The organism is Phenylobacterium sp., from assembly GCF_041920015.1.
Taxonomy (GTDB): domain Bacteria; phylum Pseudomonadota; class Alphaproteobacteria; order Caulobacterales; family Caulobacteraceae; genus Phenylobacterium.
Window position 1 is genome coordinate 1 of the sequence record NZ_JAYRST010000001.1, and the last position, 55,829, is coordinate 55,829.

At 68.2% G+C, this 55,829-nt stretch carries 50 protein-coding genes (1 of these 50 running past the window's edge); 26 read left to right on the plus strand and 24 right to left on the minus strand.

Features of this window, described 5'->3' with window-relative positions; translation table 11 throughout:
• The first annotated feature begins 112 nt into the window (after positions 1 to 112).
• Positions 113 to 1,102: a DUF5690 family protein gene (locus ACE3TL_RS00005; RefSeq protein ID WP_374576612.1), complete on the plus strand. Its 990-nt coding sequence runs from the start codon at positions 113 to 115 to the stop codon at positions 1,100 to 1,102.
• Positions 1,103 to 1,178: 76 nt separating this feature from the next.
• Here the strand turns inward: ACE3TL_RS00005 and ACE3TL_RS00010 are convergent, their stop codons facing one another.
• Positions 1,179 to 2,534, minus strand: coding sequence for an ATP-binding protein (locus ACE3TL_RS00010; RefSeq protein ID WP_269629224.1), 1,356 nt, complete (start codon positions 2,532 to 2,534; stop codon positions 1,179 to 1,181).
• Complete coding sequence (locus ACE3TL_RS00015) at positions 2,534 to 3,187, minus strand: response regulator transcription factor (RefSeq protein ID WP_269629355.1); 654 nt, start codon at positions 3,185 to 3,187, stop codon at positions 2,534 to 2,536. Before ACE3TL_RS00015 ends, ACE3TL_RS00010 begins: the two co-directional genes overlap by 1 nt.
• 263 nt (positions 3,188 to 3,450) lie before the next feature.
• Here ACE3TL_RS00015 and ACE3TL_RS00020 point away from each other — a divergent pair, with 263 nt between their 5' ends.
• Genes ACE3TL_RS00020 through ACE3TL_RS00030 form a run of 3 tightly spaced genes read left to right on the plus strand, consistent with a single transcriptional unit; the run spans position 3,451 to position 8,722 of the window.
• Positions 3,451 to 4,380 carry an efflux RND transporter periplasmic adaptor subunit gene (locus ACE3TL_RS00020; protein ID WP_269629223.1) on the plus strand — a complete coding sequence of 310 codons (930 nt, stop codon included), beginning with the start codon at positions 3,451 to 3,453 and terminating at the stop codon, positions 4,378 to 4,380.
• A gap of 2 nt (positions 4,381 to 4,382) precedes the next feature.
• A complete protein-coding gene (locus ACE3TL_RS00025) occupies positions 4,383 to 7,466 on the plus strand; it encodes an efflux RND transporter permease subunit (RefSeq protein WP_269629222.1) in 3,084 nt (1,027 codons plus the stop codon).
• Positions 7,463 to 8,722: a TolC family protein gene (locus tag ACE3TL_RS00030; protein WP_269629221.1), complete on the plus strand. Its 1,260-nt coding sequence runs from the start codon at positions 7,463 to 7,465 to the stop codon at positions 8,720 to 8,722. Before ACE3TL_RS00025 ends, ACE3TL_RS00030 begins: the two co-directional genes overlap by 4 nt.
• A gap of 210 nt (positions 8,723 to 8,932) precedes the next feature.
• Here ACE3TL_RS00030 and ACE3TL_RS00035 read toward each other — a convergent pair whose 3' ends face one another.
• Entirely contained in the window at positions 8,933 to 9,379 is a 447-nt protein-coding gene (locus tag ACE3TL_RS00035) for an energy transducer TonB (protein ID WP_374453048.1), read from the minus strand.
• 236 nt (positions 9,380 to 9,615) lie between these two features.
• Positions 9,616 to 11,739 (minus strand): TonB-dependent receptor, encoded by a 2,124-nt coding sequence (locus tag ACE3TL_RS00040; RefSeq protein WP_374576613.1) that lies wholly within the window; start codon positions 11,737 to 11,739, stop codon positions 9,616 to 9,618.
• A gap of 989 nt (positions 11,740 to 12,728) precedes the next feature.
• Between ACE3TL_RS00040 and ACE3TL_RS00045 the strand changes: the two genes are divergently transcribed.
• Positions 12,729 to 13,133 (plus strand): OsmC family protein, encoded by a 405-nt coding sequence (locus ACE3TL_RS00045; protein WP_269629220.1) that lies wholly within the window; start codon positions 12,729 to 12,731, stop codon positions 13,131 to 13,133.
• A gap of 320 nt (positions 13,134 to 13,453) precedes the next feature.
• Here ACE3TL_RS00045 and ACE3TL_RS00050 read toward each other — a convergent pair whose 3' ends face one another.
• Both ACE3TL_RS00050 and ACE3TL_RS00055 read right to left on the minus strand, forming a co-directional pair.
• Positions 13,454 to 14,215, minus strand: a complete 762-nt coding sequence (locus ACE3TL_RS00050) for a slipin family protein (protein WP_374532241.1) — start codon at positions 14,213 to 14,215, stop codon at positions 13,454 to 13,456.
• An 11-nt stretch (positions 14,216 to 14,226) separates the two neighbouring features.
• Positions 14,227 to 14,664, minus strand: coding sequence for an NfeD family protein (locus ACE3TL_RS00055; protein ID WP_374576614.1), 438 nt, complete (start codon positions 14,662 to 14,664; stop codon positions 14,227 to 14,229).
• A 115-nt stretch (positions 14,665 to 14,779) separates the two neighbouring features.
• On the opposite strand from ACE3TL_RS00055, the gene ACE3TL_RS00060 reads away from it, so the two are divergent.
• From ACE3TL_RS00060 to ACE3TL_RS00070, 3 genes are all read left to right on the plus strand, one after another.
• The gene (locus tag ACE3TL_RS00060) at positions 14,780 to 15,121 is read left to right on the plus strand and encodes a transposase (protein WP_374576615.1); all 342 of its coding nucleotides are present in this window, start codon (positions 14,780 to 14,782) and stop codon (positions 15,119 to 15,121) included.
• Positions 15,118 to 15,474, plus strand: a complete 357-nt coding sequence (gene tnpB / locus ACE3TL_RS00065; RefSeq protein ID WP_374576616.1) for an IS66 family insertion sequence element accessory protein TnpB — start codon at positions 15,118 to 15,120, stop codon at positions 15,472 to 15,474. Before ACE3TL_RS00060 ends, tnpB begins: the two co-directional genes overlap by 4 nt.
• A 79-nt stretch (positions 15,475 to 15,553) precedes the next feature.
• Positions 15,554 to 17,092: an IS66 family transposase gene (locus ACE3TL_RS00070; protein WP_374576617.1), complete on the plus strand. Its 1,539-nt coding sequence runs from the start codon at positions 15,554 to 15,556 to the stop codon at positions 17,090 to 17,092.
• 31 nt (positions 17,093 to 17,123) lie between these two features.
• Here the strand turns inward: ACE3TL_RS00070 and ACE3TL_RS00075 are convergent, their stop codons facing one another.
• Positions 17,124 to 17,498: a limonene-1,2-epoxide hydrolase family protein gene (locus ACE3TL_RS00075; protein WP_374576618.1), complete on the minus strand. Its 375-nt coding sequence runs from the start codon at positions 17,496 to 17,498 to the stop codon at positions 17,124 to 17,126.
• A gap of 656 nt (positions 17,499 to 18,154) precedes the next feature.
• Between ACE3TL_RS00075 and ACE3TL_RS00080 the strand changes: the two genes are divergently transcribed.
• The 3 genes from ACE3TL_RS00080 (at position 18,155) to ACE3TL_RS00090 (ending at position 23,335) form a co-directional block, all read left to right on the plus strand.
• Positions 18,155 to 19,825, plus strand: a complete 1,671-nt coding sequence (locus ACE3TL_RS00080) for a DEAD/DEAH box helicase (protein ID WP_374576619.1) — start codon at positions 18,155 to 18,157, stop codon at positions 19,823 to 19,825.
• A gap of 1,575 nt (positions 19,826 to 21,400) precedes the next feature.
• The gene (locus ACE3TL_RS00085) at positions 21,401 to 22,126 is read left to right on the plus strand and encodes a restriction endonuclease subunit S (RefSeq protein ID WP_374576724.1); all 726 of its coding nucleotides are present in this window, start codon (positions 21,401 to 21,403) and stop codon (positions 22,124 to 22,126) included.
• A 234-nt stretch (positions 22,127 to 22,360) separates the two neighbouring features.
• Entirely contained in the window at positions 22,361 to 23,335 is a 975-nt protein-coding gene (locus tag ACE3TL_RS00090) for a hypothetical protein (protein WP_374576620.1), read from the plus strand.
• A gap of 84 nt (positions 23,336 to 23,419) precedes the next feature.
• Here ACE3TL_RS00090 and ACE3TL_RS00095 read toward each other — a convergent pair whose 3' ends face one another.
• Entirely contained in the window at positions 23,420 to 24,292 is an 873-nt protein-coding gene (locus tag ACE3TL_RS00095; protein ID WP_374576621.1) for a GDSL-type esterase/lipase family protein, read from the minus strand.
• Complete coding sequence (locus ACE3TL_RS00100; protein WP_374576622.1) at positions 24,289 to 24,894, minus strand: TetR/AcrR family transcriptional regulator; 606 nt, start codon at positions 24,892 to 24,894, stop codon at positions 24,289 to 24,291. Before ACE3TL_RS00100 ends, ACE3TL_RS00095 begins: the two co-directional genes overlap by 4 nt.
• A gap of 316 nt (positions 24,895 to 25,210) precedes the next feature.
• Between ACE3TL_RS00100 and ACE3TL_RS00105 the strand changes: the two genes are divergently transcribed.
• Both ACE3TL_RS00105 and ACE3TL_RS00110 read left to right on the plus strand, forming a co-directional pair.
• Positions 25,211 to 27,547, plus strand: a complete 2,337-nt coding sequence (locus tag ACE3TL_RS00105) for a TonB-dependent receptor (protein WP_374576623.1) — start codon at positions 25,211 to 25,213, stop codon at positions 27,545 to 27,547.
• A gap of 131 nt (positions 27,548 to 27,678) precedes the next feature.
• On the plus strand, positions 27,679 to 29,850 hold the full coding sequence (locus ACE3TL_RS00110) for a beta-N-acetylhexosaminidase (RefSeq protein WP_374576624.1): 2,172 nt from the start codon (positions 27,679 to 27,681) through the stop codon (positions 29,848 to 29,850).
• Positions 29,851 to 29,854: 4 nt separating this feature from the next.
• Here the strand turns inward: ACE3TL_RS00110 and ACE3TL_RS00115 are convergent, their stop codons facing one another.
• Complete coding sequence (locus ACE3TL_RS00115; protein ID WP_374576625.1) at positions 29,855 to 31,201, minus strand: flavin-containing monooxygenase; 1,347 nt, start codon at positions 31,199 to 31,201, stop codon at positions 29,855 to 29,857.
• A 145-nt stretch (positions 31,202 to 31,346) separates the two neighbouring features.
• Here ACE3TL_RS00115 and ACE3TL_RS00120 point away from each other — a divergent pair, with 145 nt between their 5' ends.
• Positions 31,347 to 32,030 (plus strand): DsbA family protein, encoded by a 684-nt coding sequence (locus tag ACE3TL_RS00120; protein ID WP_374576626.1) that lies wholly within the window; start codon positions 31,347 to 31,349, stop codon positions 32,028 to 32,030.
• Here ACE3TL_RS00120 and ACE3TL_RS00125 read toward each other — a convergent pair.
• The 3 genes from ACE3TL_RS00125 to ACE3TL_RS00135 are packed head-to-tail and all read right to left on the minus strand — an operon-like array spanning position 32,027 to position 35,937.
• A complete protein-coding gene (locus tag ACE3TL_RS00125; protein WP_374576627.1) occupies positions 32,027 to 32,971 on the minus strand; it encodes an ornithine cyclodeaminase family protein in 945 nt (314 codons plus the stop codon). The genes ACE3TL_RS00120 and ACE3TL_RS00125 overlap by 4 nt on opposite strands.
• A gap of 4 nt (positions 32,972 to 32,975) precedes the next feature.
• Positions 32,976 to 34,415 carry an alpha-L-fucosidase gene (locus tag ACE3TL_RS00130; protein WP_374576628.1) on the minus strand — a complete coding sequence of 480 codons (1,440 nt, stop codon included), beginning with the start codon at positions 34,413 to 34,415 and terminating at the stop codon, positions 32,976 to 32,978.
• A 37-nt stretch (positions 34,416 to 34,452) separates the two neighbouring features.
• Positions 34,453 to 35,937: a flavin-containing monooxygenase gene (locus tag ACE3TL_RS00135; RefSeq protein ID WP_374576629.1), complete on the minus strand. Its 1,485-nt coding sequence runs from the start codon at positions 35,935 to 35,937 to the stop codon at positions 34,453 to 34,455.
• Between the two features lie 193 nt (positions 35,938 to 36,130).
• Here ACE3TL_RS00135 and ppc point away from each other — a divergent pair, with 193 nt between their 5' ends.
• The 3 genes from ppc to ACE3TL_RS00150 all read left to right on the plus strand — a co-directional run bounded on the left by ppc (position 36,131) and on the right by ACE3TL_RS00150 (position 39,665).
• Positions 36,131 to 38,830 (plus strand): phosphoenolpyruvate carboxylase, encoded by a 2,700-nt coding sequence (gene ppc, locus ACE3TL_RS00140; protein WP_374576630.1) that lies wholly within the window; start codon positions 36,131 to 36,133, stop codon positions 38,828 to 38,830.
• A 74-nt stretch (positions 38,831 to 38,904) separates the two neighbouring features.
• Positions 38,905 to 39,258 (plus strand): DUF1428 domain-containing protein, encoded by a 354-nt coding sequence (locus ACE3TL_RS00145; RefSeq protein WP_374576631.1) that lies wholly within the window; start codon positions 38,905 to 38,907, stop codon positions 39,256 to 39,258.
• A gap of 59 nt (positions 39,259 to 39,317) precedes the next feature.
• Entirely contained in the window at positions 39,318 to 39,665 is a 348-nt protein-coding gene (locus tag ACE3TL_RS00150) for a PRC-barrel domain-containing protein (protein WP_374576632.1), read from the plus strand.
• A 54-nt stretch (positions 39,666 to 39,719) separates the two neighbouring features.
• On the opposite strand, the gene ACE3TL_RS00155 is transcribed toward ACE3TL_RS00150, so the two are convergent.
• On the minus strand, positions 39,720 to 40,049 hold the full coding sequence (locus ACE3TL_RS00155) for a hypothetical protein (protein WP_374576633.1): 330 nt from the start codon (positions 40,047 to 40,049) through the stop codon (positions 39,720 to 39,722).
• 261 nt (positions 40,050 to 40,310) lie between these two features.
• Here ACE3TL_RS00155 and ACE3TL_RS00160 point away from each other — a divergent pair, with 261 nt between their 5' ends.
• The 4 genes from ACE3TL_RS00160 to ACE3TL_RS00175 are packed head-to-tail and all read left to right on the plus strand — an operon-like array spanning position 40,311 to position 43,801.
• On the plus strand, positions 40,311 to 41,426 hold the full coding sequence (locus tag ACE3TL_RS00160; RefSeq protein WP_374576634.1) for an MlaE family ABC transporter permease: 1,116 nt from the start codon (positions 40,311 to 40,313) through the stop codon (positions 41,424 to 41,426).
• A gap of 1 nt (position 41,427) precedes the next feature.
• A complete protein-coding gene (locus ACE3TL_RS00165; RefSeq protein WP_374576635.1) occupies positions 41,428 to 42,240 on the plus strand; it encodes an ABC transporter ATP-binding protein in 813 nt (270 codons plus the stop codon).
• Positions 42,240 to 43,178 carry an MlaD family protein gene (locus ACE3TL_RS00170; RefSeq protein WP_374576636.1) on the plus strand — a complete coding sequence of 313 codons (939 nt, stop codon included), beginning with the start codon at positions 42,240 to 42,242 and terminating at the stop codon, positions 43,176 to 43,178. Before ACE3TL_RS00165 ends, ACE3TL_RS00170 begins: the two co-directional genes overlap by 1 nt.
• Positions 43,175 to 43,801 carry an ABC-type transport auxiliary lipoprotein family protein gene (locus ACE3TL_RS00175; RefSeq protein WP_374576637.1) on the plus strand — a complete coding sequence of 209 codons (627 nt, stop codon included), beginning with the start codon at positions 43,175 to 43,177 and terminating at the stop codon, positions 43,799 to 43,801. Before ACE3TL_RS00170 ends, ACE3TL_RS00175 begins: the two co-directional genes overlap by 4 nt.
• Here ACE3TL_RS00175 and folD read toward each other — a convergent pair whose 3' ends face one another.
• Complete coding sequence (gene folD / locus ACE3TL_RS00180) at positions 43,802 to 44,695, minus strand: bifunctional methylenetetrahydrofolate dehydrogenase/methenyltetrahydrofolate cyclohydrolase FolD (RefSeq protein ID WP_374576638.1); 894 nt, start codon at positions 44,693 to 44,695, stop codon at positions 43,802 to 43,804.
• A gap of 78 nt (positions 44,696 to 44,773) precedes the next feature.
• Between folD and ACE3TL_RS00185 the strand changes: the two genes are divergently transcribed.
• Positions 44,774 to 45,181 (plus strand): low affinity iron permease family protein, encoded by a 408-nt coding sequence (locus tag ACE3TL_RS00185; protein ID WP_374576639.1) that lies wholly within the window; start codon positions 44,774 to 44,776, stop codon positions 45,179 to 45,181.
• Here ACE3TL_RS00185 and ACE3TL_RS00190 read toward each other — a convergent pair.
• The 3 genes from ACE3TL_RS00190 to ACE3TL_RS00200 are packed head-to-tail and all read right to left on the minus strand — an operon-like array spanning position 45,178 to position 47,231.
• Positions 45,178 to 45,627: an NUDIX domain-containing protein gene (locus ACE3TL_RS00190; RefSeq protein ID WP_374576640.1), complete on the minus strand. Its 450-nt coding sequence runs from the start codon at positions 45,625 to 45,627 to the stop codon at positions 45,178 to 45,180. The two genes, ACE3TL_RS00185 and ACE3TL_RS00190, sit on opposite strands and share 4 nt — an antisense overlap.
• A gap of 4 nt (positions 45,628 to 45,631) precedes the next feature.
• Positions 45,632 to 46,639 (minus strand): S1/P1 Nuclease, encoded by a 1,008-nt coding sequence (locus ACE3TL_RS00195; protein ID WP_374576641.1) that lies wholly within the window; start codon positions 46,637 to 46,639, stop codon positions 45,632 to 45,634.
• Between the two features lie 10 nt (positions 46,640 to 46,649).
• A complete protein-coding gene (locus ACE3TL_RS00200) occupies positions 46,650 to 47,231 on the minus strand; it encodes a glutathione S-transferase family protein (protein ID WP_374576642.1) in 582 nt (193 codons plus the stop codon).
• 170 nt (positions 47,232 to 47,401) lie between these two features.
• Between ACE3TL_RS00200 and ACE3TL_RS00205 the strand changes: the two genes are divergently transcribed.
• The 3 genes from ACE3TL_RS00205 to ACE3TL_RS00215 all read left to right on the plus strand — a co-directional run bounded on the left by ACE3TL_RS00205 (position 47,402) and on the right by ACE3TL_RS00215 (position 50,181).
• On the plus strand, positions 47,402 to 47,887 hold the full coding sequence (locus tag ACE3TL_RS00205) for a 3D domain-containing protein (protein WP_374576643.1): 486 nt from the start codon (positions 47,402 to 47,404) through the stop codon (positions 47,885 to 47,887).
• A 280-nt stretch (positions 47,888 to 48,167) separates the two neighbouring features.
• Positions 48,168 to 48,680 carry an AAA family ATPase gene (locus tag ACE3TL_RS00210; protein WP_374576644.1) on the plus strand — a complete coding sequence of 171 codons (513 nt, stop codon included), beginning with the start codon at positions 48,168 to 48,170 and terminating at the stop codon, positions 48,678 to 48,680.
• Positions 48,681 to 48,789: 109 nt separating this feature from the next.
• The gene (locus tag ACE3TL_RS00215; protein ID WP_374576645.1) at positions 48,790 to 50,181 is read left to right on the plus strand and encodes a sensor histidine kinase; all 1,392 of its coding nucleotides are present in this window, start codon (positions 48,790 to 48,792) and stop codon (positions 50,179 to 50,181) included.
• A gap of 194 nt (positions 50,182 to 50,375) precedes the next feature.
• On the opposite strand, the gene ACE3TL_RS00220 is transcribed toward ACE3TL_RS00215, so the two are convergent.
• The 6 genes from ACE3TL_RS00220 to cobA are packed head-to-tail and all read right to left on the minus strand — an operon-like array spanning position 50,376 to position 55,343.
• Positions 50,376 to 51,200 carry a ferredoxin--NADP reductase gene (locus tag ACE3TL_RS00220; protein ID WP_374576646.1) on the minus strand — a complete coding sequence of 275 codons (825 nt, stop codon included), beginning with the start codon at positions 51,198 to 51,200 and terminating at the stop codon, positions 50,376 to 50,378.
• A gap of 45 nt (positions 51,201 to 51,245) precedes the next feature.
• Positions 51,246 to 51,983, minus strand: coding sequence for a phosphoadenylyl-sulfate reductase (locus ACE3TL_RS00225; RefSeq protein WP_374576647.1), 738 nt, complete (start codon positions 51,981 to 51,983; stop codon positions 51,246 to 51,248).
• A gap of 6 nt (positions 51,984 to 51,989) precedes the next feature.
• Positions 51,990 to 52,490, minus strand: a complete 501-nt coding sequence (locus ACE3TL_RS00230; protein WP_374576648.1) for a DUF934 domain-containing protein — start codon at positions 52,488 to 52,490, stop codon at positions 51,990 to 51,992.
• A complete protein-coding gene (locus ACE3TL_RS00235) occupies positions 52,474 to 54,129 on the minus strand; it encodes a nitrite/sulfite reductase (protein ID WP_374576649.1) in 1,656 nt (551 codons plus the stop codon). The genes ACE3TL_RS00230 and ACE3TL_RS00235 overlap by 17 nt, the downstream gene beginning before the upstream one ends.
• A 12-nt stretch (positions 54,130 to 54,141) precedes the next feature.
• Entirely contained in the window at positions 54,142 to 54,498 is a 357-nt protein-coding gene (locus ACE3TL_RS00240) for a DUF2849 domain-containing protein (protein ID WP_374576650.1), read from the minus strand.
• Positions 54,495 to 55,343, minus strand: a complete 849-nt coding sequence (gene cobA, locus ACE3TL_RS00245) for a uroporphyrinogen-III C-methyltransferase (protein WP_374576651.1) — start codon at positions 55,341 to 55,343, stop codon at positions 54,495 to 54,497. Before cobA ends, ACE3TL_RS00240 begins: the two co-directional genes overlap by 4 nt.
• A gap of 177 nt (positions 55,344 to 55,520) precedes the next feature.
• Between cobA and gcvA the strand changes: the two genes are divergently transcribed.
• Positions 55,521 to 55,829: the 5' end (the start) of a transcriptional regulator GcvA gene (gene gcvA, locus ACE3TL_RS00250; RefSeq protein WP_374576652.1), read on the plus strand. The gene runs 648 nt beyond the window's last position; the window shows 309 of its 957 coding nt (coding positions 1-309); the start codon lies at positions 55,521 to 55,523; its stop codon lies off the right edge, out of view.

A 55,829-nucleotide genomic window follows, 5' to 3' on the forward strand; every position in this document is an offset into this window, starting at 1 on the left:
GCGGCCAAGGGTTTTGGTCTCATCTTCGTTCCTTCGTCACTACGACGAGACCAAAACCCTCCTAAATGCGGCACCCTCAATCTGTCTCATCGGCGCTGACGCCGGACACGCGGTGATACCGGCGCCCTGGAACGTCGCCGCCCTGTTCCTGAACGGCCTGCCGCTGGGCCTGATCTGGGGCCTGGTGTTCGGCTTCATGGAAGGCCGGCGCACCAGCGAGGTCCTGGGGGCGATCCTCTGCGCCAGTTTCATCCTGTCTTCCGGCGTTGTGAAGTCGGTCGGCAAGGCGTTGATGGAGGGCCTGCACGTCAGTCCGTTCTGGATGCCGGCCGCGACGGGCGTGGTCTTCATGCCGCTGCTCGCGCTTTCGGTGCTGGCTCTCGCCCTCCTGCCCTCGCCGAGCGCTGCCGACGAAGCCGAGCGCGTGGCGCGCCGGCCGATGATGGCCAAGGAACGCAAAGCGTTCCTGGCCGCGCACTGGCCGGTGCTGGTGCTGCTCGTCGCCGCCTATGTGCTGCTGACGGCGTTCCGCGACCTGCGCGACAACTTCGCGGCCGAGATCTGGAGCGCCCTTGGTTATGGCGACGCCGCCACGGTGTTCACCGCCAGCGAGGGTCCGGTGGCGGTCCTGTCGCTGGTGACGATGGGCGCGCTGATCGCGGTGAAGGACAACGGCCGCGCCCTGCTGCTTATGCACGGCGTCATCCTGGCGGGTTTCGCCGTCCTTGGTCTCTCGACCCTGGCTTTCCAGCGCGAGTTGCTGTCGCCGATCGCCTGGATGATCGCTGGTGGCGCGGGCCTCTATCTCGCCTACACCCCTTTCAACGCCATGCTGTTCGACCGAATGATCGCTTACTCCGGCACCGTGGCGACCGCGGGTTTCCTGATCTACGTCGCGGACGCCTCCGGCTATCTGGGCAGCGTTGTCCTTCTGCTGGTCCGCAACTTCGCGGCCGTCGACCTTCCATGGCTGCCCTTCTTCGTCGGCGCCGCATATGTGACGAGCCTGGCCGGCGCGGCGCTGGTGGCCGCCGCCGCGCTGGTCCTGCTGCGTAAACGCAGTGACGCGCCCAACCATCCGATCGTTCAGGCAGCTGGCTAGCGGCGCCTCCCCCGACGCTCGCTGAACTGCCGCCTCTCCGCGCAGCCCGGACCCCGAGGGTGCGAAGGTGGCGGCGCTAGGCGTGAACCATCGGGAAGGCCAGGATCAGTCGAAGCCCTCCTTGCGGCGAAGCATCAAGGGTGACTTGGCCCTCGTAGAGGCCGACCAGATCCCTGACGATCGAGAGGCCCAGGCCATGGCCCGGCGTGCGTTCATCAAGCCGCTCTCCCACACCGAAGACATGCTCGTAGCTCTCGGGCGGCAGTCCAGGGCCATCGTCGTCGACGACTATCTCCACGATCTCGCCCCTGCGCCGCACCGAGACCTCGGCGCGAGCGTTCGCCCACTTTCCGGCGTTATCGAGCACGTTTCCGAGAATCTCAGCCAGGTCCTGCGCATCGACCGCGACCGTCGCGTCGGCTTCGTAGGCGACCGCATAGGTGACGCCGCGACGGCCATGCAGGCGACGCATTGCGGCGATGATCGGCTCCAGCGTCCCCTTGACCTCGGCCGCGACGCCCGGGGCGCGCTTGAGCGCGGCGGCGCGGGCCCGGGCGATCTGGTAGTCGATCTGCCGGCGCATGCGCTCACACTGCGCCTCGATCACCTCGGCCGCCTCGTCCTGTCCGGCCCGACGCAGACGCTCAGCCTCGTCCAGCAGGATGGCCAGGGGCGTCTTCAGGGCGTGGGCGAGATTGCCCGCCTGGGTGCGGGCGCGCCGCAGCATCTCGAGATTGCCCTCCAGCAGGGCGTTGAGATCGACCGCCAGGGGACGGACCTCGCTGGGAAGATCCTCGGGCAGGCGGCTGGCCCTGCCCATTCGGACCTCCGACAGCGCCTGCCGCATTCCGCTCAGCGGACGCAGCCCGAACCACACCTGCAGGATCGCCGCGGCGATCAGGCCCAAGGCCACGATGGCGAGCGAGAGAAACAGCGTCCTGTTGAAGTGGGCCAGCACCTCGTCCAGCAGGCGCTGGTCGACCCCGATGCCGATACGCAGCTGCGGCGCGCCCGGCGCTGCGACCGCCCGCTCGACCAGGCGCAGCTGGCCGGAGGGCCCGGTGACAAAGACGTGCCGCTCGGCGCCGGCGGTCGGAAAGGGGCCTGGCAAGGGCAGAGGCCGGCCAGCCAGCGACGGCGAGCCGATCGAAGCCCCGGTCTCGGCCTCGACCCGCCAGTAAAACCCCGAGTCCGCGGGCAGGAAGCGCGGATCGCTAAGCCGCCGATGCAGGAACAGCTTGCCGTCGGGCGCGACGCCCACCAGGACGGCCAGCTCGGCGGCGTGGCCGTGCAGCTCGTCGTCGAACTGCTGCGTCACGTGCGCCTTGAAAAGTTCCGACAGCAGGAAGCCGCTGAGGGCCATGCCGGCGATGATCCAGATGGCGGCCCCGACGAGCAGGCGGGTGCGGAAGCTGGTCCAGAGATGGCGCATCAGATGAACTTGTAGCCCAGCCCGCGGATGGTCCGGATCGCGTCCTTGCCCAGCTTCTTACGCAGCCGCGCCACATAGACCTCGATCGTGTTGGACTCCCGCGTCTCGTCCAGGCTGTAGACATGATCGATCAGCTCGCCCTGCGACACGACGCGGCCGGCCCGATGCATCAGATAGACCAACACCTTCAGCTCGCGCGCCGTCAGCTCAATGGTTTCCTCGCCGCGCTGGACCGTGCCGGCGACAGGATCGAGCACGATGTCGCCACGCCGCATGACGGGCGATGAGCGGCCGGCCGAGCGCCGGGTCAGGGCGCGCAGCCGCGCCACCACCTCTGCGTTCTGGAACGGCTTGCCCAAGTAGTCGTCGGCGCCGGCGTTCAGGCCTTCGACGCGATCGGTCCAGGCATCGCGCGCGGTCAGCACCAGCACGGGGACGTCGCGGCCTTCGCGCCGCCACTGCTTGAGCACCTCCAGGCCCGGCAGGCGTGGCAGGCCGAGGTCGAGGACCACCGCGTCGAAGTCGTTGGTCTGGCCCAGCAGCAGCCCGGTCTCACCGTCGGCGGCGTTCTCCACGACGAAGCCAGCATTGGTCAGCGCCGCGCCAAGGCGGCGGGCGATTTCGGGATCGTCTTCGACGAGCAGGACGCGAATGGGCGGCGGTCTCCCTGGACTGGCTTCCTCTTCTAGCACAGACGGCTGAAGCGAACCTGACTGCGTCTTGTCAGGTCCGTTTCAGCTTCGCTTCAGGATGACTTCAGCCTGGCGGCGCATCGGGGGACGGCTCAAGCCCCGAGGAGTCCATGCCCGCCGTCCGCTCAAGCCTCGCCGCCGCCCTCGCCATGGCCGTCTCGACAACGCCAACGCCAACGTTAGCCGCTGGGCCCTTGACCCTGAGCGCGGCTCAGGAGAAGGCGATGGGCGTCGTGCTGGCCACGGCCAGGCCCGCCTCGGGCGCGCCGCTGGCCGCCGTCCCGGCCACGGTCACCCCGCCGCTGAACGACCGCCGGGTGGTCGCCGCGCCATTCGCCGGAACAGTGCTGCGCGTCCACGTCCTGGAGGGCCAGGCGGTGACGGCCGGCGCGCCGCTGGTGACCTTGTTCAGCCGCGACGCGCTGGCCGTGTCCTCCGAGCTCATCCAGAACCAGGCCGAGCTGCGCGTGGCCGAGGCCGCCGCCCGCCGCACCCGGCAGTTGGCCAACGAGGGCGTCATCGCCGGCGCCCGCGCTGAGGAAGCCCAGGCCCGCGCCGCCCAGGCCCGGGCCATGGTCAACGAGCGCCGCCGCCTGTTGTCGGGCGCCGGCGGCGCGTCGGGCGAATACGTGCTGCGCGCGCCGAGCGCCGGGCGCGTGGCCGCCCTGAACGCCCAACCGGGCGGCGGGCTGGAGGCCATGGCCCCGGCCGTCACCCTCGACCGCGCCGACAGGCTGTGGATCGAGGCGCGGGTTTCGCCCGCCATCGCCCAGAAGCTGAAGATCGGCTATCCCGTGCGGGTCGGCGATACGGCCGGCCGGGTGGTCGCCGTCGGTGCGAGCATCGATCCCAAGACCCGCTCGCTGCCGCTGCGGGCCGAACTGGACAGGGGCGCGGCCCTGGCGCTCGGCCAGACCGTCACCGTCACCTTGCTCGCCCCGGCGCCCGCGGGCGCCCAGGCCGTTCCGCGCGGGGCGCTGGTCCAGGACGCCGCCGGCGCGCGAGTCTTCGTCAAGACCGGCGCGGGCTACGAGGCGCGCGCCGTCGCCGTGGTCGGCGTTGCGGGGACCGAGGCCGTCGTGAGCGGCCTCCCGACCGGCGCGCGGGTCGCCGCATCGGGCGCTGCGCAACTGAAGTCGGCCCTGGGGCGATAGGCATGCGCAAGCTCATCGCCTTCGCCCTGTCGCAGCGGCTGCTGGCCGCGGTGCTGGCGCTCGCCCTGATCGGTCTCGGGATCAACGCGTTCCTGAATCTGCCCGTCGACGCCTTCCCCGACATCTCGCCGACCCAGGTGAAGATCATCCTCAAGGCCCCCGGCATGACGCCCGAGGAGGTCGAGAGCCAGGTCATCGCCCCGTTGGAGATGGAGCTTCTGGGCATCCCCAGGCAGGCCATGCTGCGCTCGACCGCCAAGTACGCGATCGCCGACCTGACCATCGATTTCGCGCCTGGGACTGACGTCTACTGGGCCCGCCAGCAAACTGCAGAGCGCCTCTCCAACGCTCTGGGCGCCCTGCCCGCGGGCGTCAGCGGCGGCCTCTCGCCGATCTCCACGCCCTTGTCCGACGTCTATATGTTCACCATCGAGGGGGAGGGCCTGACGCTCGAGCAGAAGCGCACCCTGCTGGACTGGACCATCCGTCCTGCCCTGCGCGGCCTTCCTGGCGTCGCCGACGTGAATGTCCTGGGCGGACGGGCCAGGACGTTGGAGGTCTCGCCCGACCCCGCCGCCCTCGCCGCCTCGGGCCTGACCTCCCAGGCGCTCATCGACGCCATCCCCGCCTCCAACCGCAACGACGGCTCCGGACGTCTGAGCGAGGGCGAGGAGGCTCTGGTGGTGCGTGTCGCCGGGGCGATCACCAGCCTGGACGACCTGCGCGACACGGTCGTGCCGCTGCCCGGCGGTGGAACCGCCCGGCTCGGCGACCTGGCCGAGGTTCAGGAAGGCGCCCTCACCCGCTATGGCGCGGTCACCCAGAACGGCGAGGCCGAGGCCGCCGAGGCCATCGTCATCGCCCTGCGCGGCGCCGACGCCAAGGCGGTCGTGAGATCGGTCGAGGCGCGCCTGAAGGAGATCGAGCCCTCGCTGCCCAAGGGCGTGAAGGTCAGCCCGTTCTACAACCGCTCGGACCTGATCGAGCGCGCCACCGGCACCGTCAACAAGGCGCTGGTCGAGGCCACGGTGCTGGTCGTCATCCTGCTGCTGCTGTTCCTTGGGGACCTGCGGGCCGCCGCGGTGGTGGCGGTCACCCTGCCGCTGGCGGCGCTGACGACCTTTCTGCTGATGCGCGCGTTCGGGCTCTCGGCGAACCTGATGAGCCTGGGCGGCCTGGCCATCGCCATCGGCATGCTGGTCGATGCGGCGGTCGTCGTGGTCGAGAACACCGTCGAGCGGCTCGACAATCCGAGCATCACCGGCTCGCGGCGCCTGCACGTGATCTACGAGGCCGTGGCCGAGGTGGCCGCGCCGGTCGGTTCGGGCGTGCTGATCATCTGCCTGGTCTTCCTGCCCTTGCTGAGCCTGCAGGGGTTGGAGGGCAAGCTGTTCGCGCCCGTCGCCCTGACCATCGTCTTCGCCCTGGGCTCGTCGCTCCTGCTGTCGTTCACGGTGATACCGGTCCTGGCCTCGCTGCTGCTGAAGGCCCACGCGCACCGCGAATCCTGGATCATGCGCAGGATTGGCCCGTTCTATGAACGCCAGCTGGCCCGCGCCCTGGCCAGGCCCAAGCCCGTGTACGCGGCGGCCGGCGGCGGCATGGTCCTGGCGGCGGTCGCCTACGTCCTGATCGGCAAGAGCTTCATGCCGACCCTGGACGAGGGCGCGATCCTCATGCAGCTGGCCAAGCTGCCCTCGATCAACCTCGACGCCAGCGCCCGCCAGGACCTGGCCGTGCAGCGCGCGATCCTGGCCCAGGTGCCGGAGGTCGAGCGCATCGTCGCCCGCGTCGGCTCCGACGAACTGGGCCTCGATCCCATGGGTCTGAACGAGACCGACAGCTTCCTGGTGCTGGCGGACCGCAAGGACTGGCGCCGGAAGGACAAGGCCTGGCTCACGGAGGAGATCCGCAAGGTCGCCGCCCAGTTCCCCGGCGTGGAGGCCACCTTCACCCAGCCGATCGAGATGCGGGTCTCGGAGATGCTCACCGGCAGCCGGGGCGACCTGGCGGTCAAGGTGTTCGGCCCTGACCTGAAGACGCTCGGCGACCTGGCCGGCCGCATCGAGGAGACCCTGAAGACGACGCGCGGCGCGTCCGACGTCTACACGGTCGCGGGCGACGGCGTGACCTACCTCCAGCTGGACGTCGACCGCGCCGCGGCCGTCCGGGCCGGCCTGTCCGCCGAGGTCCTGCAGCAGGAGTTGCGCGCCCAGCTCGAGGGCGCCCTTGCGGGCGTGGTCTTCGAACAGGGCAAGCGCACGCCGATCCTGGTCAGGGGGCCCCAGGACCTGCGCGAGGATCCGGCGCTGTTCGAGCAGGCCCAGATCGCCACGCCCGACGGCGGCCTGCTGCGGGCCGGCGACGTGGCGCGCATCGAGCGCCGGGAGGGCCCGGTGAAGATCGACCGCGAGAACGCCTCGCGCTTCGCCGTCATCCAGGCCAATGTCCAGGGCCGCGACCTCGTCGGCTTCGTCAAGGAGGCCCAGGCCAACGTCGCGCGCGACGTGCCGCTGCCGGCCGGCTACCGCCTCGCCTGGGGCGGCCAGTTCGAGAACCAGAAGCGCGCGGCCGCCCGCCTTGGGGTGGTGGTGCCGATGGCCCTGGGGCTGATCTTCCTGGTGCTGTTCATCAGCCTGAAATCGACACGGCAATCGCTGCTGATCCTGGCCAACATCCCCTTCGCGATGATCGGCGGGGTCGTGGCCCTGTGGATCTCGGGCGAATATTTGTCGGTGCCGGCATCGGTGGGCCTGATCGCCTTGCTCGGCATCGCGGTGCTGAACGGGCTGGTGCTGGTCACGCATTTCAACGAGCTGGTCCAGCGCGGGCGCGACGTCGCCACCGCCGTGACTGAAGGGGCGCGCCGGCGCCTGCGGCCGGTCCTGATGACCGCCAGCATCACCGCCCTGGGCCTCGTGCCGCTACTGACCGCCACCGGACCGGGCTCGGAGATTCAGCGCCCGCTGGCCATCGTCGTGGTCGGGGGCCTGGTGACCTCGACCCTGCTCACCCTGATCCTGCTGCCCATCCTCTATCGCCGGTTCGGGGTCGAGCGCGGCGCCGCCGTCCTGGAGACTGCATGATGCGCCCCGCCCCCTTGATCGCTCCCCTGTTCGCCCTCCTCCTGCTCGCGCCTGAGGCCACGGCGGCCGAGTCCGGCATGGCTCGCCCAGCCTTCCTGCCGCCGGATCAGAAGATTCTTGAGGTCCTGGAGGGCTCGCCCGCCCTGATGGAGGCGCGCGCCATGCTCGGGGGGGCCCAGGCCCAGGCTCGGATGCTTGCCGTCGGGGAACATGAAACCACCTTCACGGCCGCCTTTGACGACCGCCGCGTGCGCGGCGAGCGAACCTACGGCGAGTGGTCGCTGCAGGCGGCGCGGGGCGTTCGCATGCCCGCCAAGGCGGCCCTCGATCGCGCCGCCGGCGAGGCGGGCGTTAAGGCCGCCCATAACAGCGTCGACGACGCCCGCCACCAGGCCTCGCTCGATCTCGCCGAACGCTATCTGAACTGGGCCGAGGCCGCCGAGTCCCGCGCCGTCGACGCCGAGGAGCTCGAAGTCTACGGACGCGAGGTTCGCGCCTTGGCGCGCCGCGTCGAGCTTCAGGACGCCGCCCTCCTCGATCTGGAGCAGGCCCAGGGCGCGGAGGCCCGCGCCCGCGCCGCGCTCGCGCGCTCGCAGGGCGCCGAGCGGACCGCCCGCGCCGAGCTGGAGGCCCGCTACCCAGGCCTGGCGCCTGACGCCGCGCCGCTGACGCCCGCGCCGGCGGCGCCCGCGCGCCCGCTCGCCGAGTGGAGCGATCTGATCGTCCAGCGCAGCCATGAGGTCGTCATCGCCCGCGCGCTTGCCGATCGGGAACGCTTCCTAGCGCGCAGGTTCAGCCAGGACCGCGTGCCCGACCCCGTCATCGGCGTGCGCACTTTCAGCGAACGCGGCGGCGAGGAAAGCGGCGTCGGCGTCTTCATCTCCGCCCCGTTCGGCGGCGCCCGCCGTAGCGCCGCGGCGGACCAGCAGTCGGCGCTCGCCTCGGCCGCCGAGGCGCGATACGCCATGACCGCCCGCGAGGTGCGCGCCACCGCCCATTCCGACGTCATCGCCGCCTCGGCCGCCCTCGACGCCTGGCGGGACGCGGCCCTGGCGCTCGGCGCGGCCCAACAGGCCTCGCGCCGGGTCTCCCGCGCCTACGAGCTGGGCGAGCGCGATCTCTCGGACCGCCTGCTGGCTGAACGCCAGACCTACGAGGCGCGCCGCATCGAGCTGGCCGCCCGCTCCGTGGCCCATCGCGCGCTGCTCAAGCTCGCTCTCGACGCCCACGAACTGTGGTTGGCGGACGAGGACTGACGATTTACCGGCGCGCCGTGCTTCAAATCGCTACAGGTGGACGCTCCAGTTGGGGGTTGAAGCGCCACGTCGGCCCACGGCCCAGCCCATCTCGTCGGCGTCACCGCGAGCCACGCCATCGTGCTGACCTTCCCGCCGGTCGCTCTCCGGAGAGACCGGGATTTCGCCCCGACAGGCCGCCTTTCGCAGGGTCCAAGGCGTCGCGGCGCCTCATCGTCCCCTCGCGCCTTGGGCTCGTGCGGCCTCAATTGGAACCTCGAACACCAGATCAGCGCGGGCTGTCCCAGCCGGCGGCGACGGAAGGGGCGCGGCCGCGCGAACCGACGCTAGGCAGGCTCTGTCGAACGCCGGGCGACCGCTGGAGCGCGCAAGTCGCACGAAGAGCACGCCGCCGGTCTCATCGAGCCCGAACATCACCCTCGCCGACCCTGTTCCCGGGGGAGCCGAAGGCGCATGCGTCGCCAGATGGGTCCACACGCGCCGCCGGTAGTCATCGAGCGAGGGGCTCGCAGGTCTGGCGTCGGCGCCATCATCAGTCGGGATGACCGCAACTGGCGGGCCCATTGGAGCCACGGCTTTCGCCGTGGGTCCGGTGAGGCTCGCTGGGACCAGGGACGGATCCGGCGTCGGAGTTGGGCCGGCCGCCGACCTCGCCATGGCAAGGCCCGTCGGGGCGGGCCGGGTTTGGGCTGGCTCGGTTTGAGCGGGCAAGGCTGGCGCAGGCGGCCTTTGCGCCAAAGCCGGCGCCGCAACCAGCTGGACGACCAGGATTTGCCGCGCCGCAGGCTCGGCCGGCGGCCCATGGGTCGCTGCCACCCACGCCGCGGCGTGCAAGATGGTCGAGGCGCTGATCGCCCCGGCCAGTCGGAGATCGATATGGCGGCGCCTCAAGCTCAGAACGCATAGGCCAGATTGAGGTTGATCGACCGCCCCAGCCCCGGCAGGGGATGGATCGGGGGGACGCCGCCCTCGGCCTTGAAGTCTCCGAACGACACGCCTCCGAGCGGCAGATCGTAGGAGGCGTCAAGCAGGTTCTCGACGGCGAGATCCACCCGCACACGCTCGCCCTTCCAGCCAGAGCGCAGGCTGAGCAGGGCATAGGCGGCGGTCATCGGCTCGCGGCGCAGTGCGTTCACCGCGTCCTTCTCACCGACGAGCTCCAACTCAGCCTGGTTGGTCCAGCGCCCTTTCACCTGCTCCACGCCCAGCCGAAGCGTAAGCGGGGTCATGTGATAGAGACTGTCGCCGCTGTCGCGGTTCTCACCCTCGACCCACGACAGCCCCCCCGTAAAGGTCCCTCGCCCGAACGCCGAGGTGTCCCAGAGCTGCGCGTGACCGCTTGCGTCGAAGCCATAGATCCGGGCGTCCACATTGGTGAAGCGAAGCTGCACAAAGCCCTTGGCCAGGTCCGCCAGTTTCACGGCGTCGATGAAGTGCTCGACACGCGAATCGTAGGCGCTGAGCGTCAGGCCGCGCCTTCCGTCCAAACTGGCGAACTTAACCGTCGCAGCCAGATTGTGCGCCACCTCAGGCTCAAGATCAGGATCGCCGACATAGGCGTTGGCGTCGCCGGCGAAGGACGTCATTGAGCTCGACATCATCCCCATGCCCCAGGCGTAGCGCTCGTAGATCGTGGGGCTGCGCGTTTTGCGAGCGTAGCCGAACTCGACACTTGTCGTATCATTCGCCCGCCAGATCGCCTTGGCTGTGACATCCACATTGTCATCGGCACGGCCCCGGTCGCGGGCGTTGAAGGCGAGCGCGGCCTTGGCGTCGGCCATGTTCATCATGCCGCCCCAGGCATAGGGCTGAACCGGACCGGCGTCCGTCTCGACATGCTCGACACGCGCGCCGAGCAGGGTGGTCCATTGCGCCGAACGCCTTCCTTCCCACTCCGCCCAGAGTCCCGTCCGTTCCCGACGGCCGTTCTTGATGTTCCAATAGGTCTGCGGCCCCATCATCGCGCTGCCCGCCACGGGGGGCCACCAGTCGTCGACGTCGGCACGATGGGCCTCGCCCCCGACGCGCAGCGCTCCGCCGTCGTTCAGCGGCATGCTTGCCGCCAGGGAGGCGCTAAGATCGCGTCCCTGAGTGTTCATCGGCATGCCGCCGGCGGCCGATCCGCCCTTGTCGCTCAGGAAGTTCATCTCGTGGTCGACCGAGCGCCACGACGCCTTGGCCGTCACTTCACCCCAGCCGTAGGTCCCGTCGTAGCGAAGATCAGCAAAGCTGCTGTCGTTCTCGGTCAGGTCCATGCGCTGGGTGGGAAACCCCTCGTATGGGGAGAAGTGCTTGCCGGCGCGCAGGCTGAGCACGCCCTGGTCGGTCAACAGCGCAAGCGTCAGCGCCTGGTCGTATGCCTCGTACAGGGTCGAGCGGACGCGCCGCCCCCCGCCCGTCTTGTAGTTGCCCGCGCGGTTCCAGGCGCCCTCGTAGCCAATGCTGTACCGCTCTCCTGCGACCGAGGCTTGGACGGTCGCGCCGACGGCGTCGGCGACGCTACGATAGCTGGCGCCGACCTCGCCGGTCACGAGCAGGCCCTTGCCCTCGGTGGCGAAGGTTGGCGCCCGCGTGGTCACGGCAATGACGCCGGCGATGTTGTCCCCGCCGGCGCTGACCGGCGAGAGGGTCGGCAAGATGGAGATGCCCTCCACCCGTCCAGGCAGGATGTAGGAGCCGGGGGGATTCATATTGTTGGGGCAGAAGGTGGTGATCTCGACGCCATCGACCGTCACCAGAACCCGGCTATCGGCCAGCCCCCGCATCACCGGAAGGCTGGATATGCCGCCATTGGCGGAGACAGCCATGCCCGGCTCACCCGCGATCAGCGACATGGTGTCGGCCGAGCCGGCGGCGCGCCGCGCGAGCGTCTCGCCGGTCAGCTCGATCTGGCTCGGCGATCTGGACGCGCTGGCGTCCTCTGACGCCGCGCGGGCTTGAATGGGGGGGAGCGCGGTTGCGGGCTGGGCCTGGGCGGAAAGCGGGGTAGCGAGGGCGGCGACGCAGGCGCCAGCCATGAGCACGGCCGTACGGCCGTTGAACGAACGAGACATGAAATGAGCCTTAGATCTGATGCACATGCGCGCGAGCCGTCGCTGTTGCGCGCGGGAGTTCGGCGGGGTCAGATCTGAAGCGGGGGTCCGGTGGCCGGCGGCGGCGGCGCGGCAAGTCCGCGGCCGGGCGTTGTCTGGGGCTCAACGACTATGGATTGCCGGATCCAAGTCCAGTGCGCTGTCGCAAAGAGCATCGGGGCCTGGGCAGCGAAAGCGCCGCCGAAGCCCGAAAACGCGCAAGGACTATCGCCCCTCTGATCGCCGGGTTGGTCAATCGGGGCGTGCGGCTGAGGCGAAACGACCTGGCCCGCCTCATCAATGATTACGGTCTGCGCACCCTGCGAGGTGCAGAGCACAATCGGAATTGTCCCCGAAGGCGCGGTCGTGGCCACCATGTAGCCATGCGGGACGAAGACGCGCAGGGCGATGGCCATGCACGCCAGCACCAGCGCGATGGCTGGCGTCCTGAGGCCTGTTGTGCGCGAGCCCGACATTGCAGCGCCTACTAATGCCTAGGCCGCGAAAGTCCACCCTGACGCCTGCGGCCGGGCGCAATTGTCCCATTCAGGGGCTCGGCGCCGAGGTGCGATCACACGGCGTCGCCTGACGTCTGGGCGGACCGGACACTCGCTCAGGCGCTAGGTTCTAGAAGCGGCGCCAGGGCCGCTCGGCGACTGGCGCATCTGCGGCGCCCTTTTCCATACATCGTCGAACACAATGGCGCTCGCCGGGCCGCCGACGATGAAGGGCGCGAGGCCGATCAAGGCATGACGAGGCCCGTTTGTTCCCATGAGGCGCTAGCGGCCATGCCCGAGGCGCGCCCTTGCACGAGCAGTGGCTCCTGACGACAACCTGATCGAGGTCTATGCTCGTCTGACGGAACAGCAGCTCCTCGAAAAGCCGACGGACGAACCGCCGGTATTCCTCGTCCCCGGCACAGCTTGAGGTCTCCGATGCTTGAGTACCACGTCACCGCGCGACGACAGGATCAACACGGCAGCCTCGCCGCCTGCAAGGGGGCCGAAATCGTCTTGGATACGGACGTGAACGGACGCCCCGACGCCTTCAATCCGGCCGAGCTTTTTCTAGCTTCAATCGCCGCCTGCATGATCAAGGGTATCGAGCGCGCGACGCCGATGCTCAACTTCGATCTCCGAGGGGTGGAGGTCAGGCTGCATGGGGTCCGGCAGGACGCCCCGCCCATGATGGTTTCGGTCGACTACGAGCTGATCATAGACACAGACGAGAGCGATCAACGCCTTGAGCTGCTGCATAAGAATGTCCGCAAGTACGGCACGATCTCCAACACCGTGGCGCAGTCGAGCAGACTTGAGGGTTTCATCAAACGCAAAGCCTGACTGGCCCCATCGCCGCCCTGGACGCCAGCGCCCCGCACTTTCGGGCGCCCGACGTCTCTGGCGGTCAGCCTGCGGACCGCAGGGCGAGAAGGAAGGCTCCAAGGGGCTGGAAAGTCTCGAAAGCCCCCAGGCTGGAGAAAGGTGGACGAACTCGCGAGTACGCCTACGGCTGCAAAGGCGCCGCTCGACGCCGCGGCCACGCAGCCGCCGGGAAGATCTGACACCAGACGCCGTACGGCTGCAGGCGAGGTTCGAACTGCCGTAGGCGGCTCAAGCTCCAGGCAGACCGGTCCTCTTGGTGATCGCTTCCCGCGCGCCCCTCATCGTTTCGCGCCAAGCGCCGATAACATCGGTCCGGCATCAAGCGGGAACGGGAAGACGATGGTGTTGCTGCGGTCGTTGGCGATCACCGAGAGCGCGCTGAGGTAGCGCAATTGCATGGCCTCGGGCTTCTGGCCGAGGATCAGCGCGGCTTCGTAGATCTTCTGCGCGGCCTGCTGTTCACCCTCGGCGCTGATAACCTTGGCGCGTCGCTCCCGTTCGGCCTCGGCCTGGCGGGCGATGACGCGGACCATGCTCTCGTCGATGTCGACGTGCTTGATCTCGACATTGGCCACCTTGATGCCCCAGGCGTCGGTCTGCGCGTCGAGAATCTCCTGGATGTCATTATTGAGCCTGTCGCGCTCGGCCAGCATTTCGTCGAGGTCGTGCTTGCCGAGCACAGAACGCAGGGTGGTCTGGGCCAGCTGGCTGGTGGCCTGCATGTAGTCTTCGACCTGGATGGTCGCGCGCTCCGGGTCGACGACGCGGAAATAGAGCACGGCGTTGACCTTCACCGACACGTTGTCGCGAGAGATGACGTCCTGGGCGGGGACATCGAGCACCATGGTGCGCAGATCGACGCGGACCATCTGCTGCACGAACGGGACGAGCAGAATAAGGCCCGGGCCCTTGACCCCGGTGAAGCGACCCAAGGTGAAGACCACGCCGCGAACATACTCACGGAGAATCCTGATCGCCGCGGCAAGCACGACGAGCAGCAGGATGACTATAGGGGCGTAGATGGCGAGGCTGGCCAGCATCGGAAGACTCCTCAACTAGGGGGATCGCCGCTCTCGTCCGGCGTCACGGTAAGGGTGAGATCGTGGATCGCCAGCGTCCGCACCCGATCGCCAGGCGCCAGCGGCGCATGCGAGACCGCGCGCCACCGCTCGCTGTGGGTGAAGACGTGGCCAGACCCATTCTCCCAATCGAGAACTCGGCCAAGAGCGCCCAGCATCTCCTCGCGCCCGCTCACCACGGCGCGACGGCGCGAGGCCAGGGCTAGCCTCAAGACCAGCAAGCTGAACGCGAGGCTCACCGCCCCAAGAGCGGCGATCAGCGGCAGCGAGACGCCAAAGCCAGGCGCCTCGGTGTCGATGAGGATCATGCCGCCAAGCAGGAAGGCCGCCACACCGCCGATGCCGAGCACGCCAAAGGATGGCGCGAAGGCCTCGGCGACCATCAGGCCGAAGAGCGTCGCCGCCGCCAATTCTTCAAACGTAAGCGGAGCCCGGACCCCACCTTTCAGTGGATGACGTGATCGCGGAGACTCCAGGCCGGTCTGGCTTGGTGTGGTGATGATGCCTAGTGACGATGTGCTGACGATGCCTGTGGCGCGTCGGATCGAGGTGTTTACGGGCGTGGGCCAGCGGCGGCGCTGGAGCGCTGAGGCGAAGGCGCAGATCGTGGCGGAGAGCTACGCGGCCAGCGTCGGCGAGGTCGCCGATCGATACAGCTTGTCCAAGACGCAGGTGTTTACCTGGCGGCGTGATGCGCGCCAGTTGGCCTTCGCCCAGGTCATGGTGGAAGATCCAGGATCGGGGTGCGCAGACGCGGCGGACGGCGCCATCGAGATCGAGATGGCGGGCGCTCGCGTGCGGATCGGCCGCGAGGCCGACGCACGGATGGCGGTTGCGGTGATCGGCGCCTTGCGGGTTGGACGGTGATTGGTCCGAGCGGCGCGGTCCGGGTGCTGGTGGCCGCCCACCCGGTGGATTTCCGTAAAGGCGCGGAGGGGTTGGCGGGGTTGGTGCGTGAGCAGATGGCCGCCGATCCGTTCTCCGGCGCGGTCTATGTGTTCCGCGCCAAGCGCGCCGATCGGATCAAGCTGGTCTACTGGGACGGCACGGGGCTGTGCCTGTTCGCCAAGCGGTTGGAGGATGGAGAGTTCCGCTGGCCCAAGATCCAGGACGGGGTGATACGGCTCACCTCCGCCCAGCTTGGAGCCTTGCTGGAAGGGCTGGACTGGCGGCGGGTGCACCAAGCCAGACGGCCCCGGACGCCGCTCGCCGCGGGATGAGGATCTGGCCTGCGGCGAGATGACTCAGGCCGCACGCGGGGGCGCCTCAAGGCGCGTTTGATGTGCTGTAATCCTGACCATGACGGGCCTGGCCGATGCTCTGCCGAAGGATGTCGAAGCGCTCCAGGCGCTGATCCTGGCCGAGCGCGTCGCCCACGCCGCCGAGGCCGAGCGGCTTCGCCAGATCATCAAGGAGATGCAGCGCCACCGCTTCGGCCGCCGGGCCGAGACCCTGCCGATCGACCAGCTGGAGCTGGCGTTGGAGGACGTCCAGCAGGAGGAAGCGGCGCAGGCTGCTGGCGTCGAAGCGCAAGATCCACCGCGCCGCGCCGAGCGGGCCGCCAAGCGCCGGTCTAACCGCGGCTCACTGCCCGAGCACCTGCCGAGGATCGAGATGCTCGTCGATATCGACGACAAGACCTGTCCCTGCTGCGCCGGCGCCCTGCACGCGATCGGCGAGGACCGCGCCGAGCGGCTCGACATCGTGCCGGCCCAGCTGCGCGTGCTGGTGGTGCGGCGGCCCAAGTACGCCTGCCGGGCCTGTGAGGACGTGGTGGTCCAGGCGTCGGCGCCGGCCCGGCTGATCGAGGGCGGCCTCCCCACCGAGGCCACGGTCGCCCACGTGGTGGTGGCTAAGTACGCCGATCACCTGCCGCTCTATCGCCAAGCTCAGATCTACGCCCGCCAGGGGATCAAGCTCGATCGCTCGACCCTCGCCGACTGGACCGGGCGGGCGGCCTTCCTGCTCCGGCCGGTCCACGCGCACCTGCTGCAAACGCTCCGACGATCCTCCAAGCTGTTCGCCGACGAGACCACGGCCCCGGTGCTCGATCCCGGACGCGGGCGGACCAAGACCGGGCAGCTCTGGGCCTATGCGCGGGACGACCGACCCTGGGGCGGGTCTGGTCCGCCGGCCGTGGCCTATGTCTATGCGCCCGACCGCAAGGCCGAGCGGCCGATGGCTCACCTGGCCGGCTTCACCGGGGTACTGCAGATCGATGGCTATGGCGGCTACCGGCCGCTCGCCGAGCAGGGCCAGGTTCAGCTCGCCTTCTGCTGGGCCCACGTCCGTCGGCGGTTCTATGAGCTGGCGGTCGCCGGCCCGGCGCCGATCGCCACCGAGGCGCTGGCGCAGATCAAGGCGCTCTACGCCGTCGAGGCCGAGATCTGCGGCCTCGAGCCCGCCGCCCGCCGCGCCATCCGCCAGGCGAAAAGCTGTCCGCTGGTCGAGGCGATGGAGCCCTGGCTGCGCGCCAAGCTCGCGACCATCAGCCAGAAGACCAAGCTCGCAGAGGCCATCCGCTACGCGCTCGCGCGCTGGGTGGGGCTGACGCTCTTCCTCGAAGACGGCCGCATCGAGCTCGACAACAACACCGTCGAGCGCGCCATCCGACCGCTGGCGCTCACCCGCAAGAATAGCCTCTTCGCCGGCTCCGACGGCGGCGCCGAGCACTGGGCCATCCTCGCCTCGCTCATCGAGACCGCCAAGCTCAACGACATCGATCCGCAGGCCTACATCGCCAGCGTCATCACCCGCATCGTCGCAGGCCACCCGCAGAGTCAGATCGACGAGTTAATGCCCTGGAACAATGTCACCTTGTCGCCCGAGGCAGACTGAGCACGGCGCCTATGTACGGCGCTCGGCCCTATCAATCCCGCAGTGCGGACACGTAGGTCCCAATGTCGAAGTAATCCCGCCAGACCTTGATGCGACCGTTTTGCATCTCAAAGACGCCACAGCAGGGAAGGTTGACGGGCCTGCTCCCAACTACAGTCCGATCCAGGCGTTCGGCAAAAACGATGTTGCCGTTGGACATGAGGTTAAGCACGTCCCACTCGGTCGAGCGCCAGTCCTTCAGAAAAGCGGATATAAAGGGGCGAAGGGCCTCATGCCCCGTCACCGGCTTCGTTGGCATATTGTGGTAAGTCCCGTCCTCGCAGAAGTATTGAACCAATTCCTCAACATCCAGTCGCGACCACGCGGCGATGAAGTCCCGAATGATCTGTTCATTGTTCGCAACCATGTTTCCCCCTCTTCACTGACCAAGCGCCGTTCCGTCGCTCTCAACCGAACCGCCGCATCGTCCGTTTTCGGTGTCCCAAGCGCAAGGGCCACGCTGTGTGTCAGGAACGGCGCTTCCTGAGCAACGGCCGAGGTGGTGCGGGAACGACGCTTACCTTCAAACGTCTTGATCGCGCGAATGCGGCGGCCGCAAACCGCCTGCCCCCCGATCATGGGGATCGCGCCGGCAAGGTCCATGATCGTCGCGCCCACGATCTGCGCGCCCACAGTCTCGGCGCCCATAGTCTCCGCGCCCAGGTCGGCAGTCTCTCTGGTCCCCAGTTCCGACCGCTTGAGCACCGGGCGAGGCTCCCAGATCCGCCCGCCAAAGCCGAGCAACGAACACCCCACGACCGGCGGCCCCGATGAACCGGAGCCCACGACCCCGGAATAGTCCCGGAGCCGACGAAGGCCGCACCGATTTTCGCCCTTTGATCAGCCACTTAGCTAAACCGCCAAGCGATGCTAGGGCGCTTGGGTCGTTGACGGAGAAGGCGTCCTCGCCCAGGTCAGGCAGCACATGCGGCGGCCCCGGACAATCCACAAGGTCGCACCTGCGCGCCTTGGCGGCCGGGCGCCGGGCCGATAGATAGCGAAGTTGGTTCGGGAAAGGGGCTTATGAGACTGACGGCCTACCACGCCAAATACGCGGCGCATGACCTGACCAAGCAGGCTCCGCCGGGCGCGGAAGACCAACTCTCGATGTCGCTATTTGACGCTTCAGTCGATCTCAACCCACACCAGATCGAAGCGGCGATGTTCGCGCTGCAGTCTCCGCTCTCGGAAGGGGTCATCCTCGCTGACGAGGTTGGCCTCGGCAAGACAATCGAAGCGGGCATCGTGCTCTGCCAGAAATGGGCGGAGCGAAAGCGGCGGCTTGTCATCATCTGCCCGGCGTCGATCCGCCAGCAGTGGGCCAACGAGCTAGCCGAAAAGTTCAACCTCCCCGCTATCGTTATCGACGCCAAGACTCACCGCGCCATGCGGCGAGAAGGCCACGCTCTCCCCCTGGAGCAGAAGGCCGTCGTGATCCTCTCGTACCATTACGCCGCAAAGCTGCAGGACGAGCTTCGCCACATCGCCTGGGATCTGGTCGTCATCGACGAAGCGCACAAGCTGCGCAACGCTTACAGGCCCAGCAACCGGATCGGTCAGGCTCTGCGCTGGGGTACCGAAGGGCGCAAGAAGCTGCTGCTAACGGCCACGCCGCTGCAGAACAGCCTGATGGAGCTCTACGGGCTCACTTCGTTCATCGACGAGAACATCTTCGGGGACCCGAACGCCTTCCGCGCGAGGTATGTGAACGCAGGGGGCGACATCCCGGGGTTGCGCCAGCGGCTGGCGACCTTCTGCAAACGCACCCTGCGCAAGCAGGTGCTTGAGTACGTCCGTTACACCCAGCGCCGAGCCGTCACTCAGCCGTTCTGTCCGACGGACGTCGAACAAGCCCTCTACGAGGCCATCTCGAAATTTCTGCAACGGGAGGACAGCTACGCGATCCCAGCGCGGCAGCGGCACCTAACCGTCCTGATCCTGCGCAAGCTGCTGGCCTCATCCTCGCACGCTATCGCAGGCACGCTCACCGCGCTCTGTCAACGGCTGGTGGACCTGCGCGATGGCGCCGAACCCGACAATAACTGGACCGACGAGATCATCACCGCCGAAGAGATCGAGGAGGAATTGCTCGACGAATGGCTATCTGATGAAGACGAGGCCAACGCCGCGCCCACCATCCTTGACCCCGTGCGGCTCCGGTCGGAAATCGACGAGCTCGCGGCGCTCGCTGAGATGGCCCGCACCATCGGCACCGACACCAAGTCCCAGGCGCTGCTGACTGCGCTCGACGTCGGATTTGCGGAGCAGAGGCGCATGGGCGCGGCCCGCAAGGCGCTGATTTTCACCGAATCGCGGCGCACCCAGGACTATCTCTACGCCTTTCTTGAAAAACACGGGTACGCGGGCCAGGTGGTGGCGTTCAGCCGCCTCCGACATCGCCGTGCTCGTGGCGGCGATCGGCGTCGATGCGCCGGCCTTCGCCGACGCTACGGCCTGGCTGCTGCACCACAGGCTGCTGCTAGCGCCGGACGACCTGCGCACGCCTCACCAGCGCTTCGCGATCGTCGCCCTGCGGGCGATCCTCATGGGTCAGGACCGTCCGGGTCGCGAGGCGGTGGGCGAACTCCTGAACCGCACGCTCGCGTCGCCCGGCCATCCGATCCTCGGGCTCCATCGCTTGCTCTCGGAGTGGCTGCACCTCGACCAGAAGTATGTGTGGACGCAGCTCGTTGACCTGGCGCGGATCGAACCGTTGATCGCGCGCTGCTGGTCCGCGGTTTCGCCCATCGAGCGGCGCGACGCGATGATCCTGCTCACGGGCCTGCACAGCTACTTGCCCGACGGGCTGGCCGAGCGCGCGCGCGACCGGCGCGAGTTGTTGCGGGACTGGCTCTCCCGGCCAGAGCATCCGACTGGCCAAGCCATCGGCTGGTTCGTCAACGCGGTGCGGTACAAGGACGAGGACCTGGCTCGCGAACTCATCTGCGCCGCCGACACGATCGCGGTGGCGGCCGCCGTGTCCGCCGCCACCGTCGAGACCGCCTATGAGCTCGCCGGGATCTTCGACCACACCCACACGACACGGACCGAGGCCTGGAACACGGCGGTCGCGGCCGCGCTGGACCGCCCCGCGCTGCTCCGCCTGGCCCGGAATTGGCCGGCTGACGAGGACCTCTTCGCCTATGCGGAACTGATCAACGCCCTGGCCACCGTCGAGCCAAACTTCGCCCTCGAGATGGCCGAGGCGTTCACGCCGGCCGTCCGGCACGGGCTGGCGAGGGATCCGATCGACACCTTCCACGCCCTCAACGACGTCTTCTCGCATGTCCTGCGGGTGATAGACGTCCTCGGCTTCTACCGCGGCAAGAACGGACCCGATCCACGACGCAAGGCGATTGCTCGGGGTTTTCTCGCCGACCTCGACGCAAAAGCACTCGCCGCCACGATCTCGGCCGCGCCGAAGCGCAGCTTCCAGATGGCGGCCTGGCTGCTCGACCTGATCCACGACCTGGACCGACCGCTCTTTCAACGGACGGTGCGGGCAGTAGACCTGGAGCGGTTGAACCGCACCATCGGCGAAGACTGGGGTCGCCCCTTCCACGACCTCGAGGTTCTGCTTGCTGTGATCTGCCAGGACAAGGTCGTCCTTGATCGCGTGCGGGACCTGCTCGGTCGCAACGCGGGGCACCTCCGGATTCTGCCCGCGCGGTTCGCGCTGTTGTTTCCGGAATTGGCAATCGCCCATCTCGCGTCCGGCGGCGAGATTGACCTCAGCCGCTGGAGCCTGTTCGCCCGGCGCCATGCCGACGCCTTCATCCGCCTGGTCGCGGTGGAAAGACCGGACCTTCTCGACGTCTTGCTGCGCCCGAGCGAAGAGGAATGGGCCAAGGCTCTCTCGCAGCGGGATCCGAGCTTCTATGAGGACGGCGCTGCCCTCCTGGCCGTCCGCGCGGAATTCGCGCCCGCCGGCCTGCAACGGATGCTGGAAAAGGTCGACGCGGCGACGGCCTCGGTCGGGTGGCGCGCGGCCCTTGCGAAAGGCGGAGAGTCTGCCCGTTCTGTCGCATATCTCGTCGAGGCGGCCATCGGCCGGGCCGACGCCTCTGGCGAGCTCGCGCGCGAGCTGCGGAAGCGGTTTCCGAAGGCATCTTTGCCGCCGCCGTCGAAGCCGGATCTAGCGACCTAGCGACCGCTGGCTGGATCACACAGGCTTGATACTGAGCTGCTGGAAGAGCGCCGCGAAGTCGGCGGCTCCTAACCGCCGCATTTTCGGGTGAACTTACTGCAGATTGGCGTTTAGCGGCGGGCCTGCCAGCGCCACAGCCCGCTAGCGTCGGATCGGTAGCGGAGATCACTTCCGGATTCGGATTCCCGAAAAGCCGCCAAGGAAAGACCACGGGTGATTTTCCATTCGCAAAGGTGAGCGACATTTCGCGAGCAGTCGCGGAAAGCGGTGGTCGATTGTCGACGGCTGTAAACTACGTCGATAAGAGCGATCTAAAATTTCTGAGAGCTAGACCTGTTCCGAAAGACTCAACGGTTTTTGCAAAGATCGGCGAGGCACTTCGCCTAAATCGTCGTGCGATTACAGAAACCGAAATAATACTTGACAACAATTGCATGTCCCTGACGCCTGACACAGAAAAGGTGCTGCCGAGATTCTTGTACATCTTCATGCAAACCATTGACCTGTCGCCTTTTGCCGTCGCGACTGCGGTTCCTTCAGTTCGCCGCGGTGATGTAGCTGACTTAGAGCTACTCTTGCCTTGTCTTGAGGAACAGACCGAGATCGTTCGACAAGTGGATGCGATGACGGCCGAGATCGACCGCCTCGTGGCCGAAGCCGCCGCCGCCCGTCGCCTACTGGACCGCCTCGACCAAGCCATCCTCGCCAAGGCCTTCCGCGGCGAACTGGTCCAGCAGGATCCTGCCGACGAGCCCGCCAGCGTCCTGCTGGACCGCATCCGCGCCGAACGCGCCGCATCGCCCGCCAAGGCCCGGCGCGGACGGCGCGCGGCGGCGGCGGTTTCCTAAGGCATTCGAACTGTTCGCGCCTAATCTGACGTCCCGGAAACCGGGTTCGGATCCGCGGCGGGCTCGGCGCGTGGGTCGGCGATGAGGCCCTGCCGGGCGCCCGTTCAGCTAGCTGAGACCTACGGCGTAAGTGGAAACGGGCTCGCCAAAATCTGTGACCGCGCATCCATTCCGTACCCACCGCGCGGCTATTGGGCCAAGCACGCGGCCGGGAAGCGCCTGCCGCAGCCCAAGTTGCCGTCGCTCAAGAACGCTCCCTCGTACCCGATAATCATTCGTCCGACGCCACAGCCGATTCCGCCGCCTGATTTGCCAGTGGCGGTGAAGGAAATGGCGGAAGCCGCGCGTGCTGAGACTACCAAGTCCCCAGTCTCAGAGCGTCTCACCAAGCCACATCCGATCATCGTTCGTTGGCTCGCTGAGCACGACGAAAAGAAGCGACGGGCGCGTCAAGAACGCGATCCTTGGATGAAGAAGTTGATCATGCCTGCCGAGTACACCGAGCAGGATCGTCGGCAGCACCGGTTCTTTGACGCACTATTTAAAGCGCTCGAGCGCAACGGAGCCACGATCAAGCAAGGCGATCGCAATGAACTGATCGCCCTTATGCAAGGCGAACAGATTCAGTTCCAGCTTCGTGAGAAGCACAAACAAGGCCGTCGCGCACTAACCGCCGACGAAAAGCGATGGGCTTCGCCAGGGGCGAAAGATTGGAAGCAAGAACTCACGCCAACGGGCAAACTGTTATTCGAGGTCAAGACCTACCTTCCGGAAGGTATGAAGTCCCAATGGTTGGAGACCGACGACCTACGTATCGAGGACATGTTGCCGGAGATCGTCGCCGCGTTTGTCGCCGCAACACCTATGCTTGTCGAGCGTCGCTGTGCACGTGAGGAAGCTGAGCGCGCTCGCGTCATTGCGGAACAACAGCGTTACGAGGCGCAGCAACGTCGAAAGCGGGACGCCAATCGATGGCGACGCTTCAACGAACTTGCGCAAGACTGGAAGGACCTCGCGCAAGCTCGGGATTTCCTGAACTTTCTGAAATCCTTGCCGGCAGACTCGGACGTTGAGATTGACGGCCGTACAATCGCCGATTGGCTGGAATGGGCAGATGATTGGCTACGCCGCGCAGATCCCCTAGCGGAGGGATTGACCGGCATCTTTCAGTCCGTGAGTTCAGTGAATGAGTGGGACTACCGCAACTAACGGGAGACCAGTCCCCTGCGCACTGCCCACGCCACCATTCTTCTCACCAGATTTACACTTCGCGCAGGCTCGCCAGCGGCCTGCCTAGGGCCGGCTCTCGTGCAGCGCCGTCCGTCTCGGTCCCCGTCGTCGCGCTTCTTCCAAGGCGGCTTCGGCAAGGGGGCGCATGACGGCGTAGCCGGCGCGGTTGGGGTGGACGAAGTCCTTGCTGAACGACGGGGCCATGGCGCCCGCGGGGGTCGCCATCGCCGCGTGGTAGTCGGCGAAGGCGTAGCCGCGCTCGGCGGCGAACGCCTTCAGCCAGGCGTTCAACTCGGCGATCTGCGCCGCCGGCTTCAGCTCCGCGCGCCAGAGGAAGCGGTCGGCCGGCGGGACCGCGCCGATGACGACGGCGACGCCGTTCGCATCGGCCATGTCCGCCATCGACTTGATATTGTTCTTGAAGTCTTCGGGCCGGCTGGGGCCCTGATTGCCGGCCACGTCGTTCGTGCCGGCGAGGATGTGCACCACCTTGGGCTTCAGGGCGACGACGTCGGCGAAGAAGCGTAGCAGCATCTGGGCGCTGGTCTGGCCGCTGATCCCGCGGTCGAGCCGTCGCGCGTCGAAGAAGCCAGGATCGGCCACCTTCCAGAGCTCGGTGATCGAATCGCCCATGAACACCGTCTCGACATCGCGCGCCGTGGCGTTCTCCTGGCGGTAGCGGCAGAGGTCGGCCCAATCGACGGCGGCCTTCTGCGCCTTGGCCGCCTCGGCGGCCGCGCCCCGGGCCGGCTCCATGGCACGGGCCAGCAGCGCCGGCGGGAACGGGGCGTCGGCGACCAGCGCCTCGGAAATCTCCTGGCCCAGGGGATCGGGGGCGGCCGGCGGCGGACATGGATCGGCGACCATGCCAAGCGGCGCGGCCGCCGCGCCGCCGCCCAGCGCCAGGGCCATCGCTCCGACCAGCAACCACCTCATGTCTCGGCCCTTCCGTGCAATGTTTCCATCAGGCGTCGCAGCAGCAGGATCGACTCGCGCACGTCGCCGACATCGGGCTCCAGCACCTGCGAGATCGACAGCCCCCGCACCGCCCAGACGATCAGACGCATCTCCGCCGGGGCGGCGGCGTAGTCGACGTCGAACCACTTGATCAGCCGCCGGCGCGACTCCTTGGAAATCCGCGCCAGCACCGGGGCCAGCTTCTCGCTCATGGCCGGATCGCTGCGCGAGCCTTGCAGGATTTCCAGCACCGCCACACCGGCTGGACGGCTCAAGGTCTCCCACACCGCCTCGGGAATGGCGAACACCCGCTCCTTCGGGTCGGCGATAGCCCCGAACCGGCGGTCGTAGAGCTCCATCTCCTCCTCGAAAGCCGCCTCCACCACCGCCAGCATCAGGTCGGCGCGGGTCGGGAACTGGTGCAGCATCGCGCCGCGGCTGCCCGAGCGTTGGGCCACCAGCGAGGTCGTGGTCGCCGCATAGCCGTGGGCATAGAGGCAGTCGATCGCCGTCGACAGCACCTTGGCCCGCGTCCTGGCGGTGCGTTCGGCCTGAGTCATGCGGCGGGGACGTTCGCTCATCGGGCTCGCAATTCGGACACTCGTGATTCCGGAAGATCACCGGCACTATCGGCGTTCGGAGCGCCGCTGGGCAAGGCTCGCCCGCAACTTACATGCGGGATTGACCGAATGTAAGTTCTCGACTTAGGGTCAGGCCGACTCCGGGGCATCGGGTCGAGTTTCCAAGACAGCGCCGCCGCCCGCGGCCGCACGTCCCAGTACAGCGAGGTCATCGGCACGCCTGCGCGCCAGCGTTCGGCCGCCGATGATAACGATTACACAAGAAAACTTCCGGCGTCCGCCTTGGCCGCCGCGCAGAATAAAACGGGGAGCAAACATGCCTATCTCTGCACGCCGCGCCTTCATGGCGTCGTCCGCCCTCGCCTTGATGGCGGCTTGGCCCGCCGCGGCGCAGTCCAGCGACACGGGCCTGCTGGCCGAAGTCGTCGTCACCGCGCAGAAGCGCGCCGAAAACGTCCAGGACATTCCAAAGCCGGTCCAGGTGGTCGGCGCCGACGAACTGGCCAAGAGCAACGTCACCGAGATCGCCGACCTGCGGAAGCTGGCTCCGTCGATTTCCGGAAGCGGCCTGTCGATCCGCGGCGTCGCGACCTCGGCCTCCAGCATCGGGGCGGAGAACAAGGTCGGCGTCACCCTGGACGACGTGCCCCAGCCCTCGCGCGCGACGCTCGCCAACAACCTCATCGACATCGACCGCGTCGAAGTCCTGCCCGGACCGCAGGGCACGCTTTCGGGGCGCAACGCCACCGGCGGTCTCATCAACCTGGTCACCCGCTCGCCGTCCAGCGTCTGGACCGGCTTCGCCACCGCCATGGTCACCGACGACGGCGAGCGCCAGTTCGGCGCCTATGTCTCCGGGCCGATCAACGACTGGGCGGCCTTCAGCCTCTCGGCCTATTCGCGCCACACCCAGGGGGTGCTGACCAACCTGACCACCGGGACCGACACCTATTCCGAGGTCAACGGCCTGCGCGGCAAGCTGAAGCTGACGCCGACGGAAAACCTCACCGTCACGCTCACCGCCTTCCACCAGCAGCGCAATGCGGTCGAGCAGGGCCTGGGCGCCCTGATCCTCGGCTATTCGTCGGTTCCGGCCTCGCAGATCTTCACGCCCTACGATTTCAACAATCCGCGCCGGCCGTATTCCGAGCTGCGTCCCGCCCCGGTGAGCTTCGGCGTGGACGGCTTCGCCTCCCCGCGCGACTCCAAGAGCCGCACCATGGACGACGGCGGAGTGCTGCGCTTCGACTACGCGCTGGGCGACAACACCCTGACCTCGATCACCTCGTTCCTGCGCGAAACCAATCCGGCCACCACCGACCTGACCGCCTCGACCCTGGTCAACATGGCCATGCGCCCCGATTTCGACGGCTTCGCGCACATCTACAACAAGACCAACTACGTGACCCAGGAGGTGCGCCTCACCTCCCCCACCACGACCGACCTGCAATATGTCGTAGGCGCCTTCTATTCGAAGACCGAGAACACCTACGACTACACGCGCTTCCTGCTGCCGGTGGATTGGCATCGGGTGTTCGGCCAGGAGGCCTTCGCCCTCTTCGGACACGTCTCCTACAACGTCACCGACAAGCTGACCGTCGGCGGCGGCCTGCGCTACGAGAGGGACAAGATCGACTACAACTGGGTGTTCAACCCGATCGAGGCGACCAGCCGGCGGCTGGAGAACGGCCTCACCATTCCGTTCCCGAAGATCAACGACCTGATCGTCAGCCAGGGCGACGCCGACGGGGACTACGTCAATTACGACGTCTCGGCCCAGTATCACCTGACCGACAACGTCATGGCCTACATCACCTACGGCAAGGCTTCGCAGGGGCCGGTCTACGACGCCGAGGACAACACGGTGGCCATGGTCCGACCGCTGACCGCGCTCGATCCGGAAAAGGTCAAGGCCGTCGAGGCCGGCCTGAAGACCGAATGGTTCGACCGCCGGATGACGCTGAACCTCAACTACTTCGACAGCCGCTACGAGAACTATCAGCTCCAGACGATCCTCTACGACGCCACCATGGCCAACACGATCCCGGTGCTGAAGCTGGCCTCGGTCGGCGAGGTGCGCACCCACGGCGTCGAGTTGTCCAGCGCCGCGGTCGTCAACGCGAACTTCCGGGTCAATGCGGCGGTCTCCTATACCGACGCCAAGATCGAATCCTTCCCCTACGCCCCTTGCTACACGGGCCAGACGGCCGCCCAGGGCTGCGAGACGATCGTCGTTCCAGGCGAAAGCACGGCCCGGCCCGTGCAGCGCGACCTGGCCGGCGCGGCCCTGGCCAGCGCGCCCAAGTGGCGCGGCACGATCAGCGGCGCCTACACTTTCCGCGAAGTGCTGGGCGACTACGACATGATCGTAAGCGGCACGCTCCGCGCCCAGAGCAAGTCCAACACCGACCTGCTCGGAGATCCGGCCAAGAACCTGGCCGCCACCACCTTCGTCGATGCGGCGCTCAGCCTGACCAACGGGACCTACAAGTTCGACCTGCTGGCCAACAACATCTTCGAGGAAAGCGCCGAGACCTACGGCTCCACCTTGGGGATATTCCTGCCGCCGGCCGGGACGCAGATCCGCACCCGCACGGGGATCAGCCGCGACAACACCCGCTACTTCGGGGTCCGCTTCACAGCCACCTATTGATCCCGCCTCCTGTCGGCGGCGCGTAGGGCCTTTCCCCGACGCGTCGCCCTTGGTCCGGACATGCCCCCGGACCGCCTGGCGGCGGTCGCTCCCTGCGCCGCCGCCAGGGACATTTTCAGCAGAGGCTGCCCATGCCGATCCTTCGCCGTCCCGCCGCCGCCCTGGCCGCCGCCTGCGCGCTCGCATTTGCCGGTGACGCCGCGGCGGTCTCCCTGATGCCCGCGCCGCAGTCGATGGTCGAACACGAGGGCGTCCTGGCCATCGCCGGCCGGTTCGCCCTCGCCTGGACCGGATGCCGCGAGCCGAGGCTCGACCGCGCGGCCGAGCGCTTCCAGCGCGACCTGGGACGGCTCTCGGGGATCGAGACCTTCGCCGCCGCCGGCCCCAGGCTGGAAATCGCCTGCCGCGCGGCCGATCCTGGCGCTCTCACCCTCCAGGCGCGCGAAGCCTATCGTCTCCAGGTAAGCGCGCAGGGCGTGAAGATCGACGCCGACGGCCCGGTCGGCGTGCTGCGCGCCCTGGCCACCTTGCGCCAGCTCGTCGAGACCGGCCCCGACGGCGCGGCCGCCCTGCCCCTCATCGAGATCGACGACCGTCCGCGCTTCGCCTGGCGCGGGGTGATGATCGACACCGCCCGCCACTTCATGTCGATCGAGAGCCTAAAGCGCCAGATCGACGCCATGGAGCAGGTCAAGCTCAACGTCCTGCACCTGCATCTCAGCGACAACGAAGCCTTCCGCGTCGAGAGCCGCCGCTATCCACGCCTGCATGAGGTCGCCGGCCACGGCCAGTTCTACACCCAGGCGGAGATCGCCGATCTGATCACCTACGCCGCCGACCGCGGGGTGCGCGTGACACCGGAGTTCGACGTTCCAGGCCATGCGCGCGCCATGACGCTGGCCTATCCCGAACTCGCCTCGAACCCGGCCGGCGCGCCCGCAGCCGGCGCCCAGGTGCTCAACCCCGCCTCGGAAGACACCTATCGCTTCGTCTCCCGCCTGTTCGACGAGATGGCCGGCCTGTTCCCCGACGCCTATTTCCACATCGGCGGCGACGAGGTGCCGGACGAGGCCTGGGCGGGCGACCCGCAGGTCGAAGCGCTCAAGGCGGCCCACAACCTGACGACCAAGGCCCAGGTCGAGGCCCATTTCCATCGCCGCATCCATCAGGCCCTCGCCCGTCGTGGCAAGATCGTCGTCGGCTGGGAGGAGGTCATCGACACCGGAACCCTGCCGCGCGACGTGGTGGTCCAGGCCTGGCGCACCTCCAACGCGACAGCCCGCGCCACCGCGCTGGGGCACAGGACCATCGTCTCGGCCGGCTACTATCTGGACCTGCTGAACACCGCCGCCTTCCACTACGGCGTCGACCCCGCCGACACCTCGACCGCCGGCATTAGCCCGGCAGACGCGCAGGCCGCCCGCAAGCTGCATCCGCTGGTCGCCAGGTTCGTCACCGACGGGGTGATCGTCCAGCCTATGGCCCCGCTGACGCCCGAGCAGGAGGCCCTGGTGCTCGGCGGAGAAGCGCCGCTCTGGGCCGAACTGGTCAGCGACGAGATGCTCGACAGTCGCCTCTGGCCGCGCGCCGCAGCCCTCGCCGAACGCTTCTGGTCTCCGCGCGAGACCCGCGACGTGGCCGACATGTACGCGCGCCTGGCCGTCCAGCAGGATCGCCTGCGCCGTCTTGGCCTCGAGGACGAAGCCAACCGCGCCCGCATGGCCTCGCGCCTGGCGCCGGGGGCCTGGGGACCGCTGCTCGACCTGCTCGACCTCGTGGGTCCGGCCCGCAACATGGCTCACGACCAGCGCGTCCCCGCCGCCATCGCCGGCAAGAAAATCGTCCAGCACCTGACCGCCATGGCCGACGCCGCGCCGGTCGACAGCCTGGTCGCCCGCGCCTTCCTGGCCCGCGCCGACCGTGCGGCCCTGGGCGATGCACAGGCCCGCGCCGCCGTGCGCGCCGATTTCGAGGTCTGGCGCGCCAACCATAGCCGCATCGCCGCCCTGGCCCAGGATCACCCTGCGGTGCGCGAGGCCCTGCCCGTCTCCGCCGACATCGCCGAGATGGCCGCGGTCGGCGTCCTGGCGCTCGACGCCCTGGAGGCTGGCGCGCCGCTGGCGCCTGACGCGGCGGCCCGCGCCAAGGCCGTCCTCGACCGGGCCGACGCCTTCGAAGCGGCCTCCGCCAAGCCGATCTTCTCGTTCTTCGGCAAACGCCCGCCGGCCGACCTGATCATCATGGTCACACCAGGCGTCCGCCGCCTGGTCGAGGTCGCAGGAGATCGCGGAGCGGCGCCGTGAGGCGTCATCTGCGCCCGCGGCGCAGTTCCTCGCGCAGTTCCAGGCCGTAGAGCGCCGGGTTCCAGGCGTTGCGGCCGAGGATCGGACGAGCCCGCCGCACGCGGGCCTTGCGCGAGGGCGGCCGATAGGCGCCGGTGAGCATCTTGGCGACGAACTGGGCCTGCACCTCGGCGATGGGCCAGAACGCCCCGGTCGGCCGGCTGACGCCGACGAAGAAGATATCTTCGCGCTCGGGCGCGACCACGCCCATGAAAAGGCTGAGGTCCTCGCCGCGGGTGTCCACGACGCCGGGATCGAAATAGGGATAGGTCAGACGATAGCCGGTCGCGCAGAGCACCAGATCCGCGGCCTGCCGCGATCCGTCGCTGAACACCACCTCGCCGCCGTCCAGGCGTTCGATCCCCGGCCTTGCCTTCACCGCCCCGCTCTCCAGGGCGCCGACGATCTCGTCGGAGGTGGTGGGGCGTTTCGACAGCGGGTGTTCCGGCGGCGCCGGCATGCCCAGCGCCTGCAGCCGCGCCATCCGCGCCCCGAACATCGCCTGGATACGGCGCTTGGCGATCTGCTGGAACGCCGCCTGACGAGCCCAGGTCGGCAGCAGGTTGAACCGGCGGATGACGGGGTCGGCCGGATGGGTCATCGGCGCCGCGTCCGACGCGGGCGCGCCATTGACCGTCTTTGGCAGGATCCAGGTCCCGCCCCGCGCCGAGATATGCACCGACGCAGCCCCGCCCGCGGCAAGCTCGCAGGCCAGTTCGCAACCGGTATTGCCGATGCCGACCACGACGACGTGCTTGCCGCGCGCATCGAACGGCGTCGTCGGATCGCGGTAGTCCTGGGCGTGGAGAACCGCGCCGTCGAAAGCGCCGTCCCACTTTGGAATGCGCGCGTCCCAATAGCTGCCGCTCGCCGCAACGAGCGCATCGAAGGCTTCGGTGCGCGTCTGGCCGTCCGCCGTGGTCAGCGACACCTCCCAACCGCCGCCCGCGCGCGGCGCGGCGCGGGTGACCGTGGTCTGCGTATGGATAGCGTCGCGGAAGCCGAAGGCGTCGACATACGATTCGAGCCAGGCGCGAACCTGCTCATGGCTGGGATAGGCCGGCCATTCGGCGGGCATTTCGAAGTCGCTGAAGCGGCTCATCGGCTTGGTGGTGTTGGTCCGCAACGAACGGTAGGCGGCCGCACGGCCGTTGGGATTGTCGATCACCCAATGGCCGCCGACCACAGGCGACATCTCGAAACACGACGCCTCAAGCCCGGCCTGGCGGAGGGTCTTGACGGCGGTGAGTCCCGAGGGACCCGCTCCAACGATGCAAACACGCTTCGCCACCGACCGCTCCGCCCCTGCCACGACGCCGAACCCGTCGTCAGCGCTACGGAACGGTGACTTAAGTGCGAATGACTTTCAATATCAGAGTTGTTCCTGGTTCCGGACGAGACGCCTCGCGGCGTCTTTGACTGTCCAGCACGCGCCGCAACCCGCATAAGGTCCGGCCATGAGCGTCTCGCGGTTGTTTCAACACATATCTCAGGCGGCCGAAGGCCGTCCGCTGCTGACCGTGGTCGTGCTGACGAGCCTCGGAGCCCTGGTCGCGCTCGGCCTGCGGCTGCAAGGAGCTCCACCGAAAGCCTTGACCCTGACGTCGGTGGTGGAGTCGGTACTGCGCGATGCAGGCTCGCCGCGGGCCGGCGCGGCCGACGCGGATGTCGTGGTCGTGGTGTTCACCGATTATCGCTGTCCGGTCTGCCGACGCACCGACGGCGCACTGGAGCGTCTGCTGGCGTCGGACCCGCACGTGCGCGTGCATTTCAAGGACTGGCCTATCCTGGGCGAGGCCTCGCGCCTGGGCGCGCAGGCGGCGCTGGCGGCCGAACGCCAGGGCAAGTACCTCGCCCTGCATCGCGCCCTGATGGAAGACCCCGCGCCGCTAAGCGCCGAGCGTCTGCCCGAACTCGCCCGGAAGGCTGGACTCGATGCGGATCGGCTGGCGCGCGACATGGCCGAACATGGGCGCGACATCGACGAGCAGTTGAACCGCCACGCCGCCCAGGCCTTCGCCCTGGGGCTAAGAGGCACGCCGGCCTATCTGGTCGGCCCCTATCTCATCGAGGGCGGCCTGGACGAGCGCAGGCTGGATCGCGCGGTCGCCAAGGCGCGGCGGGCCGGACCGCCCCGCTAGATCGCGCCGCGATAGAGCGCCCAGGCGCTGGCGAGGTCCTGAACGATATGGCCGAGCGACTTGTAGACCGTGATCTGGCGCGCATCCTGCCGCCCCTCGACCTGGCCGGCCAGCACCTCGCCGATCTCGCCAGCCAGGTGAGCGTCGTCGACGAGGCCCGCAGCCTTGGCGTTCAGGAACTCGGCTCCCTGGGCCAGCACGCCTTCGCGGCTGTCGACGATGAAGCGCGAGAGCCGCACGACTTCGTTGTCGGCCTCGGCCGGGCCGGCGCGGCTGGAGCCGACGAGATTGACGTGGGCGCCGGCCGGCAACCAGGCGCCGCGCAGGATCGGTTCGGACGCCGCCGAAACCGCGCAGACGATGTCCGCCGTCGCCACCGCTTCACGCACGTCGGCGGCGACGCCGACTTCGACGCCCAGCTCGGGCGACATGTCGCCCGCGAAGGCTTGGGCGCGCCGAGCATCGCGGCCCCAGACCAAGGCCTTCTCGATAGGCCGGACCTGGGCGATGGCCCGCAGGTGGGCGCGCGCCTGCTCGCCATAGCCGAGGATGGCGAGTTGAGAAGCCTCCGGCCGCGCGAGGGCGTCGGTCGCCACGGCGCTGGCCGCAGCCGTGCGGATGGCGGTGACTTCGCCGGCATGGACCACGCAGACCGGCGCGCCGCTTTCCGGCTCGAACAGCACGATGACGCCCTGGTGCGACTGGCGGCCGGCCGCGAAGTTCTCCGGATAGACGCTGACGATCTTGGCGCCGAACGGCGCATGTTCGCCCAGGGCGCCCGGCATGACCCCGAACATCCGTCCCTCGGCCAGCGGAAGGATCGAGCGCAGGAGTTGGCGCGTGCGGCCGGTCGAAAAGGCGATCATCGCCTCGCGCACGATGGGTATGGCGGCCTCATAGGTCAGCCGTCGCGCCACCTCTTCCCGATCGATGAACCGCATGGCTTCAGCCCGCGCCCTGGACGACCACCGCCGGGGCGAAGGCGCCGTCAAGCGGCGCGGCGAACGCCAGCCGCACCCCCTGGTCCGTCCTGTGGACCTCGACCGGCGCGCCGTCCGACAGCCGCCGCGCGGAGCCTGCGAAAGTCACGCCTTCGATCTCGATCGCCGCGCCGACGGGGCTGCTCATGGGAATGACATAGAGGTCGCGGCCGCGGCGGGTGAAGCGCACCGCGCTTCCATCGGCCGCCACGCCGTCCGCCGCTCGCCAGGGCTGCGCGCCGTAGATCGCCTCGCCATTGGCCCGAAGCCAGGCGCCCATGGCCGCCAGTCGGCGCAACTGCGGTTCGGGAACCTGCGCGTCCACGCCTCGCGGCCCGATGTTCAGCAACAGGTTGCCGCCCTTGGATACGCAGTCGATCAGTTCGCCCAGTAGGTGCTCGGCGCTTTCATAATCGGCCTCGGTGTCGTTGCGATTGAACCCGAAGGAATGGCTCATGCCGCGGGTCGCCTCCCACTTGCGATCCTGCACGCTGTCGAAGCGGACATATTCCGGGGTGCGGAAATCGCTGTGGGGCACCGGCGGCGGGACGACGCCGTCCGTTCCGCCGTTGCGCGCGGCCTGCTTCTCGATCCGCCGGTCGAGAACGCGGCGGGCCAGCTTGAACCGCAGCAGCTTGGCGGCCAGGGTCGGCGTCGTCCAGCGGTCGTTGACCACGCCCTCGGGAACAGCCGCATAGTAGTGGTCGAACAGCGAGAAGAGCTCCCGCTGCGTGCCGGGCCAGGAGATGTCGTTCCAGAGCACGCTGGGCTGATAGCGTTCGATCAGTTCGCGCGCCTGAGCATCGGCGTAGGCTGGATAGGCGCCGCCGGGGACCGAGCCCACGAAGTCCATCAGGGTGCGAAGCGGCTCGGGATTGAAGCTCCAGTCGATGCCGCCCGAATAATAGACCCCGAACCGCAGGCCCGCCCGACGAACCGCGGCGGCCAGTTCGCCGACGATGTCGCGTTCGGTGGTCCAGCCGTGGCGATGCGGGTTCGCGACCCTGGACGGCCAAAGGCAGAAGCCGTCGTGATGCTTGGTCACCAGGACCACATAACGCGCGCCCGAACCGGCGATGGCCTCGGCCCAGGCGTCCGGGTCCCACTGGCGCAAGCCCGCCAGGAACGGCGTGCGGAAGTCGTCATAGGGCGCGCCGCCATAGGTCTGACGGTGAAACTCGGCCGAAGGCGTGTCCGGCGACTTGATCGCGTTCTCGTACCACTCGGTATAGGGCGAGAGCGCCACCGCCCGGCGATAATCGGTCTTGAAGATGTCCGAGATCTTGCCGACACGCGGCGCAAAGGCCGGGATCGAGAACAGGCCCCAATGGATGAAGACGCCGAACTTGGCCTCGTCGTACCAGGCGGGCGGCGTCCGCCCCATGAACGCCGCATCCTGCGCCATCGCGCCCCTCCCCCTTGTTCGCCCCGCTCGCCGGTTTTCAGGCGGCCATGTCACGCCGCGCGGCGGGCTCGGGCCGGGAGAACACCATGGCCCCGTCCTCAAGCGAGCCGAAGCGCAGGGCCATCATGTCGAGCGCATAGTTCTGGTGCAGCTTCCAGGGCTTGCGGGTTCCCTGCTTGGGGAACTGGGCCAGCGCCCGCTGGACATAGCCGGACGAGAAGTCCAGCCACGGCGCCTCGCCGACCGAAGGGTCGCGCTGGGGCGTGCAGATCGGCTGGCCGGTCCGCTCCATGTGATCGAGCAGGCGGCAGACATATTCGCACGTCAGGTCGCATTTCAGCGTCCAGGAGGCGTTGGTGTAGCCGAAGGCCGAGGCGAGGTTCGGCACGCCGCTGTACATCATGCCCTTGTAGCTCATGGTGTCGGCCATGTTCACGCGACGGCCGTCGACCACCACCTCCATGCCGCTGAGGAGCTGCATCTTCAGACCGGTGGCGGTGACGATGACGTCGGCCTCCAGCTCCTGGCCCGACTTCAGCTTCAACCCGGTCTCGGTGAAGGTTTCGATCTGGTCGGTGACGACGGAGACCGAGCCGGTCTTGATCGCGTCGAACAGGTCGGCGTCCGGCACCAGGCACAGCCGCTGGTCCCAGGGATTGTAGCGCGGCGTGAAATGGGTCTCGACGTCGTAGTCGGGGCCCAGATGCTCGCGCACCATGCCGATGATCCGCTGCTTGGTCTTTTCCGGCTTCTTGCGCGCCAGATTGTAGAACAGCATGCCGAACAGCACGTTGCGCCAGCGGGTGATCCCATAGGCGAGCTTGGCCGGCAGCCTGGCCCGCAGCCAGTTGGCGCCCGCATCCTCGGCCGGGCGCGAGACCACATAGGTCGGGGAGCGCTGCAGCATGGTCACGTGGGTGGCGGTCTTGGCCATTTCCGGGACCAGGGTGACGGCGGTGGCGCCGCTGCCGATCACCACGACCTTCTTGCCCGAATAGTCCAGGTCCTGCGGCCAGTTCTGCGGATGGACGATGGCGCCCTTGAAGCGCTCGGTCCCTTCGAAGTCGGGCGTGTAGCCCCCCGCGTAGTCGTAGTAGCCGCTGCACATGAAGAGGAAATTGCAGGTCAGGCTGACGGCCTGCCTGTCCGGCCCGACCTCGGCCTCGACCGTCCAGCGGGCGTCGGCCGAGGACCACGAGGCGCGCGCCACGTGATGGCCGAAGCGGATATGCCGGTCGATGCCGTTCTCCACGGCGGTGTCGCGGACATATTTGAGGATCGAGGGGCCGTCGGCGATGGCCTTGGCCTCGCGCCACGGCTTGAAGGCGTAGCCCAGGGTGTACATGTCGCTGTCGGAGCGGATGCCTGGATAGCGGAAGAGGTCCCAGGTGCCCCCGATCGCCTCGCGCCCCTCCAGGATCGCATAGGTCTTGCGTGGGCAATTGGTCTGCAGGTGATAGGCCGCTCCGACGCCCGACAGGCCGGCGCCCACGATCAGCACGTCGAAATGTTCGTTCGCCAAGCCGAAGCCCCCAAGGCTGCAAGATGAATTGGCAGGCATGATGCGCCCTTGGGCCACGTTCGCCAACCGCAGGCGCATATTGCGATCAACGATACGCGAAGACCGCGCCTTGCGGGCGACGTCCCGGGCGAGCGGCTGTAGAAACGCCCGGCGTTCCGATGCAGCGTGACGACGGGCCGGGAGTTCAAGCGTGATGGACAAAGCGGAAAAGTCGGCGCCTTCGGAGCTGAGGACCAGGGTGCGGTTGCTGGGCCGGGTGCTGGGCGACGTCATCAAGTCGCAGGACGGCCAGGCGCTGTTCGACCGCATCGAAGACATCCGCAAGACCTCGGTCGCGTTCCACCGCGACGGCGGGACCGCCAACGCCGCGCTGCTGGAGGAGCGGCTGCGCAGCCTCGACCTGCGCGAGACGGTGCGCTTCGCTCACTCGTTCGCCTGCTTCCTGCAGATCGCCAATATCGCCGAGGACTACGTCCAGCGCCTAAAGGCCGCACCGGGCGATGTGCGCGCCGACACCCTGGCCGGCAGCGTCGAGGCTCTGGCCGCCGAGGGCGTCGACCGCGCCGCGGTGGCCCAGATGCTGCAGACCGCCGCCATCGCGCCGGTGCTGACCGCCCACCCGACCGAGGTGCGCCGCAAAAGCGTCCTCGACCGCGCCGGCGCCATCACCGCGGCCCTCAGCGCCTGGGAGCAGGCGGCGAGCGAAGCCGCCCGCCAGGACCACGAAGTCGAACTGCTGCGCGAGGTGGCGATCTTCTGGCGCACCCGCCTGTTGCGCGACGTCCGGCTGGGCGTGATCGACGAGATCGAGACCGCCGTCTCCTATTTCGAGCGCAGCTTCCTGGCCGAACTGCCCCGGCTCTACGCCCGCTGGACGCGGCAGCTTCAGACGGGCCTGCCAAGCTTCCTGCGCATCGGCTCGTGGGTCGGCGGGGACCGCGACGGCAATCCGTTCGTCACCGATGCGGTCCAGCGCCAGGCTTTCGCGCGGCAATCCCAGGCCGCCTTGCAGAACTATCTCGACCGCATCCACGCCCTTGGCGCGGAGCTTTCGATCTCCAGCACCCTGGCCAAGATCAGCCCCCCGCTCCAGGCCCTCGCCGAACGCAGCGGCGATACCTCTTCGCAACGGCAGGACGAACCCTATCGGCGCGCGCTGCGCGGAATCTACGCCCGGCTCGCGGCTGCCTATCCGATCCTGACCGGCGAGGCCCCGCCCCGCCCCTCGCCGCTGGCCGCAGAGCCCTATCCGGACGCCGTGGCCCTGAAGGCCGACCTGCAGGTGATCCTCGACTCGCTGGTCGAGAACCATGGCGAGATGTTCCGCGCCGGCGCCCTGGCCGACCTGATCCGCGCCGTCGACTGCTTCGAGTTCCACCTGGCGACGCTCGACCTGCGCCAGAACTCGGCGGTCCATGCACGGACCCTGGCCGAGTTGATGGCCGCTGCGGGCGTCTGCCCCGACTACGAGGCGCTGGACGAGGCGGACCGCTGCGAACTGCTGCTCGGCGAACTAGCACACGGACGCCTGCTCTATTCGCCCTACGCCCGCTACAGCGAGGAGACGCAGCGCGAATACGGCGTGCTGGCCCAGGCGGCCCGCTCGCGCGCGCTCTACGGCCCCCACGCGATCCGGGTCTACATCGTTTCGAACACCACCTCGGTCTCGGACCTGCTCGAGGTCTATGTCCTGCTGAAGGAGGTGGGCCTGTTCCACCCTGGCGAGACGCCCCGCACCGAGGTGTTCGCCGAACCGCTGTTCGAGACCATCGGCGACCTGCGCGCCGCGCCCCAGACCATGCGCGCCTATCTCTCCCTGCCGCTGGTCCGCGCCTTGCTGGCCGAGGGGCGGTTGCAGGAGGTGATGATCGGCTATTCGGATTCCAACAAGGACGGCAGCTACCTGACCTCGACCTGGGAACTGCACCAGGCGAGCCGCGCCCTGCTGGCGACCACCGACGAACTGGGCCTGCGGCTGCAACTGTTCCATGGCCGGGGCGGCACGGTCGGCCGTGGCGGCGGCTCCAGCTACGAAGCCCTGCTGGCCCAGCCGGAAGGCACGGTGCGCGGCCGCATCCGCATCACCGAACAGGGCGAGATGGTCGCCAACAAGTACGCCGACCCGCAACTGGCCGATCAGAGCCTGGAGACCATAACCGCGGGCGTGGTGCTGGCTTCGCTGCGCCGAGATCCGGCCGAGCGGCTGGGCGAGCGGCACGCGCCGATCCTCGACAGGCTCTCCCAGGCCTCGATGGAGGCCTATCGCAGCCTCGTCTACGAAACCCCTGGATTCGTGGACTATTTCTATGCGGCCACGCCGCTGACCGAGATCGTCGAGCTGAACATCGGCAGCCGGCCGGCTTCGCGCCAGCCGACCCGCAGCATCGAGGGCCTGCGGGCGATTCCGTGGGTGTTCTCCTGGTCGCAATCGCGGACCATGCTGCCCGGCTGGTACGGTTTCGGCGCGGCGGTCGCGGCCTCCGGGGTCTCGCTCAGCGAACTCAACGACCTGCACGAGGCTTGGCCGTTCTTCGCCACCACGCTCTCGAACATGGAGATGGTGCTGGCCAAGAGCGACATGCACATCGCCCGGCGCTACGCCGGCCTTGTCGAGGACAAGGCCCTGGCCCGCTCGATCTTCGAGCGCATCGAGGCCGAATGGGAGCGCACGGTGGAGGCCCTGCTGGCGATCAACGGCCAGACCGCCCTGCTGGGCCGCAATCCCGAGCTGGCCGAGGCGTTGCGAACCCGCCTGCCCTATATCGATCCGCTCAACCACCTGCAGATCGAGCTGATCCGCCGGCGGCGCTCGGGCGACGGCGCAGAGGCCGTTCGCGAAGGGATTCACCTGACCATCAACGGCGTCGCCGCCGGCCTGCGCAACAGCGGCTGAGAAATTTCCACCGGGCTGTCGGATCGGATCGCCCGCCGGCGTCCTTTGGCCCTGACCACTCGAAGGAGAACGCGATGTCGTATGTCGATGGCTTTGTCCTGGCCGTGCCGAAGGCCCGCCTGGAGGACTACAAGGCGCTGGCCCGCCTGGCCGGCTCGGTCTGGAAGGAGCACGGAGCCCTGGCCTATGTCGAATGCACCGGAGACGATACGCCCTATGGCGAACTGACCTCGTTCCCGCGCGCCGTCCAGGCCAAGGACGACGAGATCGTGATCTTCTCCTGGATCGTCTATCCCTCGCGCGCCGCGCGCGATGAGATCAACGCCAAGGTGATGGCCGATCCACGCCTGAAGAGCGATGCTTCCAAGGTTCCCTTCGATGGGAAACGCATGATCTTCGGGGGCTTCGAAGCGTTCGTCGAACTTTAGCGTGGCGGCGGATCGAACGGCCAAGCTAGACGTTGAGACGCCGAAAGCCGGAGGAAGCCATGAGTCTCGACAGCCTGATGATCCGCAGCGCCAACCTGCTGGGCGCGCCCCTGAAGGACGCCGCCGGCAAGAAACTGGGCGTCATCCGCGAGATCTTCTTCGAGCGCGACACCGGCCAGGCGCGGTTCGTGGTGCTGGAATTCGGCGGCCTGTTCGGGTCGAGCGGCAAGTTCCACCCGATCCCCTGGCGGGCGCTGCGCTACGACGAGGCCTCGGACAGCTATCAGACCGACCTGCCCAAGGACCTTCTGAAGAACAGCCCGGCCTATGACCGCGACCAGCTCAACGACACCGCCTACGCGTGGAGCGAACAGGCCGAGCGCTATTTCCGCGTCGACCCGATCTGACTTGAGATTTCAGGAAGGCCCTGGAAATCAGATAGTTACAGGAGAAAACTCGCGTCAGGCACGGGCTTCGCGGTTCATCGGCGGCTGATGCTCTTCGATGACGTCTTCCTGCTCGGCCACGCGGACCGCGCTGCGGACGTTGAGGCGCGTGAGGACGTCGGCGTCATCGCCGTACTGGTCCCGGGCCTGGGCGAGCTGATCGCGCCAGGCCAGGCGCGCCAGGCTGTCGGTTTCGCCCGCATAGAGGATGTCCACGCCCTTTCCGGACGCGGGCTTGCAGATGATGTAGTTCGCGCCCGCAGGCGGCAGAATCCGATCCTCTTCGAGGGCGGTATAACGGTAGAGGTTTCCGGACTTGCCGATGATTTCGACCTGACGGGCCAACGCACGCTCCCGACGTTCTTGTAGACGCTCCGAGGCCGGATCACCGCCCTCGCCCCCTTGTAAGGCGGGTGACTTGGGCGAAAAAGGGGCCACGTGCTGCGACCAGACATCATCTTGCCGCAAGACGCAAATGGCGCCGGGGGATGTCGGAACAACCTTCGCCATAAGGCGTTCGGCGTCTTGCGGTCGCTCTGCTAGGTTGTCCGCCCGGTCGTTTCGAGTCACGTGAACGCCGGCTGCCGTAGGCCACGACGCGAGTTCATGAAACTTCCCGCCGACTTCGCCCTGACAGAGACGCCGGACGGCGCCAAGGCCGTTCTCTCCGGGGAATGGACCGCGACCGACGCGGGCGATGCGGCCGCGCGCCTGGCCGCGGCGGCGCGCGCAACCCCTCTGCAAGCCGTCGATCTCACCGGGGTCGGCCGCATGGACACCGCCGGCGCCTACGCCGTGCTGCGGGCGCTGGGCCAGAGCGCGGACGAGGACCGCATCGAGGCGCGGCCGGAGACCCGCCGCCTGCTGGAACTGGTGCGCAATGCGGCCGCCCAGAAGCCGCAGAAGCGCCGGGAGCCGCGCGGCTTCTACGAACTGATGATCCGCATCGGCCGGGGCGTGTTCGACCTGGGCGCGGAAATCTTCGAGACCATGGTGTTCGTCGGCCACCTGCTGGTGGTCATCATGCGCACCATCGCAAATCCCTCCCGCATCCGCTGGGCCGCCTGCACCTCGCTGGCCGAGCGCGCCGGCCTGGACGCCATTCCGATCGTCACCCTGACGGCGTTCTTCATCGGCGCGGTGGTCGGGCTGCTGGGTGCCAACATGCTGCGCCAGTTCGGGGCGGAGGTGTTCGCGGTCGAGCTGATCGGCATCGCCGTGATGCGCGAATTCAACATCCTCATCACCGCCATCCTGCTGGCCGGGCGCTCGGCCTCGTCCTTCGCCGCCGAGATCGGGTCGATGAAGATGAGCCAGGAGATCGACGCCATGAAGGTCATGGGCGTCGATCCGTTCGAAGCCCTGGTGTTCCCGCGTTTCGCCGCCCTGCTGGCCATCATTCCGCTGCTGACCTTCGTGGCCACGCTGGCCGGCCTGCTGGGCGGACTGATGGTCACCTGGAGCGTGCTGGGCCTGGGGCCGTCCTTCTTCCTGCAGCGCATCCTCGACAATGTGGGGGCGACCCATTTCTGGATCGGCCTTTCGAAGGCGCCGGTCATGGCCGCCGTGGTCGCCGGCATCGGCTGCCGCCAAGGCATGGAGGTCGGCGGCGACGTCGAATCCCTGGGCCGCCGGGTCACCTCGGCCGTGGTGCAGGCGATCTTCGCGATCATCCTGATCGATGCGGCCTTCGCCCTGCTCTACATGGAAATGGATATCTGAGGTGAGTGACGTCATCGACATCGACGACGCCCAGGGCCCGGCGATCGAGGTGCGCGGGCTGCGCACGCAGTTCGGCGACCATATCGTGCACGAGAACCTCGACCTCGACGTGCGGCGGGGCGAGGTGCTGGGCGTGGTCGGCGGCTCGGGCAGCGGCAAGTCGGTGTTGCTGAACACCATCATCGGCCTGCGCCAGCCGGACGCCGGCTCGGTGCGTGTGCTCGGCCAGGACATCCAGCGCACCTCGCGCCGCCGCTGGTCGGACATCGAACGCTCGTGGGGCGTGCTTTTCCAACAGGGCGCGCTCTTCTCCAACCTCACGGTCCGCGAGAACGTCGCTACGCCGATGTACGAACACACCAACCTGCCGCGCCGGGCCGTCGAGGAACTGTCCGATCTGAAGATCGCCCTGGTCGGACTGCGCCGCGGCGCCGGCGACCTGAAGCCGTCGGAACTGTCGGGCGGCATGCGCAAGCGCGCGGCCCTGGCGCGGGCGCTTGCGCTCGATCCCCAGCTCCTGTTTCTCGACGAACCGACCGCTGGGCTCGACCCGATCGGCGCCGGCGCGTTCGATGAGCTGATCCGCGATCTGTCGGACAGCCTCGACCTGACGGTGTTCATGATCACCCACGACCTCGACACCCTCTATACGATCACCGACCGCGTAGCCGTTCTGGCCGACAAGCACGTGATCGCGACCGCTCCGGTCCAGGAGCTGGAACGCTCCGAGCATCCCTGGGTCCGTGAATATTTCCTTGGTCCGCGTGGCCGCGCCGCAGCGGCGGCCGCCAAGAAAGCCGGGACGACAGCCTGATGGAAAAAGACGCCAACTACGCCCTCGTCGGATTCTCGACCCTGTTGCTGGTGACCGGCCTGATCATCTTTTCCGTCTGGCTGGCGCGCCTGCAGTTCACCCAGGACTACGACCAATACGACATCGTCTTTCAGGGACCGGTCCGCGGCCTGAGCCAAGGGGGCGAGGTTCATTTCAACGGCATCAAGGTCGGCGAGGTGACGAAAATCCAGCTCGACCACGACGACCCCAACCGCGTCATCGCCCGCGCGCGCGTCACCTCCGACGTGCCGATCCGCGTGGATTCCTATGCGACGCTGGAGCCCCAGGGCATCACCGGCATCAACTATGTCCAGATCACCGCCGGCAGCCCCAGCAAGCAGTTGCTGAAGGACACCGTGGGGCCGGGCAAGGTCCCCAAGCTGCGCACCCAGCGCAGTACGCTCTCGGACCTGCTGGAAGGCGGCGGCACGGTGCTGACCCGCACGGTGGAGGCGCTGGACCGCGTCAACCGCGTGCTCTCCGACCAGAACATCAAGGTGGTCTCCGCCGCCATCGCCGACACCCAGGCGGTCACGGCCGAGCTGCGCGAGCGCAAGGCCATGATCGGCGACGCGCAGAAGGCGCTGCAGAGCATCGACCAGGCCGCCGCCCAGATCGCAGAGCTCAGCAAGTCGAGCCAGAACCTCGTCGACACCGACGGGCGGCGCACGCTCAAGAACCTGGCGGACGCTTCCGAACAGGCCCAGGTCGCAGCCAAGGACGTGCGCGTCATCGTCGGCCGTCTGGACGGCCCGACGCGCGAATTCGCCTCCAGCGGCCTGCCGCAGCTCACCGCCGCGGTCCAGACGTTGCAGCAGACCGCCGAGTCGCTGGACCGCCTGATCCGCGACGTCGAAGCCAATCCCCGCGGTCTGGCGACCAAGGCCCCCGCGGAAGAGATCAAGGTCAAGCCATGAACGCCCTGCCCCGCCTCCTGCGCATCGCGACCATCGGCGCGCTGGCCGCCTGTCTCGCCGGCTGCATCTCGCTGTTTCCGAACGACAAACCCGCCCAGCTCTACCGCTTCGACGGCGCGCCGACAGCCGCCGAGACTGGCGGGCTGGTCGAGGCGCAGTTTGGGATCGCCCGGACCGGCGGCGGCTTCGTCCAGGCCGCATCCGGCGACCGCATCCTGACCATGACCGGCGCCAAGGCGGCCTATATCGCCGGCGCCCGGTGGGTCTCGCCCGCCGCGGTGCTGTTCCAGGAGGCGCTGTCGCGCGCCTTCGAGCGGGCAGGCGGCCCGGCCCGGCTGCTGCAACGCGGCGAGGTCGGCAGGGCGGACTATCAGCTCCGGGTCGACGTGACCCGCTTCGAGACGGCCTATGATCGCGGGGATCGCGCCGCGCCGAAGGTGACCGTCGAGCTGCGCGCGACCCTGACCAACGCCGACCGCAGCTTCACCGCCGTCCAGCCGTTCCGCTCGGAGGTCCGCGCTTCGGGCAACCGGGTGTCGGCTATCGTGGACGCCTACGATCAGGCGGTCGGCCAGACCCTGGGCGAACTGACCGCCTGGGCCAACAACCGAGGCGCCGGCTGATCAGGCGATCCCGGCGATCCGCTTGGCCGCGGTCACGGTGTTCTGCAGCAGGCAGGCGACGGTCATCAGCCCGACCCCGCCCGGAACCGGGGTGATCGCGCCGGCGACGGCCAGGGCTTCCTTGTAGGCCACGTCGCCGACCAGCTTGGTCTTGCCCTGGGCGGCCTTGACCGGGTCGCGGAACGGCACGCGATTGATGCCGACATCGATCACCGTCGCGCCCGGCTTGATCCAGTCGCCCTTGATCATCTGCGGCCGGCCGACCGCGGCGACCAGGATGTCGGCCTCGCGGCAGACCGCAGGCAGGTCCTGGGTCCGCGAGTGAGCGATGGTGACCGTGCAGTCTGCCCCCAGCAGCAACTGCGCCACCGGCTTGCCCACCAGCACCGAGCGGCCCACCACGACCGCCCGCTTGCCGGCAAGGTCGCCGACCGTCTGGCGCAACATGATCATGCATCCGAGCGGCGTGCAGGGGATCAGGGCCGGCAGGCCCTGGGCCAGCCGGCCAGCGTTGACCACGTGCAGGCCGTCGACGTCCTTGGCCGGGTCGATGGTCTCGATGACCGCCTTCTCGTCCAGGCCCTTGGGCAGCGGCAATTGGACGAGGATGCCGTGGATCTTCGGATCGGCGTTGAGCTGACGGACCAGGGCCAGCAGTTCCTCCTGTCTCGTCTCTGCCGGCAGGCGGTGGGTCGCCGAATGCATGCCGGCGGCCAGGGAATGTTCGCCCTTGGAGCGCACATAGACCTGGCTGGCCGGGTCCTCGCCCACCAGCACCACCGCCAGGCCAGGCTGCAGGCCGTGCCTGGCCTTCAGTTCAGCGACCTCCGCCGCCACCTCGGCGCGCAGGCGCTCGGCCGTGACCTTGCCGTCGATGATCTGGGCCTGGGGCATGGGCTCTCCTGCGGATCGGAACTGGCTCCGCCACTACTCGTTCAGCCTGCGCCGCGCAATGCGGCCAGGAGCGCGTCGATGAGCAGTTTCACCCAGGCCTTCACTCGCTTCGCCACCGCCACCGCGCGCTGGACGGGACGGCCGCTGGTGTTCGTCGCCTGTTGCGCCCTGGTGATTCTCTGGGCGGTCTCGGGACCGCTGTTCGGATTTTCCGACACCTGGCAGCTCGTCATCAACACCTCGACGACGATCATTACCTTCCTCATGGTGTTCCTGATTCAGAACACTCAGAACCGCGACAACAACGCCCTGCACGCCAAGCTGGACGAATTGATCCGCGTGACGGAAGCGCATAACTCGTTCATCGGCATAGAGAATTTGGCCGACGAGCAGTTGGAGGCGATCCTGGCCGAGCTGGACGAGCAGTCCACGGAGCTCCGGGAGGCGAGCGGCGGGCGGCCGTCCGCGCAGCGCAGGAGCGCCTAGCGACGCAGCCAGGCCGCGAGCGCCCAAGCCTGGGAATCGTGGCGAAGGGCGGCGAGGGCCTCATGCGGGGCCAGCCAGACCAGCGTATGGTCGTCCTCGACCTTCAGGGACGCATCTTCCCCAACCAGATCGAGCACATAGAAGCTGCTACGATTGTTCCAGGGCACGCCCTCGGACCCGATGAAGAACTGGTCGGCCAGGGTCAGCGGCTCGCGCACGGCGACCTTCAGACCGGTCTCCTCGCCGAACTCGCGGACCACGGCGAGCTCCGGCGTCTCGCCTTCGTCGACCCCGCCGCCGGGCAGGTCGAAATAGGCCGGAACGGCAGGTTTGACGATACGAACCACAGCAACCTGCCCGTCGCGGACCAGCACGCCGAAGGCCGCGGGGCGGTCGCGATAGACCTTGTCGGGCCGCCGCTCGCCGAACTGAGGAACAGCCCGCACCGCCCTAGTCCTTGCCATACAAGAAATCGTAGGGGTCCGCCTTGCCCGCCAGCACGTCCTCGACCTTGAGGACGGGCCAGCCGACATTACTCGTCGCGCTCATCTTCCAGGCGATGACGATCAGGTTTCGCAGCTCCGAAGCGCCGGCCGCGATGCGGTCGGTCGTGAAGGCCACGCCCTGCGCATTTCCGTCCGAAAGGCCGCCGGCCTTTTCGAGGTCGTAGAGAGGCGCGACCAAAGCGCTTGTTTTCAGGAGATATTCCGTCGTGCGCCGCTCCAGCGAGGTGTCCTGGACGTCGAGCGGCGACATGGCTTTCGTCACATCGGCAGGTTTCACATTGGCAAAGACGAAATCGCCCTCGAACGGCCCATGTATCTTGCCGGTCGTGTAGCCGTTCGGGTTCGGATAGTCGCCCCAGCCGTTGTAGTGGACCGTGACGTGCAGCGGCTGGGCGCCGTCGCCGACGAAGTGCGACAGCTCGCCGATGGTCCGCAGGATCTGCGCCTGGCGGCGGGCGAGGTCCTGGGCGTACCAGGCGCGGCGCGCGCGGTTGCGCTCGTGGGCGCGGGCGTAGGTCAGGACGCGCCAGTAGGCGAAGTCCTTGGTGAGCTGCTGGCGGCGGTCGATGATCGAATAGGGCAGATAGCCGGCCTTCCAGCTATCGAGCCCGGCCGACTGCAACGCCTTTTCATAGTCGGCGCGGGTGGCCGGCAGCGGCAGGAAGGGCGGGCCGCCCAGCAGTTTGCCTTCGTCGTCCAGGTCGAGGAAGTGCGCGGAATCGCGGTTGTGGTCGTGGACCTTGCCCGCCCCCTTGGAGCGGTCCTCCTCGCGCGAGAGCTCGCCCACGTCGCGGACCGCGGCGGGCTGGCGCAGGAAGGCCGGGACCTCGGCCGGCAGGGCGGCCATGGCCGCCTCCCCCACCATCCGGTGGCCCGATGCGCCCCAGGCCAGGGCCTGGACCGGCAAGGCGAGCGAGAGGGCGGCGACGGCCGCGAGCAGACGGGCTTTCATGGCGCCCGGTTTAGGCGATCTTGAGCGCCGCCTCCACCCGCTTCACCCAGGCCTGCACGTTCGGATAGCGGCCAAGGTCGAAGCCGCCCTCGGGCGCCAGGCGCGTATAGGCGACGAGCGCGACGTCGGCGAGGCTGGGCGCCGCCCCGACCAGATAGGCCGAGCCCAACAGCCCGTCCTCCAGCCGCTGGAGCGCGGCGTTTCCCCGCTCCACCAGCCGGGTCTCCAGCTCGGAGACCGGCTTGCCCATGTAACGCACCTGGAAGCGGGCCACGGCCACATAGGGCTCATGACTATACTGCTCCCAGAACATCCATTCGAACATGCGGGCGCGTTCGTACGCATCCCGGGGAATGAGAGCCGAGCCCTCAGCCAGATGCAGGATGATCGCGTTCGACTGCGACAGCACCCGGCCGTCGTCCAGCACCACGACGGGAACCTGACCGGCGGGATTCATCGCCAGGAACCGGGGCGTCCGCGACTCGCCCTTGAGGATGTCGACCTCGATCCAAGCGTAGGGAACACCCAGGACATCGGCCACCCACTTCACTTTCAGGCAGTTTCCAGAGATCGAATCTCCGTAGATGCGCATGGTCCCGATCCCCTTTTTCGCAAGGGGTTGATAGCGGCTGCGAAGGGTTCCCGAAAGCGACTGCGCTCAAACGTCGCCGTTCGCCGAACGTCACGAGGGGTTGATCCGCCGTTCTGAGTCCGGGTAGGAAGTCCGCCGCTGACAAGATCAACGACGAAGGAGCCGCCGTCATGCGACGTCGCCTCGCCGCCCTTGCCGCCCTGCCTTTGTTCCTTGGGCTCTCGCACAGCGCGCAAGCTGCGCCACCGAAAGACCCCATCGGCGATCTGATCGTCTCGGCCCTGACCGGCGCCCTGCCCGGCACGCCCGAGTTCAGTGTCCGGGCCACGCTGTACCACGCCGGCGCCAAGGGCGTGGGCGCGCTCGACTCGCTGGGATGCCGCGTCGTGGCGATGCGCACGGTCGCGGTCGACACCAAGGTGATCCCGCGCCGCACCCGGCTGTTCATCAAGGAAACGGTCGGCCTGCCGATGCCCGACGGCACGGCCCACGACGGCTACTGGTACGCCACCGACACCGGCGGAGCGATCAAGGGCCAGAAGATCGACCTGTTCACCGGCCACGGCTCGTCGTCCATGAAGCCGCTGCTGGCGCTGAACCTCGCTAGACTGACGGTCGCCACCGCTGGCGAGTTCAAGGGCTGCCCGCCGGCCTAGGGGCGCCGACCAAGGCGAACCGACCCATGACACGAAGGACCCCAGCCCTCCAGCGACACGGGTTCGATGGTCGAAAGTTCTCCGACGACCTCCGATAGCCTCTCCGCAGCCAGGTGTTCGGCGTGCTCGCGCTGGCTGAACCGCGCGACCGTTACGGGCGGCCGATAGGGCAAGTCGCTTCGCAACTCATCGGCTAGCGACCCTAGATAGAGTGGGTTGCGATTTCGCTCGCGCCTGCAATCGCCAACATGGCGGTCCTCCTGCACGAGGGAATTCAACCATGGCCATATGCAAGCCCAATTTCTTCCTGCTCACGGGCGGGCCCGGCGTGGGCAAGACGACGCTCATCGAGGAACTTCGGCGGCGCGGCGAGCGCGTGGTCGAGGAAACCCATCGCAGGATCATCCGCGAGGCGCGCGCGCGAAGCGGAAGCGTCTGGCTGGGAACGCTAGCCGCGCGGGAGGACATCGCCCAGTTCGGAGCGATGGCGCAGGTGCAGGCGCGGGTCTTCTTCGACCGCGGCGTCATCGACAGTCTGACCGACACCGCGCCGGACTGGATGTGGGCGGCCGCCAGACGGTTGCGCTACAATGAGTTGGTCTTCGTCCCTGCGCCATGGCCCGAGATCTACGTCCAGGACGCCGAGCGGCGACAAACCTTCAGGGATTGCCTGAAGACCCATGCGACCATTGTCCAACGTTTGAACGAGCTAGGCTATCGGCCCGTCGAGGTCCCACGGGCGACTCCAGTCGAACGGGCGGACTTCGTGCTGGCCGTCGCCGCCAACGCCTGAAATCTCACGACGCAGCCTTCGGGTTGTCGCCGCCCGCCAGGAGGGGTCATATGGCGACCGGGTTGGACAACGGCGGGCGCCGGGCGTGGTCGGCGAAGTAGATCTGCAGATGTCTTCGCTGTCGGCGGTGCTGACGGCGTTGAAACAGGCGCCGCTGGGCGTGGCGATCTTCGACCGCCAGATGCGCTATCTGGCGGCCTCGGCCCGTTTCCTGACCGAACAGGGCCTGCCGGGCGACACGCCGCTGGTCGGGCGGCTGCACTACGAAGTCTTTCCCGAAGTCCCGCAGCGCTGGCGCGACATCCACGCCCGCGCTCTGCTGGACGGGGCCGAGCAGAGCCACGAGGCCGATCCCTACACCGGTCCCGACGGCCGCCAGGAATGGGTGCGCTGGTCGTTGCGGCCGTGGCGGGAGGACGACGGCCAGATCGGCGGGCTGGTGCTCTACACCGAATACGTCACCTCGGCGGTGGAGGCGCGGGTGCGGCTGGAGGCGGCCGAGGCGCGTTATCGGGCAGTGTTCGACCAGGCGGCGGTGGGCGTGGCCCGGGTCTCGCCGACAGGCCAGCTTCTCGAGATCAACGACCGCTTCTGCGCGATGATGGGCTATGGGCGCGAGGAGCTGAGCGCCCTGACCTTCCATACCATCACCCATCCGGACGACATCGAGGGCAACCTTGCCTATACGCGGGCGCTGCTGGCCGGGGAGATCGACACCTACGCGCTCGAAAAGCGCTATGTGACCAAGCTGGGCGAGGTGCTGTGGATCAGCCTGACCGTCTCGCTGGTGCGCGATGCGGCCGGGCGGCCGGACTATTTCGTCTCGATCGTCGAGGACATCGGCGCACGCAAGCGGGCCGAGGCCGAGCAGGCCCGCCACCAGGATCAGATGCGCCTGCTCATCAACGAGCTGAACCATCGAGTGAAGAACACCCTGGCCACGGTGCAGTCGATGGCCTCGCAAACCCTGCGCGGCGCCACGGACCCGGCGCAGGTCTACGAGAAGCTGGAGGCGCGGCTCATGGGCCTGTCACAGGCCCATGACGTGCTGACCCGCGAGCGCTGGCACGGGGCGGACCTGCGCGAAGTGGCCGAGCGGGCGCTAGCGCCGTTCGATTCCACGCCTGGAACGGTGCGGGTGTCGGGGCCGAACGTCTGGCTGCCGCCGGCGCCGGCCCTGACCATGGCGCTGATCTTCCATGAGCTGGCGACCAATGCGGTGAAGTATGGAGCGCTGTCCTGCGCGGGCGGCCATGTGGACCTGGCCTGGTCGCTGACCGAGGACGGCCAGGCATGGACGCTGACCTGGGCCGAGTCCGGAGGCCCGCCAACCGAGCCGCCGACCCGCAAGGGCTTCGGCACGCGCCTGATCGAACGGGGGCTGAGCGGCGAACTGCGCGGTTCGGCCAGCGCCGCCTATCGGCCTGACGGCGTGACCTGGACAATGCGCGCCCAAACGGCGCCGCGGGCCGATGCGGTCAATGTCTTCGACGAGGCGTGAGCGGCGGCTCGGTCCAAGACCACAGGCGAGATACGCTGGCGGGCGCATCGTCCTGGAAAGCGCGCAGCGCTTGTCCGAGGTCCATGAGCACTTCGGCTTTCAGGCTCTTGCACCGCCAAGACGGCCCCTGAACCGCATGTGTTCATAGGTCCCGGCCTTGCTTCGCAAACCGGGGGACACCCTCATGGAAGGGCTCAGGTCTCGACGAAGGCGCGTTCGAGGACGTAGTCGCCGGGGCTGGCCAGGGAGCCTTCGACATAGCCGCGGCTTTCCAGCAGCACCTTGAGATCGGCCAGCACCGAGGGGCCGCCGCAGAGCATCAGGCGGTCGACGGCCGGGTCGAGCGGCGGCAGGCCGAGGTCTTCGAAGATCTTGCCCGAGGCGATCAGGTCGGTGATGCGGCCGCGGGTCTTGAACTCCTCGCGCGTGACGGTCGGATAGTAGCGCAGCTTGCCGCCGATCACTTCGGAGAGGACCTGATCATTGGCCAGCTCGTGCTCGAAGAGGTCGCGATAGTTCAGGTCGGCGACGGCGCGCACCGTATGGGTGACGATCACCTCGTCGAACCGATCGTAGACTTCAGGGTCGCGGGCCAGGGAGAGCCAGGGGGCCAGGCCCGTGCCGGTGCCGAGCATATAGAGCCGCTTGCCGGGCTTGAGGCCGTCCAGCACCAGGGTTCCGGTCGGCTTGCGGCCGATCAGCACCTGATCGCCCACCTTGATCTTCTGAAGGCGCGAGGTCAGCGGGCCATCCTGGACCTTGATCGAGTAGAATTCGAGTTCGTCGTGCCAGGCCGGCGAGGCGATCGAATAGGCGCGCACCAGCGGCTTGCCGTCGACCTCCAGCCCGACCATCACGAACTGGCCGCTGGTGAAGCGCAGGCCGGGGTCGCGCGTGGTGCGGAACGAGAACAGCTCGTCCGTCCAGTGTTGAACCCAGGTGACGGTCTCGTAGTAGAAGGCCCCGGCCTTCTTCGCCGGAGCGGGAGCCGGCGCGGCCGGTGCGGTCACTTCAGTCATTACGCGTCTCTAGCTGAGAGTAGTTCGCATGTCAGCAGGCGGCGACTAGATGTCGCCGCCCACATTGGCGACGGCGCCAGGGGCGCGGGCGACGTGGATGCCGCATTCGGTCTTGTCCTGGCCGGCCCAGCGGCCAGCGCGGACGTCCTGGCCCTCCTCCACCGGATTGGTGCAGGGCCAGCAGCCGATGGACGGAAAGCCCTGGGCGACCAGCGGATGGGCCGGCAGATCGTGCTCGGCCATATAGGCGTCGAGCTCGGCCTTGCCCCAGTTGGCCAGGGGGTTGAACTTCACCTGGCCGTCGGCCTGTTCGACCACCGGCAGGGAGAGGCGGTCGCCGCCGTGGAAGCGCTTGCGCCCGGTGATCCAGGCGTCGAAGTCGGCCAGGGCGCGGTCCAGCGGCAGCACCTTGCGCACATTGCAGCAAGCGTCGGTGTCGGTCTGCCAGAGCTTGGCGTTGGGATCGGCGACGGCCAGGTCGTTATAGAGCGGGCGCAGGTCGCGCACGTCGGTCAGGCCGAGCCGGGCGGCGAGGGTCTTCCGATAGTCGAGGGTCTGGCCGAACAGCATGCCGGTGTCGAGGAACAGCACCGGCGCGTCGGGCTTCAGCCGCGAGATCATGTGCAGCAGCACCGCCGACTCCGCCCCGAAGGAGGAGACCAGGGCCAGCTTGTCCCCGAAGGCCTCGATCGCCGATTCCAGCACGGTGGCGGGATGGGCGTGCCGCAGTTCCGCATCCAGGCGGACCGCCAGGGAGGGACGCTCGATCTGATCGAAGGCCATGATCGACTACTCCGCGCGCGCCACGAAGGCCGGCTCGCGCGTGTCGGCCGCGCGCTGATAGACGTGGGTGAAGCGCCGGGTGGCGGCCAGCCATTCGTCGGGACCGGAGTCGTCGGCCGGCTCGAAGGCGTCGAAGCCGCAGCGGACCATGAACATCGCCTGTTCGCGCAGGACGTCGCCCACCGCCCTCACCTCGCCCCGATAGTCGAAGCGCTCGCGCAGCAGGCGGGCGTTGGTGTAGTGGCGGCCGTCGCGGAACTTCGGGAAGGCGAGCGCCACCACCGCGATGCGCGGCAGGTCGTAGGCCAGCCCCTCGATCTCCTCGCCCGCCTCGACGCGGACGCCGACGGCGCGGCCTTCCGACAGCAGGCGGTCGCCCTCGGCCTGGAACCGGGTCAGGGAGATGATCAGGTCCCCGCTGGGCAGCGGCTCTTCGTCGGCGACCTGGGTGAAGCGGTCGTTGGCCAGGCTGGCCTGGCCCTGGTGCAGCTTAATGAGCTTCGGCATAGACGGCCTCCTTGAACGGGGCCACGCCCGTCCGGCGATAGGTGTCGAGAAAGCGTTCGTCGTCCTTGCGCTCGCGCAGATAGACCCCGACGATCTGTTCAACGGCCTCGGCGACCTTGCCCGCCGGCAAGGCCGGGCCCAGCATCTGGCCGAGGGCGGCGTCGCCCTCCCCCGATCCGCCCAGCGTGACCTGGTAGAATTCCTCGCCCTTCTTATCGACGCCGAGGATGCCGATATTGCCGACGTGGTGGTGGCCGCAGGCGTTGATGCAGCCGGAAATCTTCACCCGCAGCTCGCCCACCTCCTCGGCCAGGGCCGGGTCGGCGAAGCGTTCGGCGATCTGCTGGGCCACCGGAATGGCGCGGGCGTTGGCCAGCGCGCAGTAGTCCAGCCCCGGACAGGCGATGATGTCGGACACCAGGTCGATATTGGGCGTGGCCAGTCGGGCGGCGGCCAGGGCGTCGTAGACGGCCGGCAGGTCGTCCAGCTTCACGTGCGGCAGCAGCAGGTTCTGCTGGTAGTTCACGCGGATCTCGTCCTGGGAGTAGCGCTCGCCCAGGTTGGCGACGACCTCCATCTGCTCGGAGTTGATGTCGCCGGGGGTTTCGCCCGGCTCCTTCAGCGAGACGTCGACGATCGCATAGCCGGGCGCCTTGTGCGGATGCACGTTGCGCCGCAGGAAGCGGGCGAAGGCCGGGTCGGCCGCCTTGCGCGCCTCGAGCGCCTCCGAAGCGGCCGGCAGGGTGTCGAAGGTTCCGGCGAAGCTGGCGCGGATGCGGGCCAGCTCGTGGTCGGGCAGGTCGACGCGGCTGTGGTCGGACTTGCCCCACTCCTCCTCGACCTGGCGAGCGAACTCCTCGGCGCCCAGCGAGGCGACCAGCACCTTGATCCGGGCCTTCCAGATGTTGTCGCGCCGGCCGTGGCGATTATAGACCCGCAGGATCGCCTCCAGATAGGAGAGCAGGTGGCGGGTGGGCAGGAACTCGCGGATCGTGGCGGCCAGGTAGGGCGTGCGGCCCAGGCCCCCGCCGACCATCACCTCGAAGCCCAGCTCGCCATCGCGGCCGCGGCGCATGGCCAGGCCGATGTCGTAGATGCGCGTCGCCGCCCGGTCCTTGGCCGCAGCGGTCACCGCGATCTTGAACTTGCGCGGCAGGAAGCTGAATTCCGGGTGCAGGGTCGACCACTGGCGGATCGCCTCGGACCACACCCGCGGATCGTCCAGCTCGTCGGCGGTGGCGCCGGCATAGGGGTCGGCGGTGATGTTGCGGATGACGTTGCCCGAGGTCTGCATCGAGTGCATCTCGACCTCGGCCAGATGGTCGAGGATTTCCGGGGCGTCCTTCAGCTTGATCCAGTGGAGCTGGAGGTTGGTGCGGGTGGTGAAGTGGCCATAGCCGTTGTCGTAGGTGCGGGCGATGAAGGCCAGCTTGCGCAGCTTGGTCGAGGTCAGGGTCCCGTAGGGGATGGCGATCCGCAGCATGTAGGCGTGGAGCTGCAGATAAAGGCCGTTCATCAGCCGGATCGGCTTGAACTGATCCTCGGTGATCTCGCCGGCCAGGCGGCGGGCGACCTGCTGGCGGAACTCCAGGGCCCGGTCGGCCAGGAATTCCTTGTCGAGGGTGTCGTAACGATACATGCGCTTCCCCTGTCAGCGCTTGATAAGCTTGACGCGGCCGCTGGAGCGGGCGGCGCCTGCGGCGTTCTGCAGGGCTTCGATGGCGCTGCCGCCCTCGGCCTGCTTGCCGTGATGAGGATGGTTGGTGGGCCCGAGCGCGCGGACGCGCTCGCGGAAGCTGAGCGGCGCCCAGAGGCCGCTGCTTTCCACCAGGTCGATCAGATAGGGATCGACGACCACGGTCCGCTGGGTCTTGGCCTCGGCTTCGGCCGCTTCGGCGGCCGCGGCGTCGTCGAACAGGTCGGCGTCGGCGAAGCGCGCGACCCAGGCGCCGGCCTTCCAGAAGACGACTTCGCCGTCGGTGAGGCGATTTCCGGTCAGGGCTTTCATTTCACACGCAGCTCGAGGTTCGATGTGGCGGCGAGGCCTTCGATCGCCGGGGTGGAGGCGAGCGCGAGGCTCATGGCCTCGCCGACGATCAGCAACGCCGGACCGTGCACGCTTTCGGCCGCCGCCGGCAGGCCGGCGAGCGTGGTGACGATGCGGCGCTCGTCGGCGCGGCTGGCGTTCTCGACCACCAGGGCCGGGGTCGAGCCGGCGCGGCCCGCGCCGATCAGCCGCGCGGCGATCCCCGCGGCGGTGGAGACGCCCATATAGATGACGACGGTCTGGTTGACCTTGGCCAGGCTCTCCCAGTCGAGATCGGGCTCGGCGCCCGAGGCGGCGTGGCCGGTGACGAAGGTGACCGCCTGGGCCGCGCCACGATGGGTGAGCGGCGCGCCCGCATTGGCGCCGGCCGCCAGGGCGGCGGTGACGCCGGGGACCACGTGGCATTCGACGCCCGCCTCGCGGCAGGCCTCCAGCTCCTCGCCGCCGCGGCCGAAGATGAAGGGATCGCCGCCCTTCAGGCGCACGACGTTCAGGCCCTCCTGGGCGAAGGCCACGAGCATGCGGTTGATCTCGCCCTGGGCGTAGGAATGGCGCGACTTGCGCTTGGCGACGCTGATGCGGCGGGCGGCGGACGGGGCGAGGTCGAGAATCTCGCCCGAGACCAGGCCGTCGTGGACCACCACGTCGGCGCGTTGCAGCGCCTTCAGCGCCTTGATGGTCAGCAGCTCGGGATCGCCGGGGCCGGCGCCCACCAGCCAGACCTCGCCCGCGCGGCGCGGGCCACGCGCGCCGCCCAGGACGACGAGACCTCTCGCCGGCTGATTTTCGGGCTTGCGGTTGCGCATCGTCTTTAGCTTCTCTAAACGCCGCCCTTGAAACTCAAGAGCGGGACGGACCTGGGCCCGCCCCGCTGTTTATCCGCCGACGAAAAGGGCCAATACCTCGGCGAACGGTTGCAAACTGGTCTTCGAGCGGCCAATTCGCAACCCAAGGACTTCTGCCGCGGGTGTCAGGAAATCTCGATGGAGCGCACGACCGAACGCCGACGCCTGCCGCCGCTGAACGCCTTGCGCGCGTTCGAGGCGGCCGCGCGGCACCTGAATTTCTCCAGGGCGGCGGACGAGCTGTCGGTGACCCCCGGCGCGGTCAGCCAGCAGATCCAGAACCTGGAGGACTATGTCGGCGCGGCGCTGTTCAAGCGCACGCCCAAGGGGCTGTTGCTGACCGACGCGGCCCAGACCGCCCTGCCCGCTCTGCGCGAAGCCTTCGATCGGCTGGCCGAGGCCGCCTCGATGCTGACCGCGGCGGTGGACGGGCGGCGCCTGACCCTG

Bases quoted from the DNA above. Each gene is read 5' to 3' on its own strand.
- ACE3TL_RS00010 (WP_269629224.1), bottom strand. From the start codon at position 2,534: ATGCGCCATCTCTGGACCAGCTTCCGCACCCGCCTGCTCGTCGGGGCC.
- ACE3TL_RS00020 (WP_269629223.1), top strand. From the start codon at position 3,451: ATGGGCGTCGTGCTGGCCACGGCCAGGCCCGCCTCGGGCGCGCCGCTG.
- ACE3TL_RS00025 (WP_269629222.1), top strand. From the start codon at position 4,383: ATGCGCAAGCTCATCGCCTTCGCCCTGTCGCAGCGGCTGCTGGCCGCG.
- ACE3TL_RS00030 (WP_269629221.1), top strand. From the start codon at position 7,463: ATGATGCGCCCCGCCCCCTTGATCGCTCCCCTGTTCGCCCTCCTCCTG.
- ACE3TL_RS00035 (WP_374453048.1), bottom strand. From the start codon at position 9,379: ATGGCGAGGTCGGCGGCCGGCCCAACTCCGACGCCGGATCCGTCCCTG.
- ACE3TL_RS00040 (WP_374576613.1), bottom strand. From the start codon at position 11,739: ATGGCTGGCGCCTGCGTCGCCGCCCTCGCTACCCCGCTTTCCGCCCAG.
- ACE3TL_RS00045 (WP_269629220.1), top strand. From the start codon at position 12,729: ATGCTTGAGTACCACGTCACCGCGCGACGACAGGATCAACACGGCAGC.
- ACE3TL_RS00050 (WP_374532241.1), bottom strand. From the start codon at position 14,215: ATGCTGGCCAGCCTCGCCATCTACGCCCCTATAGTCATCCTGCTGCTC.
- ACE3TL_RS00060 (WP_374576615.1), top strand. From the start codon at position 14,780: ATGCCTGTGGCGCGTCGGATCGAGGTGTTTACGGGCGTGGGCCAGCGG.
- ACE3TL_RS00070 (WP_374576617.1), top strand. From the start codon at position 15,554: ATGACGGGCCTGGCCGATGCTCTGCCGAAGGATGTCGAAGCGCTCCAG.
- ACE3TL_RS00075 (WP_374576618.1), bottom strand. From the start codon at position 17,498: ATGGTTGCGAACAATGAACAGATCATTCGGGACTTCATCGCCGCGTGG.
- ACE3TL_RS00080 (WP_374576619.1), top strand. From the start codon at position 18,155: ATGAGACTGACGGCCTACCACGCCAAATACGCGGCGCATGACCTGACC.
- ACE3TL_RS00095 (WP_374576621.1), bottom strand. From the start codon at position 24,292: ATGAGGTGGTTGCTGGTCGGAGCGATGGCCCTGGCGCTGGGCGGCGGC.
- ACE3TL_RS00100 (WP_374576622.1), bottom strand. From the start codon at position 24,894: ATGAGCGAACGTCCCCGCCGCATGACTCAGGCCGAACGCACCGCCAGG.
- ACE3TL_RS00105 (WP_374576623.1), top strand. From the start codon at position 25,211: ATGCCTATCTCTGCACGCCGCGCCTTCATGGCGTCGTCCGCCCTCGCC.
- ACE3TL_RS00110 (WP_374576624.1), top strand. From the start codon at position 27,679: ATGCCGATCCTTCGCCGTCCCGCCGCCGCCCTGGCCGCCGCCTGCGCG.
- ACE3TL_RS00120 (WP_374576626.1), top strand. From the start codon at position 31,347: ATGAGCGTCTCGCGGTTGTTTCAACACATATCTCAGGCGGCCGAAGGC.
- ACE3TL_RS00125 (WP_374576627.1), bottom strand. From the start codon at position 32,971: ATGCGGTTCATCGATCGGGAAGAGGTGGCGCGACGGCTGACCTATGAG.
- ACE3TL_RS00130 (WP_374576628.1), bottom strand. From the start codon at position 34,415: ATGGCGCAGGATGCGGCGTTCATGGGGCGGACGCCGCCCGCCTGGTAC.
- ppc (WP_374576630.1), top strand. From the start codon at position 36,131: ATGGACAAAGCGGAAAAGTCGGCGCCTTCGGAGCTGAGGACCAGGGTG.
- ACE3TL_RS00145 (WP_374576631.1), top strand. From the start codon at position 38,905: ATGTCGTATGTCGATGGCTTTGTCCTGGCCGTGCCGAAGGCCCGCCTG.
- ACE3TL_RS00150 (WP_374576632.1), top strand. From the start codon at position 39,318: ATGAGTCTCGACAGCCTGATGATCCGCAGCGCCAACCTGCTGGGCGCG.
- ACE3TL_RS00160 (WP_374576634.1), top strand. From the start codon at position 40,311: ATGAAACTTCCCGCCGACTTCGCCCTGACAGAGACGCCGGACGGCGCC.
- ACE3TL_RS00170 (WP_374576636.1), top strand. From the start codon at position 42,240: ATGGAAAAAGACGCCAACTACGCCCTCGTCGGATTCTCGACCCTGTTG.
- ACE3TL_RS00175 (WP_374576637.1), top strand. From the start codon at position 43,175: ATGAACGCCCTGCCCCGCCTCCTGCGCATCGCGACCATCGGCGCGCTG.
- folD (WP_374576638.1), bottom strand. From the start codon at position 44,695: ATGCCCCAGGCCCAGATCATCGACGGCAAGGTCACGGCCGAGCGCCTG.
- ACE3TL_RS00185 (WP_374576639.1), top strand. From the start codon at position 44,774: ATGAGCAGTTTCACCCAGGCCTTCACTCGCTTCGCCACCGCCACCGCG.
- ACE3TL_RS00195 (WP_374576641.1), bottom strand. From the start codon at position 46,639: ATGAAAGCCCGTCTGCTCGCGGCCGTCGCCGCCCTCTCGCTCGCCTTG.
- ACE3TL_RS00200 (WP_374576642.1), bottom strand. From the start codon at position 47,231: ATGCGCATCTACGGAGATTCGATCTCTGGAAACTGCCTGAAAGTGAAG.
- ACE3TL_RS00205 (WP_374576643.1), top strand. From the start codon at position 47,402: ATGCGACGTCGCCTCGCCGCCCTTGCCGCCCTGCCTTTGTTCCTTGGG.
- ACE3TL_RS00210 (WP_374576644.1), top strand. From the start codon at position 48,168: ATGGCCATATGCAAGCCCAATTTCTTCCTGCTCACGGGCGGGCCCGGC.
- ACE3TL_RS00215 (WP_374576645.1), top strand. From the start codon at position 48,790: ATGTCTTCGCTGTCGGCGGTGCTGACGGCGTTGAAACAGGCGCCGCTG.
- ACE3TL_RS00220 (WP_374576646.1), bottom strand. From the start codon at position 51,200: ATGACTGAAGTGACCGCACCGGCCGCGCCGGCTCCCGCTCCGGCGAAG.
- ACE3TL_RS00225 (WP_374576647.1), bottom strand. From the start codon at position 51,983: ATGGCCTTCGATCAGATCGAGCGTCCCTCCCTGGCGGTCCGCCTGGAT.
- ACE3TL_RS00230 (WP_374576648.1), bottom strand. From the start codon at position 52,490: ATGCCGAAGCTCATTAAGCTGCACCAGGGCCAGGCCAGCCTGGCCAAC.
- ACE3TL_RS00235 (WP_374576649.1), bottom strand. From the start codon at position 54,129: ATGTATCGTTACGACACCCTCGACAAGGAATTCCTGGCCGACCGGGCC.
- ACE3TL_RS00240 (WP_374576650.1), bottom strand. From the start codon at position 54,498: ATGAAAGCCCTGACCGGAAATCGCCTCACCGACGGCGAAGTCGTCTTC.
- cobA (WP_374576651.1), bottom strand. From the start codon at position 55,343: ATGCGCAACCGCAAGCCCGAAAATCAGCCGGCGAGAGGTCTCGTCGTC.